52 protein-coding genes (1 of these 52 running past the window's edge) are annotated in these 56,912 nt (G+C 66.5%); 33 read left to right on the top strand and 19 right to left on the bottom strand.

Annotated features, from left to right (window positions below; translation table 11 throughout):
- The 7 genes in view from A9K58_RS14655 to A9K58_RS14625 are tightly spaced (at most 30 nt apart) and all read right to left on the bottom strand, a layout consistent with a single transcriptional unit that may run on beyond the window.
- Window positions 1–1,002, bottom strand: partial view of a BatA domain-containing protein gene (locus tag A9K58_RS14655; RefSeq protein ID WP_065200036.1) — the 5' portion only. The gene continues 120 nt to the left of window position 1, outside the view; the window shows 1,002 of its 1,122 coding nt (coding positions 1–1,002); it begins with the start codon at window positions 1,000–1,002; the stop codon falls past the left edge of the window.
- On the bottom strand, window positions 999–1,895 hold the full coding sequence (locus tag A9K58_RS14650; protein WP_065200035.1) for a DUF58 domain-containing protein: 897 nt from the start codon (window positions 1,893–1,895) through the stop codon (window positions 999–1,001). Before A9K58_RS14650 ends, A9K58_RS14655 begins: the two co-directional genes overlap by 4 nt.
- A gap of 7 nt (window positions 1,896–1,902) precedes the next feature.
- Complete coding sequence (locus A9K58_RS14645) at window positions 1,903–2,886, bottom strand: AAA family ATPase (protein ID WP_065200034.1); 984 nt, start codon at window positions 2,884–2,886, stop codon at window positions 1,903–1,905.
- Window positions 2,887–2,902: 16 nt separating this feature from the next.
- Window positions 2,903–3,610: a DUF4159 domain-containing protein gene (locus A9K58_RS14640; protein ID WP_065200033.1), complete on the bottom strand. Its 708-nt coding sequence runs from the start codon at window positions 3,608–3,610 to the stop codon at window positions 2,903–2,905.
- Entirely contained in the window at window positions 3,610–4,944 is a 1,335-nt protein-coding gene (locus A9K58_RS14635) for a TldD/PmbA family protein (protein ID WP_065200032.1), read from the bottom strand. The genes A9K58_RS14640 and A9K58_RS14635 overlap by 1 nt, the downstream gene beginning before the upstream one ends.
- A gap of 21 nt (window positions 4,945–4,965) precedes the next feature.
- Window positions 4,966–6,600: a TldD/PmbA family protein gene (locus tag A9K58_RS14630; protein ID WP_065200031.1), complete on the bottom strand. Its 1,635-nt coding sequence runs from the start codon at window positions 6,598–6,600 to the stop codon at window positions 4,966–4,968.
- 30 nt (window positions 6,601–6,630) lie between these two features.
- On the bottom strand, window positions 6,631–8,262 hold the full coding sequence (locus A9K58_RS14625; RefSeq protein ID WP_065200030.1) for a TldD/PmbA family protein: 1,632 nt from the start codon (window positions 8,260–8,262) through the stop codon (window positions 6,631–6,633).
- Between the two features lie 677 nt (window positions 8,263–8,939).
- Here A9K58_RS14625 and A9K58_RS14620 point away from each other — a divergent pair.
- The gene (locus A9K58_RS14620) at window positions 8,940–9,554 is read left to right on the top strand and encodes a DUF938 domain-containing protein (RefSeq protein WP_065200029.1); all 615 of its coding nucleotides are present in this window, start codon (window positions 8,940–8,942) and stop codon (window positions 9,552–9,554) included.
- 73 nt (window positions 9,555–9,627) lie between these two features.
- Here A9K58_RS14620 and A9K58_RS14615 read toward each other — a convergent pair whose 3' ends face one another.
- On the bottom strand, window positions 9,628–13,314 hold the full coding sequence (locus tag A9K58_RS14615) for an indolepyruvate ferredoxin oxidoreductase family protein (protein WP_065200028.1): 3,687 nt from the start codon (window positions 13,312–13,314) through the stop codon (window positions 9,628–9,630).
- Between the two features lie 169 nt (window positions 13,315–13,483).
- On the opposite strand from A9K58_RS14615, the gene A9K58_RS14610 reads away from it, so the two are divergent.
- Entirely contained in the window at window positions 13,484–14,119 is a 636-nt protein-coding gene (locus tag A9K58_RS14610) for a hypothetical protein (protein WP_065200027.1), read from the top strand.
- Window positions 14,120–14,401: 282 nt separating this feature from the next.
- Here A9K58_RS14610 and A9K58_RS14605 read toward each other — a convergent pair whose 3' ends face one another.
- A complete protein-coding gene (locus tag A9K58_RS14605) occupies window positions 14,402–15,886 on the bottom strand; it encodes an AAA family ATPase (protein WP_065200026.1) in 1,485 nt (494 codons plus the stop codon).
- A 122-nt stretch (window positions 15,887–16,008) separates the two neighbouring features.
- Here A9K58_RS14605 and A9K58_RS14600 point away from each other — a divergent pair, with 122 nt between their 5' ends.
- The 9 genes from A9K58_RS14600 to A9K58_RS14560 all read left to right on the top strand — a co-directional run bounded on the left by A9K58_RS14600 (window position 16,009) and on the right by A9K58_RS14560 (window position 24,965).
- On the top strand, window positions 16,009–16,638 hold the full coding sequence (locus A9K58_RS14600) for a ParA family protein (protein WP_065200025.1): 630 nt from the start codon (window positions 16,009–16,011) through the stop codon (window positions 16,636–16,638).
- 36 nt (window positions 16,639–16,674) lie between these two features.
- A complete protein-coding gene (locus A9K58_RS14595; protein WP_065200024.1) occupies window positions 16,675–17,151 on the top strand; it encodes a SixA phosphatase family protein in 477 nt (158 codons plus the stop codon).
- Window positions 17,152–17,155: 4 nt separating this feature from the next.
- On the top strand, window positions 17,156–17,773 hold the full coding sequence (locus A9K58_RS14590) for a YceI family protein (protein WP_065200023.1): 618 nt from the start codon (window positions 17,156–17,158) through the stop codon (window positions 17,771–17,773).
- A complete protein-coding gene (locus tag A9K58_RS14585) occupies window positions 17,770–19,818 on the top strand; it encodes a phospholipase D family protein (RefSeq protein ID WP_065200022.1) in 2,049 nt (682 codons plus the stop codon). The genes A9K58_RS14590 and A9K58_RS14585 overlap by 4 nt, the downstream gene beginning before the upstream one ends.
- A 10-nt stretch (window positions 19,819–19,828) precedes the next feature.
- Window positions 19,829–20,263 (top strand): hotdog fold thioesterase, encoded by a 435-nt coding sequence (locus A9K58_RS14580; protein WP_065200021.1) that lies wholly within the window; start codon window positions 19,829–19,831, stop codon window positions 20,261–20,263.
- Between the two features lie 120 nt (window positions 20,264–20,383).
- Window positions 20,384–21,175 carry a lysophospholipid acyltransferase family protein gene (locus A9K58_RS14575; RefSeq protein ID WP_065200020.1) on the top strand — a complete coding sequence of 264 codons (792 nt, stop codon included), beginning with the start codon at window positions 20,384–20,386 and terminating at the stop codon, window positions 21,173–21,175.
- 7 nt (window positions 21,176–21,182) lie between these two features.
- On the top strand, window positions 21,183–22,217 hold the full coding sequence (locus A9K58_RS14570) for a YheT family hydrolase (protein ID WP_081284092.1): 1,035 nt from the start codon (window positions 21,183–21,185) through the stop codon (window positions 22,215–22,217).
- A gap of 56 nt (window positions 22,218–22,273) precedes the next feature.
- Entirely contained in the window at window positions 22,274–24,343 is a 2,070-nt protein-coding gene (locus A9K58_RS14565; protein WP_065200019.1) for a tetratricopeptide repeat protein, read from the top strand.
- Between the two features lie 10 nt (window positions 24,344–24,353).
- On the top strand, window positions 24,354–24,965 hold the full coding sequence (locus A9K58_RS14560; RefSeq protein WP_065200018.1) for a YbhB/YbcL family Raf kinase inhibitor-like protein: 612 nt from the start codon (window positions 24,354–24,356) through the stop codon (window positions 24,963–24,965).
- A gap of 49 nt (window positions 24,966–25,014) precedes the next feature.
- Here A9K58_RS14560 and A9K58_RS14555 read toward each other — a convergent pair whose 3' ends face one another.
- The 3 genes from A9K58_RS14555 to A9K58_RS14545 form a co-directional block, all read right to left on the bottom strand.
- On the bottom strand, window positions 25,015–25,473 hold the full coding sequence (locus A9K58_RS14555) for an META domain-containing protein (RefSeq protein WP_065200017.1): 459 nt from the start codon (window positions 25,471–25,473) through the stop codon (window positions 25,015–25,017).
- Window positions 25,474–25,620: 147 nt separating this feature from the next.
- Window positions 25,621–26,445, bottom strand: a complete 825-nt coding sequence (locus tag A9K58_RS14550; RefSeq protein ID WP_065200016.1) for an META and DUF4377 domain-containing protein — start codon at window positions 26,443–26,445, stop codon at window positions 25,621–25,623.
- Between the two features lie 73 nt (window positions 26,446–26,518).
- The gene (locus A9K58_RS14545; protein WP_065200015.1) at window positions 26,519–27,313 is read right to left on the bottom strand and encodes an undecaprenyl-diphosphate phosphatase; all 795 of its coding nucleotides are present in this window, start codon (window positions 27,311–27,313) and stop codon (window positions 26,519–26,521) included.
- A gap of 219 nt (window positions 27,314–27,532) precedes the next feature.
- On the opposite strand from A9K58_RS14545, the gene glnA reads away from it, so the two are divergent.
- From glnA to A9K58_RS14495, 12 genes are all read left to right on the top strand, one after another.
- Window positions 27,533–28,942 carry a type I glutamate--ammonia ligase gene (gene glnA, locus A9K58_RS14540; RefSeq protein ID WP_065200014.1) on the top strand — a complete coding sequence of 470 codons (1,410 nt, stop codon included), beginning with the start codon at window positions 27,533–27,535 and terminating at the stop codon, window positions 28,940–28,942.
- Between the two features lie 319 nt (window positions 28,943–29,261).
- Window positions 29,262–29,600: a P-II family nitrogen regulator gene (locus A9K58_RS14535; protein ID WP_065200146.1), complete on the top strand. Its 339-nt coding sequence runs from the start codon at window positions 29,262–29,264 to the stop codon at window positions 29,598–29,600.
- A gap of 20 nt (window positions 29,601–29,620) precedes the next feature.
- Complete coding sequence (gene amt, locus A9K58_RS14530) at window positions 29,621–31,048, top strand: ammonium transporter (RefSeq protein ID WP_065200013.1); 1,428 nt, start codon at window positions 29,621–29,623, stop codon at window positions 31,046–31,048.
- Window positions 31,049–31,134: 86 nt separating this feature from the next.
- Window positions 31,135–31,881, top strand: coding sequence for an N-acetylmuramoyl-L-alanine amidase (locus A9K58_RS14525; RefSeq protein ID WP_065200012.1), 747 nt, complete (start codon window positions 31,135–31,137; stop codon window positions 31,879–31,881).
- Between the two features lie 124 nt (window positions 31,882–32,005).
- Window positions 32,006–32,497: a cytochrome b gene (locus tag A9K58_RS14520; protein WP_065200011.1), complete on the top strand. Its 492-nt coding sequence runs from the start codon at window positions 32,006–32,008 to the stop codon at window positions 32,495–32,497.
- Window positions 32,498–32,551: 54 nt separating this feature from the next.
- The gene (mltA, locus tag A9K58_RS14515; RefSeq protein WP_065200145.1) at window positions 32,552–33,718 is read left to right on the top strand and encodes a murein transglycosylase A; all 1,167 of its coding nucleotides are present in this window, start codon (window positions 32,552–32,554) and stop codon (window positions 33,716–33,718) included.
- Window positions 33,719–33,785: 67 nt separating this feature from the next.
- Window positions 33,786–34,079, top strand: a complete 294-nt coding sequence (locus A9K58_RS14510; RefSeq protein ID WP_065200010.1) for a hypothetical protein — start codon at window positions 33,786–33,788, stop codon at window positions 34,077–34,079.
- A gap of 143 nt (window positions 34,080–34,222) precedes the next feature.
- Complete coding sequence (locus tag A9K58_RS14505; protein WP_065200009.1) at window positions 34,223–36,268, top strand: TonB-dependent receptor; 2,046 nt, start codon at window positions 34,223–34,225, stop codon at window positions 36,266–36,268.
- A 464-nt stretch (window positions 36,269–36,732) separates the two neighbouring features.
- On the top strand, window positions 36,733–37,518 hold the full coding sequence (locus A9K58_RS14500) for a DUF3825 domain-containing protein (RefSeq protein WP_196769203.1): 786 nt from the start codon (window positions 36,733–36,735) through the stop codon (window positions 37,516–37,518).
- 415 nt (window positions 37,519–37,933) lie between these two features.
- The gene (locus A9K58_RS20230) at window positions 37,934–38,230 is read left to right on the top strand and encodes a phosphoglycerate mutase family protein (RefSeq protein ID WP_081284083.1); all 297 of its coding nucleotides are present in this window, start codon (window positions 37,934–37,936) and stop codon (window positions 38,228–38,230) included.
- The gene (locus tag A9K58_RS20225; RefSeq protein WP_081284082.1) at window positions 38,191–38,511 is read left to right on the top strand and encodes a histidine phosphatase family protein; all 321 of its coding nucleotides are present in this window, start codon (window positions 38,191–38,193) and stop codon (window positions 38,509–38,511) included. Before A9K58_RS20230 ends, A9K58_RS20225 begins: the two co-directional genes overlap by 40 nt.
- Before the next feature lie 114 nt (window positions 38,512–38,625).
- Window positions 38,626–40,230, top strand: a complete 1,605-nt coding sequence (locus A9K58_RS14495; protein ID WP_196769202.1) for an ATP-dependent nuclease — start codon at window positions 38,626–38,628, stop codon at window positions 40,228–40,230.
- A 27-nt stretch (window positions 40,231–40,257) separates the two neighbouring features.
- Here A9K58_RS14495 and A9K58_RS14490 read toward each other — a convergent pair whose 3' ends face one another.
- The 3 genes from A9K58_RS14490 to A9K58_RS14480 are packed head-to-tail and all read right to left on the bottom strand — an operon-like array spanning window position 40,258 to window position 43,339.
- Window positions 40,258–41,394: a hypothetical protein gene (locus tag A9K58_RS14490; RefSeq protein WP_065200007.1), complete on the bottom strand. Its 1,137-nt coding sequence runs from the start codon at window positions 41,392–41,394 to the stop codon at window positions 40,258–40,260.
- Complete coding sequence (locus tag A9K58_RS14485; protein ID WP_065200006.1) at window positions 41,394–42,332, bottom strand: PD-(D/E)XK nuclease domain-containing protein; 939 nt, start codon at window positions 42,330–42,332, stop codon at window positions 41,394–41,396. Before A9K58_RS14485 ends, A9K58_RS14490 begins: the two co-directional genes overlap by 1 nt.
- Window positions 42,329–43,339 carry a nucleoid-associated protein gene (locus A9K58_RS14480; RefSeq protein ID WP_196769201.1) on the bottom strand — a complete coding sequence of 337 codons (1,011 nt, stop codon included), beginning with the start codon at window positions 43,337–43,339 and terminating at the stop codon, window positions 42,329–42,331. The genes A9K58_RS14485 and A9K58_RS14480 overlap by 4 nt, the downstream gene beginning before the upstream one ends.
- A gap of 502 nt (window positions 43,340–43,841) precedes the next feature.
- Here A9K58_RS14480 and A9K58_RS14475 point away from each other — a divergent pair.
- The 4 genes from A9K58_RS14475 to A9K58_RS14460 all read left to right on the top strand — a co-directional run bounded on the left by A9K58_RS14475 (window position 43,842) and on the right by A9K58_RS14460 (window position 47,671).
- Window positions 43,842–44,903 carry a two-component system sensor histidine kinase NtrB gene (locus tag A9K58_RS14475; protein WP_065200004.1) on the top strand — a complete coding sequence of 354 codons (1,062 nt, stop codon included), beginning with the start codon at window positions 43,842–43,844 and terminating at the stop codon, window positions 44,901–44,903.
- Window positions 44,896–46,344: a nitrogen regulation protein NR(I) gene (gene ntrC, locus A9K58_RS14470; RefSeq protein WP_065200003.1), complete on the top strand. Its 1,449-nt coding sequence runs from the start codon at window positions 44,896–44,898 to the stop codon at window positions 46,342–46,344. The genes A9K58_RS14475 and ntrC overlap by 8 nt, the downstream gene beginning before the upstream one ends.
- A 93-nt stretch (window positions 46,345–46,437) precedes the next feature.
- Window positions 46,438–47,007, top strand: a complete 570-nt coding sequence (locus A9K58_RS14465; RefSeq protein ID WP_065200002.1) for a superoxide dismutase family protein — start codon at window positions 46,438–46,440, stop codon at window positions 47,005–47,007.
- A 37-nt stretch (window positions 47,008–47,044) separates the two neighbouring features.
- Entirely contained in the window at window positions 47,045–47,671 is a 627-nt protein-coding gene (locus tag A9K58_RS14460; protein ID WP_065200001.1) for a superoxide dismutase family protein, read from the top strand.
- Between the two features lie 110 nt (window positions 47,672–47,781).
- Here the strand turns inward: A9K58_RS14460 and A9K58_RS14455 are convergent, their stop codons facing one another.
- Window positions 47,782–48,669 carry a hypothetical protein gene (locus A9K58_RS14455; protein WP_065200000.1) on the bottom strand — a complete coding sequence of 296 codons (888 nt, stop codon included), beginning with the start codon at window positions 48,667–48,669 and terminating at the stop codon, window positions 47,782–47,784.
- A 93-nt stretch (window positions 48,670–48,762) separates the two neighbouring features.
- Between A9K58_RS14455 and A9K58_RS14450 the strand changes: the two genes are divergently transcribed.
- Complete coding sequence (locus tag A9K58_RS14450; protein WP_155760499.1) at window positions 48,763–50,058, top strand: acetyl-CoA C-acetyltransferase; 1,296 nt, start codon at window positions 48,763–48,765, stop codon at window positions 50,056–50,058.
- Between the two features lie 128 nt (window positions 50,059–50,186).
- Here the strand turns inward: A9K58_RS14450 and A9K58_RS14445 are convergent, their stop codons facing one another.
- The 3 genes from A9K58_RS14445 to A9K58_RS14435 all read right to left on the bottom strand — a co-directional run bounded on the left by A9K58_RS14445 (window position 50,187) and on the right by A9K58_RS14435 (window position 53,377).
- Complete coding sequence (locus A9K58_RS14445; protein ID WP_065199998.1) at window positions 50,187–51,482, bottom strand: heme biosynthesis HemY N-terminal domain-containing protein; 1,296 nt, start codon at window positions 51,480–51,482, stop codon at window positions 50,187–50,189.
- A gap of 6 nt (window positions 51,483–51,488) precedes the next feature.
- Window positions 51,489–52,463 (bottom strand): uroporphyrinogen-III C-methyltransferase, encoded by a 975-nt coding sequence (locus A9K58_RS14440; RefSeq protein WP_065199997.1) that lies wholly within the window; start codon window positions 52,461–52,463, stop codon window positions 51,489–51,491.
- A gap of 104 nt (window positions 52,464–52,567) precedes the next feature.
- Window positions 52,568–53,377: a uroporphyrinogen-III synthase gene (locus tag A9K58_RS14435; protein WP_065199996.1), complete on the bottom strand. Its 810-nt coding sequence runs from the start codon at window positions 53,375–53,377 to the stop codon at window positions 52,568–52,570.
- 36 nt (window positions 53,378–53,413) lie between these two features.
- Between A9K58_RS14435 and A9K58_RS14430 the strand changes: the two genes are divergently transcribed.
- From A9K58_RS14430 to A9K58_RS14410, 5 genes are all read left to right on the top strand, one after another.
- Window positions 53,414–53,881 (top strand): YiiD C-terminal domain-containing protein, encoded by a 468-nt coding sequence (locus A9K58_RS14430; protein ID WP_065199995.1) that lies wholly within the window; start codon window positions 53,414–53,416, stop codon window positions 53,879–53,881.
- Window positions 53,882–53,912: 31 nt separating this feature from the next.
- Entirely contained in the window at window positions 53,913–54,338 is a 426-nt protein-coding gene (locus tag A9K58_RS14425; RefSeq protein ID WP_065199994.1) for a hypothetical protein, read from the top strand.
- Between the two features lie 57 nt (window positions 54,339–54,395).
- Window positions 54,396–54,833, top strand: a complete 438-nt coding sequence (locus A9K58_RS14420; protein ID WP_065199993.1) for a rhodanese-like domain-containing protein — start codon at window positions 54,396–54,398, stop codon at window positions 54,831–54,833.
- A 100-nt stretch (window positions 54,834–54,933) separates the two neighbouring features.
- Complete coding sequence (secB, locus tag A9K58_RS14415) at window positions 54,934–55,452, top strand: protein-export chaperone SecB (RefSeq protein ID WP_065199992.1); 519 nt, start codon at window positions 54,934–54,936, stop codon at window positions 55,450–55,452.
- Window positions 55,453–55,472: 20 nt separating this feature from the next.
- Window positions 55,473–56,498: an NAD(P)H-dependent glycerol-3-phosphate dehydrogenase gene (locus A9K58_RS14410; protein WP_065199991.1), complete on the top strand. Its 1,026-nt coding sequence runs from the start codon at window positions 55,473–55,475 to the stop codon at window positions 56,496–56,498.
- Window positions 56,499–56,912 lie beyond the last annotated feature (414 nt).

Raw genomic sequence — 56,912 nt, 5'->3', positions numbered from 1 at the left:
TGCGGCCCGGCGCGGCGCCTGGTCCCGTGCATCGCCGAGGTGCGGCGACGGCAGTGGCTGCAGGGCCAGCAGCAGGGCACGCGGCAGTTGCGGATCGCGCAATGCGGCGTTGCTGGCGATATTCCAGTCGCCGGGCAGGGACAGCAGTCGTCCTCGACCGACGCGCTGTTGCCACAGCAGCGGCGCGCCGTCGGCAGTGCGCAGCAGCACGCTGGCGGCATCGGCGGGCCTGGCCGCGGCCAGCACGCTGCCACCTTCATGCAGCCATGCCTGCCAGGGAGCCGGCAGCGCATCGCTGCGGCTCCAGACGCCCACTTCCCCGCCTTCGGGCAGTGCCCCCGCCGCCAGCGGCGCGAGCGGTGACTGTACCTTCCATGCGCGCTGCAGTGCATTCAACCAATGCCGGGCGGCGGCGGATGCCTCGCCGTGTACGCGCAGCTGCGGCAGTGCCGCCACCGTCTGCCGCGGAAGAACCGGCAACGGATGCGTGCGCCACCGCACATCGCGTGACAGCTGCAGGCGTGCACCGTCGAGGCCGGGCAGCGGATCGGGAACGTGCACGGTCAACGCGGTGCCAACGGGCAGCTGCGCGTCCAGTTCGCGCAACAGGCTGGGCAGGGACGCACTGGGCGCAGGTGGCGCTTGATCGATGGCGGGGAAGCCGGGTGCCAGCCAGTGCCAGTTGCGATCCGCAGCGGTACCGCGCAGTGCAGCGGCGTCCAGCCCCGGGGCAACGACCGTCCATGACGCGGGGGAAGGGGCGGGGCCGGTCAACGCAGGTCGTGCCAGCAGCAGTGCCAGCGCAGCCAGCAGCAGCAGGCGCACCAGCAGCAGGGGCCAGTCATCGAAGCGGATGCGCTGGCGCGGCCGGATCTGCGCGCGCAGCCAGCGCAGCGCGGCGAAATCCAGCGGCACGTAGGGATGGCGGCGGGCGAGGTGGATCAGCAGCGGCAACAGCCATGCGGCGAGCGCGGCCAGGCCCAATGGGAACAGCAGGGTCATGCACCACCCCCACGGCCGAACAGCGCCTGCAGTGGTTGGTCGAGCGGCTGGTCGAGCCAGCCGGTGGCACTGGCGATGCCGCTGGCCTGCAGGCGCGACTGCAGCGCACTGCGTGCGTCGGCGAAGCGCTGCAGGTAGTCGGCGCGGATCGTCGCACCATCGCCCAGCAGTTCCTCGCCGGTCTCGGGATCGCGGAAGCGGTGGCCGGCATTGAACGGGAAATCACGCTCGTCGGTGGTCAGGATCTGCAGTAGCGCCACTTCGCGGCGGGCGCTGGCCAACTGCTCCAGCAGGACGATACCGGCTTCGTCGAAACCGTCGCCGATCGCCAGCAGCAGGTCGCCCGGGCGCACCCGTTCCCACAGGGGACGCAGGCGATCCGCCGCAGGCCAACCGCCCCGCGCCTGCAGGGCATGCAATTGCAGGTGCACGCGATCACGCTGGCGTGCGCCGTCCGCTGCGGGCACCAGTTGCAGTCCATCGCCGTCGATCGCCGCCAGGCCGAAACGGTCGCCCTGCTGCAGGGCCAGTTCGACCACGCACGCGGCGACGCCACGCATGTGGTCCAGGCGCGTGCGCTGTGGCGCTGCCTGGTCGGCCTGGCCGGCCGAGGCGGTCGCATCGAGCAGCAGCCAGACCGTGATCGGGCTTTCGCGTTCGGATTCGCGAACGAAGAAGCGATCCGAGCGTGCGTACAGCTTCCAGTCGATCTGGCGTAGTTCGTCACCCGGCTCGTAGGCCCGGTACTGCGCGAACTCCAGGCCGGCGCCACGGCTGCGGCTGGCGTGCTGGCCGATCCCGCGCGTGCCGCTGGCCAGGCGCGGCCGCAAGCGCAGCGTGCGCAGGCGTGCACGCAGTTCCGGCGGCAACGTCAGTGGGACGCCTGCGTTCACGCGTGAGTCAACCCGGGAACGGCACGGCCTGCAGCAGGGCGGCGACCACGTCGTCGGCACGCTTCTGCTCGGCCTCGGCGGCGAAGGACAGCAGCAGGCGGTGGCGCATCACCGGTGCGGCCAGCGCCTGCACGTCCTCGCGGGTGGCGGCGAAGCGGCCGTGCAGCAGGGCGCGCGCCTTCGCCGCGAGCACCAGCGACTGCCCGGCACGCGGGCCGGCGCCCCACTTCACCCACTGGTTGATCGCGGCCGGTGCGCCTTCGCCCGGCCGGCTGGCGCGCACCAGGCGGGTGATCCAGGCCAGCACATCGGGGCTGACATGCACCTGGCGCACCGCCGCCTGCAGGGCGATCACCGCCTCGGCATCCATCACCTTCGGCACCGCGTCGGTGGCGCCGCCGGTGGTCTGTTCCAGGATCTGCCGCTCCTCGTCCTCACTGGGGTAATCCACCAGCACGTGCAGCAGGAAACGGTCCAGCTGCGCCTCCGGCAGCGGGTAGGTGCCGGCCTGCTCGATCGGGTTCTGCGTGGCCAGCACGAAGAACGGCGCGGGCAACTCGCGCGTGGTGCCGGCATGGCTGACCGTGCGTTCCTGCATCGCTTCCAGCAGTGCGGCCTGGGTCTTGGGCGGGGTGCGGTTGAGTTCGTCGGCCAGCAGCAGGTGGGTGAAGATAGGGCCCTGCTGGAAGCGGAAATGGCGGTGGCCGGTACCGTGGTCTTCCTCCAGCAGCTCGGTGCCGAGGATGTCGCTGGGCATCAGGTCGGGGGTGAACTGCACGCGCCGGAACTGCAGTTCCAGCGCCTGGCCCAGCGAGCGCACCAGCAGCGTCTTGCCGAGGCCGGGCGCGCCTTCCAGCAAGCAGTGGCCACCGGCCAGCAGGCCGATCAGCAGTTGCTCGACCACCGTGTGCTGGCCTACCACGGCGCGTGCGAGCGCAGCGCGCAGCTCATCCAGGCGCGGCAGCAGGGAATCGAGGTCGGGGGAGGTCATGGGCGTGCGGGTCCTATCAGTTGTTCAACGCGTACATCACGATGTTGACGCCGAAGCGGGTGTTGTCTTCGGCCAGGAAACGCTTGTTGCGCCAGTCGTAGTCCCACTCGCAGCCATAGTCCTTGTTGCTGTAGAGCAGGCCCAGGCGGCCCCCGACCTCGATGCCCTTCAGGTAGTCGTGCACCAGGTCGTCGCCCCAGCCGTTGAGCTCGAAGCTGGTGGCGGGCGGGCCTTCGGGGAAGCGGAAGAAGCTGCGGTACAACGGGTGGCTGTTGGGCAGTTTCTGCAATGCCTTCGGACCGAACAGGCGGGCCATCTGTGCCTCGAACGAGGTGGCGAACAGGCCATCGATGTCATGGTTGCAGTCGTCGACGAAGACGAAGCCGCCATTGCGCACGTAGCGCACGAAGTTCTGCCGTTCGGCAGCGTTGAACTCGACCAGTGTGTGCCCGGCCAGATAGCAGAACGGCGCTTCCAGCATGCGCGGGTCGGCCAGCGCCACCACGTGTTCCTGCGGATCCACGCGCAGCGAGGTGTAATCGATCAGCGAGGTGATCAGGTTGGACGGCATGCGCGCGTCCACGTCCCAGTCACCGGAATCGTACTGCAGGCGGGTAAACCAGAAGTCGTAGCGTGAACTGCGCGGGCCTGCCTGTGCCCGGACTGGCAGCGCCGCCGCCGAAGCGGCAGCGGCCAACCAGCGCAGGCAGGCCCGGCGATCCATCAGACGGCGTCGGACAGCGAGGTGAAGGTGAAGTCACGCAGCTTCATCGGCGGGATCATCATCACGAAGCTGGATTCGTCGCCGGCCACGCGCACCGGCTTGCCCAGCTCTTCGATGTTGTTGAGCATGATCACCGGCGATTCGTTGAAGCGGAAGTTCTTCACCGGGTGCTTGATCTGCCCGTTCTCGATGTAGAAGGTGCCGTCGCGGGTCAGGCCGGTCAGCAGCACGGTCTGCGGATCGACCATGCGGATGTACCAGGTGCGGGTGACCAGGATGCCCTTCTGGGTACCGCGCACCAGCTCGGCGGTGCTCTTCTCGCCGCCGCTCATCAGCAGGTTGCCCGGCGTGGCCCGGGCGGTCTTGCCCTGCTTCTGCGCCCAGAAGCGCGAGTAGTCCAGGTTGGCGACCTTGCCGTTCTCGATGATGGCCATGCGCTCGCGCGGAAGGCCTTCGCTGTCCCACGGCAGCACCGGCGCTTCCGGATGCCACGGGTCGGCGTACATGGACACGCGCGGGTCATAGACCTGCTCGCCCAGCTTGTTGCCGCCGCCCTTCTTGGACAGGAAACTGCGGCCTTCATCGGCAGAGCGCGCGCTGAAGAAGTTCATCATGAAGCTGATCAGGCCCGCGGCCGCAGCCGGCTCCAGGATCACCGTGTACTTCCCCGGCTCCAGCGCCTTGGCTTCGGCCGATTCGGTGGCCTTGCGCATGGCGATGCGGATGTCCTGGTCGGCCTTGAAGTCGGCGGCATCCTTCAGGTTGCGGCCGACCCAGCCCGAGCCACGCCCGTCCTCGGTGCGCACGGTGCAGGTGTAGTCGAAACTGGTAGTGCGCTGGTAGGCGAAGTTGCCGTTGCTGTTGGCAATGGCCTGGAAGCCCTGGCCATCCTCCAGGAAGCCGGCGGCGATCAGGCCGTTGCCGCGGCACGGCGCGATCGAATCAGCGGCGACCTTGGCGCGGAAGGCCGGATCGATCGCGGCGGTGGATTCGCTGAAGGTCGGGCTGGGCCGGTAGTCCTGCTTGCCGATGGCCGGCATGAACTCCGGGTTTTCCGGCGCCAGCCGCGCCAGGTCTTCGGCACGGCGTACCACCCGCTCCAGCGCGGCGTCGTCGAACTCGTTGATCGAGGCGGTGCCGACGCGCTTGCCGAAGGCGACGGTGACCGCCAGCTCGGTGTTGTCGACGATGCCGCTGGTGGAGACGTTGTTCAGCGCGAAACGGATGTTGCCGTTGACCGCGCCGGCCAGCACGGCGGTGCACTCGTCGGCCTTGGACAGGGCGATGACCTTGTCGAGGATGGCCTTGGCCTGGGCTTCGGTGAAGATACTCATGGTGTAAGGGCTCCTGACCGGTCAGCCGAGGCTGCGTGCGGTGTTGATGACATTGATGCCGTTGAAGCGCGCGGTCGACGAACCGTGCGAGACCGCCGAGACCTGGCCCGGCTGGCCCTTGCCGTCGAAGAACGAACCGCCCAGGCGGTAGTCGCGCTCGTCGGCCACGGCGGTGCAGGCATTCCAGAACTCCGGCGTGCGGATCTGGTAGGCCACGTCTTCCAGCATGCGGGTGATCTGGCCGTTCTTGATCTCGTAGAACAGCTGGCCACCGAACTGCGCGTTGTAGCGCTGCTGGTCGATCGAGAATGAGCCGTCACCGATGATGTAGATGCCGTTCTCCACGTCCTTGATCAGGTCCGGCACGCTCAGCGGCTTCTTGCCCGGCGCCATCGATACGTTGGCCATGCGCTGGAACTGCACGCTGGACCACGAGTCGGCATAGCAGCAGCCGTCGGACTCGGTCTTGCCAAGGATGTGGGCCTGGTCGCGGATGGTCTGGTAGTCGACCAGCTTGCCGTTGCTGATCAGGTCCCAGCGCTTGCACTTCACGCCTTCATCGTCGTACGCCACGGCGCCAAGGCTGCCCGGCTGGGTCTTGTCGGCGAAGATGTTGACCAGTTCGCTGCCGTACTGGAAATGCTGCTCGCGCTTGTCCAGGGTGGCGAAGCTGGTGCCGGCGTAGTTGGCTTCGTAGCCGAGCACGCGATCCAGTTCCAGCGGGTGGCCGATCGATTCATGGATCGTCAGCCAGGTGTGCGACGGGTCGAGCACCAGGTCGTACTTGCCCGGCTTCACCGACGGTGCCTTCAGCTTTTCCTGCGCCTGCCTGGCGGCGGCGATGGCGTCCTCCTTCATATCGTAGGAGGTGCTGTAGTTGACCACGCCATTGGGGCTGACCACCTTGCCGGCGGCGGCACCCTCCAGGTACTCGTAGCCCAGCCCCATCGGCGAGGACAGGCCCTCGCGGGTGCGGAACTTGCCACTGGCCTTGTCGATCGCGGTGACCGTCATCGGCGCCCAGATGCGATGCACGTCCTGGTCGATGTAGGAACCATCGGTGGAGGCGAAGTACTTCTGCTCGTTGACCAGGAACAGCATCGAGTTGACGAAGCTGGCACCGGCGCCCATCGCGGCGGCATTGACGTCCAGCAGCAGATCGACCTTTTCCTTGATCGGCACCTCCATCGCATTCTTGCGGATCGGCGTGCGCCAGCTCACCTCACCGACGCCCGGCGCCTTGGCCAGCTGCACCGGCGCGGTCTGCACGCCGGCGTTGGCCTTGGCGATCGCTGCGGCCTGCTGCGCGGCCCTGGCCACCTCGGCGGTGCCCAGCGCATTGGTGGCGGCGAAGCCCCAGGCACCGTTGACGATCACGCGGATGCCGACGCCGGTGGACTCGGTGTTCACCACATTCTGCACCTTGTCCTCGCGGGTGATCACGAACTGCCGCAGGTAGCGGCCGATGCGCACATCGCAGTAGGTGGCGCCGGCGCTGCGTGCGGCCTGCAGTGCGGCGTCGGCCAGGCGCTTCTTCAACGCCGGGTCGAGGCTGGACTGAAGCTGCTCGGCGGCGATCACCTTGCCGAAGAAGGAGGGCACGATCAGCCCGCCCGCGGTAAGCCCGGTCAGGGCCAGGAAGTCACGTCTTTGCAAGGCTGCTCTCCACGTCGAAGGATGGGTGGCTCATGCGCCGAGACTGCGCGCGGTGTTGATGATGTTGATGCCGTTGAAGCGGGTGGTGGACGACCCGTGCGAGACCGCCGAGACCTGGCCGGGCTGGCCCTTGCCGTCGAAGAACGAACCGCCCAGGCGGAAATCGCGCTCATCGCAAATGGCGGTACAAGCGTTCCAGAACTCCGGCGTGCGGATCTGGTAGGCCGCATCCTCGACCATGCCGGCGATCTTTCCGTCCTTGATCTGGTAATACAGCTGGCCGCCGAACTGCGCGTTGTAGCGCTGCTGGTCGATCGAATACGAGCCACGGCCGTGGATCCAGATGCCGTTCTCCACGTCCTTGATCATGTCTTCGACGCTGAGCGGCTGCTTGCCGGGCGCCAGCGAGACATTGGCCATGCGCTGGAACTGCACGCTGGACCAGGAATCGGCGTAGCTGCAGCCGTGCGAGGCGTTGCGGCCGAGGATATGGGCCTCGTCACGGGTGGCCTGGTAGTCGACCAGGATGCCGTCGCGCACCAGGTCCCAGCGCTGGGTCTTGACGCCTTCATCGTCGTAGCCAACCGCACCGAGGCTGCCCGGCTGGGTCTTGTCGGCGAAGAAGGTGACGATGTCACTGCCCCAGCGGAAACCGGCATCGCGCTTGTCCAGCGTGGCGAAGCTGGTACCGGCATAGTTGGCTTCGTAGCCGAGCACGCGGTCCAGCTCCAGCGGGTGGCCGACATTCTCGTGGATGGTCAGGAACAGGTTGGACGGATCCAGCACCAGGTCGTACTTGCCGGGCTTCACCGACGGTGCTTTCAGCTTCTCGCGTGCGTGGCGGGCAGCGGCGATGGCATCCTCGACCGGGTCGTAGGAATCGCGGTAGGCGGTGATGCCGCCGGGCAGCCGTACCTTGCCGCGCGCATCGCCATCGAGGAACTCATAGCCCATGCCCATCGGCGAGGACAGGCCGGCGCGGGTGCGGAATTTGCCGCTGGCCTTGTCGATGGCGGTGGCAGTGAACGGCAGCCAGATGCGGTGGATGTCCTGGTCGATGAAAGAACCGTCGCTGGAGGCGAAGTATTTCTGCTCGTTGACCAGGAACAGGGTCGAATTGATGTAGTCGGCGCCCGCATCCAGCGCGGCGGCGTTGAGTGCCAGCAGCAGTTCGACCTTGTCCTGGACCGGCACCGCCATCGCGTTCCTGCGGATCGGGGTCTGCCAGCGCACCTCGCCGACCGACGGCGTCGGCGCCAGCTGTACCGGCCGGGTCTGGATGCTGGCGTTGGCGCGGGCGATCGCCGCGGCCTGCCCGACCGCCGCGCGTACAGCGGCCTCGGTCTGCTGGTGGGTCGCGGCAAAGCCCCAGGCCCCGTTGACGATCACCCGCACGCCCACACCGGACGATTCGCGGTTGGTCACATTGCCGACCTGGTGCTCGCGGGTGATGACCGACTGGTTGAGGTAGCGCCCGATGCGCACATCGCAGTAGCTGGCGTTGGCGCTGCGCGCAGCCGCCAGCGCGACCTCGGCCAGGCGCCTGCGCTGGGTGGTGTCGACCGGGGCAAGCAGCTGCTCGGCGGCGATGGCGCGGGAATGCGGCAGCAGCAGGCCCGCCATGCCCAGGCCGGAAAAAGCCAGGAACTCACGTCGTTGCACAGCGTTTCTCTCTCTCGCTTGCGTGCGGTCGGCAATGGGCCGGACCGATCACGTCAACTCCTCGACTTTCGCCAGCGCGGGGCGTGGGGACAAGTGACTGCAGTCATGGTTGGGGAGGGTTTCGGCAGGGCTTGCAGCCCTGCACCTGCTCAATGCAACGGCAACGGCCAAAGCCAGAGCCAGAGCGGCATTCCGTGGGATGGCGGGGCGGTGTGGGTGGGCAGGACACGCCGTTAACCCATCCATGGGGGCTCGATGGCGCCATCCATGGCGCCAACGGTCCTGCCCACCCACACCGCTCCGCCTCTGACAGCTGGCCGGTGGCTGTTGGTGGGTGCCGACCGTTGGTCGGCACATCTGTCAGATATCGAATGAATTCATCCGTGCCGACCAACGGTCGGCACCCACCAAGGCCGTACGCCGTTCCGACAGATCGCGGCCAACTGTCGAAGGCGGGGTGGGTCCGGTTGCGGGGGCGTGAGCGCCATGGATGGCGCGACCGAGCCTCCATGGACGGATTCACGGCGTCCCCCGCAACCGGATCCGCCCCGCCATCCCACAGGAAGCCCGCTGTTGGTGTTGCTGTTGCTCTGGCTCTGAGCAGGTGCAGGGCGCAGCCCTGCTCAGAACACCCCCCTCGTGCACAATGGGGCCGACCCCGCCTGGACCCCGTCCTGATGTCGAGCAAGCCGTATTCAGAAGCCTGCGAGCGCAACCGCGAACCCATCGCCACCGCACTCGACCCGTGGATGGGCGACCGCCATCGGGTGCTGGAGATCGGCAGTGGCACCGGCCAGCATGCGGCCTTCTTCGCCGAGCGCTGGCCGTGGCTGCGCTGGCAGCCCAGTGATCATCCGGACCATCTGCCCGGCATCGAGGCTTGGCGTGCAGAGGCCGCGCTGCTGAACCTGTTGCCGCCGCTCGCGCTGCAGGTGGAACTACCGCCAGCGCCCGGCCTGTCGCTGCCCGAGGGCACCACGTTTGATGCCGCATTCAGCGCCAATACGCTGCACATCATGAGCTGGCAGCACGTGCAGGCACTGTTCGCCGCGCTGCCATCGGTGCTGCGGCATGGCGCGCTGCTGGCGGTGTACGGCCCGTTCAACTACGGCGGCCGCTACACCAGTGACAGCAATGCGCAGTTCGATACCTGGCTGAAGGCACGTGATCCGCGCAGCGGCATCCGCGATAGCGAAGCGGTGCAGGCGCTGGCCGCCGACCACGGATTCACCCGACTGGGGGATGTGGCGATGCCGGCCAACAACCGCCTGCTGTTGTGGCGGCTGGGCTGAACCGTCGGTAGTGCCGGCCGCTGGCCGGCAACCGATTGCCAGGAGGGATGCCGGCCAGTGGCCGGCACGACCATCAGGCCACCTGCACGATGTGCAGCGCCTTCGGGTTGCGCCACTGCGCCAGCAGCGCCGCCTCGCGCGCCTTGGCATTCTCCACGTGCGCCTCCTTGACGTGGCCGAAGCCGCGGATGTGCTCGGGAATGCTGGCGATCTCCACCGCCAGCGCCAGGCGGTCGTCATCCAGGCCATCCAGCAGCAGCTGCACGGTTGCCTCATAGTCGGCGATCAGCCTGCGCTCCATGCGGCGTTCCCCCGTGCGGCCGAACACATCGAAGCGGCCACCGCGCAGGAACTTCAGCTTCGCCAGCAGGCCGAACGCCTTGAACATCCACGGCCCGTACTCCTTCTTCAGCAGCCGGCCCTGCTCGTCCTTCTTCGCGAACAACGGCGGCGCCAGGTGGAAGCGCAGCTGGTAGTCGCCCTCGAACTGCTGCTGCAGGCGGCGCTGGAAGTCGCCGCTGGTATACAGGCGGGCCACTTCGTACTCGTCCTTGTAGGCCATCAGCTTGAACAGGTAGCGCGCCACGGTTTCGGTCAGCGCCGTGGAACCGCCGATGCGTTCGGCTTCAGCGGCACGCACGCGCTCGACCAGGCTGCGGTAGCGGTTGGCGTAGGCCGCGTCCTGGTAGTCGACCAGGAAGGCGGCGCGGCGCTCGATCATTTCATCCAGCGAACGCGACAGGCGCGCGTCGTCCAGCGGCAGGAATGCCACGTCGCCACCGTGCGAGGGCAGGCCACGCAATTCGCGTTCGTCGCCGGTGTTGCGCGGTGCTGCGGTGGCGCCCCATTCGTTGCCTTCCCACTCGCCCGGCGGCAGCGGATGCAATGGGCCCGGCGTGGACTCGGTATCAGTGTGGCGGTTGCGTACCAGGCCGGCAGCCTGCTGTACGGCCTGCGGATCGACGGCGGCCAGGCGGCCCCAGGCGAACGCCTGCTGGTTCATCGCCACGGCGGCGCCGTTCAGCTCGATGGCGCGCATCAGCGACTCGAACGACAGCGGCACCAGGCCCTGCTGCCAGGCATAGCCGAGGATGAACAGGTTGGCGGCGATGGCATCGCCCAGAAGCGCCGTGGCCAGCTGGGTGGCATCGAGCAGCAGCGGCTCCTGGCCTCCCAGTGCCACGCGCACGCCGGCGATGATGTCGGCGGCGGGGAACTGCATGTCCGGGCGGGTGGTGAACGTACCCGGCATCGCTTCATAGGTGTTCAGTACCACCTGCGAGCGGCCGGCGCGGACCTTTGACAGCGCCCAGTAATCATTGACCACCACCATGTCGCAGCCCAGCACCAGGTCGGCTTCGCCGGCGGCAATGCGCACGGCGTGGATGTCGTCCGGGCGGCGCGCGATGCGGATGTGCGTGGTCACCGCGCCGCCTTTCTGCGCCAGTCCGGTCTGGTCGAGCACGGTCGCGCCCTTGCCCTCCAGGTGGCCGGCCATGCCCAGCAGCGCACCGATGGTCACCACGCCGGTACCGCCGACGCCGGTGATCAGGATGTTCCAGGGCTGCTCAAGCGTGCCGCGGATCGTCGGCGCCGGCAGGTTGTCCAGCAGCGTGGAGGCATCGCGCTTGCTGCCCTTGCGCGGCTGGCCGCCGTGCACGGTGACGAAGCTCGGGCAGAAGCCATTCACGCAGGAATAGTCCTTGTTGCAGTTGGACTGGTCGATCTCGCGCTTGCGGCCGAATTCGGTTTCCTTTGGCAGCACCGACACGCAGAAGCTCTTCTTGCCGCAGTCGCCGCAACCTTCGCAGACCAGCGAGTTGATCATCACCCGCTTGGCCGGATCTTCCAGCTTGCCGCGCTTGCGGCGCCGGCGCTTCTCGGTGGCGCAGGTCTGTTCGTAGATCAGGATCGAAACACCCTTCACTTCGCGCAGGCGCTTCTGCACTTCATCCAGCGCGCTGCGGTCATGGAACTCCACATCGCTGGGGAAATGCTCGCGCTGGGCGGTCCACTTGCCGATGTTGTCCGACAGCACCACGATGGTGTGGATGCCTTCGGCGCGCATCTGCCTTGCGATGTCCGGCACGCTCAACGGGCCGTCCACCGGCTGGCCGCCGGTCATCGCCACCGCATCGTTGTAGAGGATCTTGTAGGTGATGTTGACGCCGGCGGCGACCGCCTGGCGGATCGCCAGCGAGCCGCTGTGGAAATAGGTGCCGTCGCCCAGGTTCTGGAACACGTGCGGGGTATCGGTGAACGGCGCCTGCCCGGCCCAGGTCACGCCTTCACCGCCCATGTGGGTGAACGTGTCGGTGCTGCGATCCATCCAGGTCACCATGTAATGGCAACCGATGCCGGCCAGCGCGCGCGAGCCTTCCGGCACCGTGGTGGAGGTGTTGTGCGGGCAGCCCGAGCAGTAATGCGGCACGCGCGGGAAGCTGGCGCGCGGCAGCGCAAGCTCGGCTTCCTTCTCCTGCATCCACTGCAGGCGCTGCTCGATCGATTCGTTGTTGAAGAACCTCTGGATGCGGCGGCCGATCACGCCGGCAATGGTCGCCGGGGTCAACTCGCCGGTGGACGGCAGGATCCACTCGCCGCTTTCGTCATACTTGCCGACGATGGACGGGCGCTGGCCCCAGCTGGCCGGCCAGTTGAAGAACTGCTCCTTCATCTGGCGCTCGATGAAGGCGCGCTTCTCCTCCACCACGATGATGTCTTCCAGGCCCTGCGCGAAGCGGGCGATGCCCTGCGGCTCCAGTGGCCAGGTCATGCCGACCTTGTACACGCGGATGCCGATGTCGGCGCAGGCTGCTTCGTCCAGGCCCAGGTATTCCAGCGCCTGCAGCACGTCCAGGTAGCTCTTGCCGGTGGTGACGATGCCCAGCCGCGCGCGCGGCGCATCCATCACCACCTTGTCGATGCCGTTGGCGCGGGCGAAGGCCTGCGCGGCCTTCACCGCGTAACGGTGCAGGCGCATTTCCTGGTCCAGCGGCGGGTCCGGCCAACGGATGTTGAGCCCGCCCGACGGCATTTCGAAGTCATCCGGCAGCACGATGCGGCGTGCCATCGGGTCGACCTCGACCGAGGCCGATGATTCCACCGTCTCGGCGATGGTCTTGAAGCCGACCCAGCGGCCGGTGTAGCGGCTCATCGCCCAGCCCAGCAGCCCCATGTCGAGGATGTCCTGCACGCCGGCCGGGTTCAGCACCGGCATCATCGCGCTGACGAACTCGTCCTCGCTGCCGTGCGGCAGGGTCGAGCTGCGGCAGGCATGGTCATCGGCGGCCAGCGCCAGCACGCCGCCGTAGCGCGAGGTGCCGGCGGCGTTGGCGTGCTTGAACACGTCGCCGCAGCGGTCCACGCCCGGGCCCTTGCCGTACCACATGCCGAACACGCCCTGCACGTTGGCGCCGGGGAACAGGTTGGTCTGCTGCGTGCCCCACACCATGGTGGCGCCCAGGTCCTCGTTCAGGCCCGGGGTGAACTTCACCCGGGCTGCTTCCAGGTGCTTGCGCGCCCGCCACAGCTCCAGGTCGAAGCCGCCCAGTGGACTGCCGCGGTAGCCGCTGACGAAGCCGGCACTGTCGATGCCTTCGGCGGCATCGCGCAGGCGCTGCATCAAGGGCAGCCGTACCAGCGCCTGCACGCCGCTCAGGTAGATCCGCCCCTCGTTGCGGGTGTACTTGTGGTCGAGCGTGTAGTCACGGTCGATCAGGTCGGCAGACGAGGGCGAAGTGAGTTGCGCGGTACTGGTCATGGCTGGCCCGGTAGGATCGGCTGGCACCGGCCGCATGCGGGCACGCGGCGGGAAAGGCGCGGATTGTAACAGCGAGGTCGTGCAGCCCAGGCACTCGCATCGCTGGCGTTGCTGGGGTTAGGATCGGGATGGAGAGAGAGGCTGCGGTTGCGGCCTGGGGGAAAACGCAATGTCAGTTCCAGGAAAGATCCTGGCCAGCCTGCTGCTGGCCTCGGGAGCGGCCACGACGTGGGCCGCGCCGGCCTTGCCGGCACCACAGGAGTTCTACTTCGACAACGACCCGACCGCTGCGCCGATGGTAGCCGTGCAGGGGGAGGGCGGCGATCTGATCGCCCAGCTGGCCAAGCTTCGCGAACGTGGCCGCCGTGCGGTGGAGGCTACGGTGCAGCTGGCCTCGGTGGCCAGTGCCCAGGGCCGTGCAGAACTGGCCGAGCAGCTGTACGCGGAGGCCTTGAAGGAATCGGCAGCGCAGAGCTCGGCCGGCCGCGGCGTGCGCTGGAACTACGGTTGGGACCTGCTGCGCCAGGGCAGATCGGAGGCGGCGCTGGAACAGTGGCTGTCCTCGGCCAGCAACACGCGCAGCAGGCCCAGCTGGGTGCCGCCAACGTTTGCGTTGGCATTGTGGCGATCGGGGCAGAAGCAGGAAGCGGTGCAGTGGTACGCCGCTGCCGTGCGCACCGAGCCGACACAGTGGAGTGACAGCAGCCGGTTCGCCGAATTGTTGCCGCAGTGGCGCGAGGACGAGCGCGCGTCGCTGGCGGAAGTGCAGCAGGCCTGGGCGGCAGCGCCGCCGGCCTGGCCCTGACGGACGGGTCCGGCCGGGTTGCACCCGGCACCCGCAGAGGCAACGGCCAAAGCCAAAGCCAACGCGAGTTTCCTGAGGTATGGCGGGGCACTGTGGATTTGCGGCGCCGCCGTAAACCCGTCCATGGGGGCCAGATCAGTCCGCAGCATGGATGCCGCGGCCAGGCCTCCAGGGACGGATTCACGGCGTCCCCCGCGAATCCACCCCGCCTGGCCAAGCGCGGCTTTTGATGTTCTCAGCCAACCAGCCGCCACGCGGGGGCTGCGCCGTTCGCGGGAAACCTCAATCGTCCGCGGAAACCGTCCGCCCCGATGCCCATCCCCGCAATGCCTCGACCTGCTCGGCCATCAGCACCGACAGTGGCCGCGTCGCGCGGATCTCGTTCATCAGCAGCTCGGTATCCAATGGCCGGCCCTCGGCATGGGCCGCATACAGCCCGGCCACGATGGCCTGCTCGATCTCCGCGCCGGAGAAACCGTTGGCGGCGGCCGCCAGCGCCGGCAGCGCGAAATCATCGGCATTGAGCTGGCGTCGCCCCAAGTGCAGCCGCAACAGTTCCACGCGCACCTCCGGCGTGGGCAGGTCGACGAAGAAGATCTCGTCGAAACGGCCCTTGCGCAGCAGTTCGGCCGGCAGCTCGTGCACCTGGTTGGCGGTGGCGACGATGAAGACCGGCGCCTTGCGCTCGGCCATCCAGGTCAGCAGGTAGCCGAGCACGCGGCGCGACACGCCACCGTCCTCGCCACCGCTGGCCAGGCCCTTCTCGATCTCGTCCATCCACAGCACGCAGGGCGCCAGCTGCTCGGCCGAGGCCAGTGCCTGGCGCAGGTTGGCCTCGGTCTCGCCGTGGTACTTGTTGTACAGCGCGCCGACGTCCAGGCGCAGCAGGGGGACACCGAAGCCGGCGGCGGTGGCCTTGGCCAGCATCGACTTGCCGCAGCCCTGCACGCCCAGCAGCAGCATGCCACGTGGCGGATCGAGCCCGGCCGGCGCCGAGCCGGCAATGAAGGCGACCCGGCGCTGGTTGATCCAGCGCTTGAGCCGGTTGGCCCCGGCCACGTCGCCGAAGCGCGCGCTGTCATGCTCGAAGAACAGGTGGCCGCTGCGGTTGAGCAGCTCGAATTTCAGTCGTGCCAGCTGCGGCAGGTCGTCGTCGCGCAGCGCGCCGTCGGCGTAGATCAGCTGGCGGGCAATGCGGCGGGCATCGATCAGGCTCAGGCCCTGCAGGTTCTTCAGGATCTTCTTCACCGCCTCGCTGTCGACCTCGACGCGGCGGCCGCCGTGCTCGCGGGCGTAGGCATCGGCCTCCTCGCGCAGCATCTTCAGCAGGGCATTGGCATCGGGCAGGCGCGGGTTGAAGCGCACCGCCAGCGCCTCCAGCTCAGCCGGCAGCTCCACCTTGGCACCGATCAGCACCAGCACGTGCGGCTCGCTGTGACGGCGCTGGATCAGGTCGCGCAGCGCGCGCTGGTGGCTGGCGTAGCCCAGGTAGGGGTGGAAATCGAGCAGCAGGTAGACGCCACGCTGGTTGGCCTGGCGGATCATCTGCAGCGCGGCGCTGGCATCGGGCGGGCCGACCGGTGGGTCCTCGTGGTCCAGGTCGATGCGGCGCAGGCCCTCGGTGATGGACCAGCGGTGCAGGGCCCGCCACACGTGCATCAGCGTCTGCCGGAACAGTTCGACGATGCGCCCCTCGTCCTGGGTCTCGACCACGATCAAGGGGGTATTGGCGCGGATCAGCGCGCTCAGGTCCTGCAGTTCGCTCATGCCGGTTCGATCCTTCGGGAGCGCCACGATAGCAAAGGCGGCAGCCCAGGTTCAGCACGGCGCTACCTTCCGTCACCACCGCCGGTGTACGCTCGGGGCACGTACCCGGAAGCGAGGCTGGCATGAAGACGATCCTGGTGGCCGGTTCCAAGGGCGGGGTGGGCAAGACCACCGTCGCCACCCACCTGGCCGCGTACGCGGCATTGCAGGGCAAGGCCACGGTGATCGCCGACGCCGACCCGCAGGGCTCCAGCACCCGCTGGGCACAACGCCGGGCCGGGCTGGAGAGCGCGGTCCTGCCGATCGACGTGTACCGGAAGAAGCAGTGGGCGCAGACGCTGCCCGAAGGCACCCGGACCGTCATCATCGATGCACCGGCCGGCGCACTGGCCGACGACATCCCGCATTTCCTCGACGCCGCCGATGCGGTGGTGGTGCCGGTGCTGCCCTCGGCGCTGGACATCGAAGCCATTGTCGGCTTCCTCAACAGCCTGGCGCGGAACCCACGGGTACACAGCCGCAAGCTGCCGGTCGGGCTGGTCCTCAACCGCACCAAGCCGTGGACCCAGACCTCGCAGCAGGCCCTGCACATGCTGGCCGAATGGCCGTACCCGGTGGTCACGCAGCTGCGTGACAGCCAGAGCTACGTGGTCATGACCGGGCTGGGCCGCAGCCTGTTCGACTACCGGTCGGCCCAGGTGCGCGAGCACCAGGCCGACTGGGCACCCCTGCTGTCCTGGCTGAAGCTGTAAGTGCAGCAAGCCTCCACTCCTTGATGGAAACCCGCGATGCGTGAACTGATCCTGCTGCGCCATGCCCATGCCGAACCGGCCACCCCTGGCCAGGCCGATCTCGACCGGCCGTTGTCGCCGGTGGGGCTGGCCGAAGCCGAAGCCGCCGGCAAGTGGCTGAAGGAAAACAACCTGCTGCCGGACTGCGTGCTGTGCTCGCCGGCGCGGCGCACCCGCGAGACCCTGGAAGCCGTGCTGGCCGCCATCGGCTACGTGGAGAAGCGCCTGGAAGACCGGATCTACGAAGCGACCCCGGGCACCCTGGCCGCACTGGTGGATGATCGCCGCGATCTCGACCGGTTGCTGGTCGTCGGCCACAACCCGGGCCTGGAGCGCCTGGTCGCGTTGATGACCGAGGGCACCAGCAGCGACTACCGCGGCATGCCGCCGGCCGGTATCGCCGTGCTCGGCTTCCCGCGGGAAGCCTCGATTGAACCGGGCGTGGCCAGCCTGAACGCGTTCTGGTGGCCGTGATCCAATGAGCCTGGCGCGGCGCAGCCGCTATCTGCTGCCCGTGCTGCTGGCATTCGGCCCGGCCTGGGCCACCGTGCCACCGCCGACCCCGTTGCCGCCTGTGGCGGCAGAAGCGCCACGGGTGCTGCACCTGGACACCCAGCGTTCGCGGATCGGCTTCGAGGTGCGTACCCGCTTCGGCCAGCGCATCGAGGGCGTGTTCCCGCATTTCGAAGGGCGCATCGAGATCCTGTCCGACGGCCGCCACCAGGTGCACCTGAAGATGTTCACGCGCTCGGTCGAGATTCCCGGCAAGGCACGTTACACCGGCTGGATGCGCGGCGAGGAGTTCTTCGATGCCGGGCGCCATCCGGTAGTCGAGTTCGACTCGCTGCCGTATGGGCCGGAACTCGTGAAGCAGGGTGGTGACATCCATGGCCGGCTGACCCTGCGCGGCATCAGCCACCCCGAGTCCCTGAAGGTCGAGAAAGCGGAATGCGCCCGACCCGGCTATGATTGCGACGTCGTCAGCCGCGGTACCGTGCAACGAGGCCGGTATGGCATGGACAGCTGGCAGCTTGCCTTGAGTGACCGAGTGACTTTCGTATTGCGTGCGCGCCTGAGCGAGGCGCCGAACCCGTGAAGCTCCTGCTGCGTGTACTGGCGCTGGCAACCGTGTTGCTGGGCAGCGGCTGCGCGTCGCTGTCGCATGCCGAGCGCGACCGTGCCGAGGCGATCGCCGTGCAGGCGCGCTCGACCGAGGTCGATTGCCGGCGCGACGACCGCTGCGCACTGGACTCGCCGCTGCGCGCGCTGGCGGGACAGGCGTTCGCCGAATCCACCCCGGAGCGCCCCCGCCACTACGCCACCCTGCTGGACGAAGGCGAAGGCGCCCTGGTCGCGCGGTTGAACCTGATGCGCAGCGCCACCCGCAGCATCGACCTGCAGACCTACATCTTCGACAAGGACGATAGCGCGCGCCTGGTCATCGACGAGCTGCTGGCCGCCGCCCGGCGCGGGGTCAAGGTACGGGTGCTGATCGATCAGCTCTCGGCGATCTCCGACCTGCAGATCCTCGGAGCCCTGTCCGGCGCCCACGAGAACTTCCAGCTGCGCGTCTACAACCCGACCTTCGGCAAGGCCCGCCTGAACTACTTCGACTACGCCGGCAGCGTGCTGTGCTGCTTCCGCCGCTTCAACCAGCGCATGCACAACAAGCTGCTGGTGATCGACGATGCGATCGGCGTGGTGGGCGGGCGCAATTACCAGGACGACTATTACGACTGGGACCGCGAGTACAACTTCCGCGATCGCGACGTACTGATCGCCGGCCCGGAGGCGCGGGCGATGGCCACCAACTTCGACGCCTTCTGGCGCGCCCGCCGCAGCGTGCCAGCCGAGCGCCTGAACGACGTCGGCCGCACCCTGCTGCGCGAGGGCGTGCCCGCGCTGCCTGCGGCGGCCTTCCGCCGACCCGAGCGGGTGCAGCGGGTCAGCGCGGAAGCCAGCGACATCGATTTCATCACCCGCACCTTCGTCGATACCGCCCTGCCAGTGGCTTCAGTGCGCTACGTGGCCGACCTGCCACGCAAGCACCGCCGCGAAAAGGCCGACGCGCCGCTGGCCGGCCAGCACGTGACCGAGCCCCAGCTGGATGCCCTGATTGCCGGCGCGCAGAAGGAAGTGATCCTGCAGACGCCGTACCTGGTGCTCTCCAAGCCGGCGCAGAAGCTGTTCCGCGAGCTGCGCAAGCGCCCGCAGCCGCCGCGCGTGGTGGTGTCCAGCAACAGCCTGGCGGCCACCGACAACCCGATCGTGTATGCGCTGTCCTACAAGTACAAGCGGCGCAACATGCGCGAACTGGGCTTCAACATCTTCGAATACAAGCCGTTCCCGCTGGCCGCGCCGGTGGACTACCGCAACCTGCTGCCGGATCCGATCACCGCCGCCGACGGCGAGGACGGCGAGCATCGCAATCCGCTGATCGGCGGCAGTGCCGCCGGCAGCAATGCCCATGGCAGCAGCGGAAGCTCGGGCAGCTCCGGCAAGCGGGGCCCGGTGAACCATCCGCGCACCGGCAGCGCCTACCAGAACGCCCGCGAGCGCCGCCGCGCCGCCGGCAGCGAGGTCGAGACCCGCCTGCTGCGCACCGAGACGCGACCGTCGTTCCTGGGCAGCAAGGCGGTCAACAAGCCGTTGCCGGTGACCCGCCGGGGCGCGCGCATGGGCCTGCATGCCAAGTCGCTGGTGGTCGACCGCCGCATCGGCGTGGTCGGCACCCACAACTTCGATCCGCGCAGCGAGAACTACAATACCGAGGGCGCGGTGATCATCGACGACCCGGCCTTCGCCGAGCAGCTGGCGCAGAGCATCCTGCGTGACATCGATCCGCAGAACTCCTGGACGGTGGCGCCGCGGACCAAGCCCCCGGTGCTGTCGGGGCTGAACTACAGCGTGGGCAAGGCGTCCGAAGCACTGCCGATCCTCGATTTCTGGCCGTGGCGCTACGCCACCGACTACGAGTTCAAGCCTGGCCCGGACTGCCCGCAGCCGCTGCCACGGCAGGACCCCGGTTTCCACCGCTGCTACGTCGCCGTCGGTGACTTCCCCGAAGTCAATGTCGGCCCGAAGTGGCTGCTGGTGCGCATGCTGACTGCATTCGGCGCTGGCCTCGTCCCCATCCTCTGAAGGTACCGGCATGACCCAGGTGTTCCGCGAAGCGGTCTCCCTCGAGCAGCTCAACGCGCTCAGCCACAACACCGCCATCGCATCGCTGGGCATCGTCTTCAGCGCCGCCGGCGACGACTGGCTGCAGGCCACCATGCCGGTGGACGAGCGTACCCGCCAACCCTACGGCATCCTGCATGGCGGCGCCTCGGTAGTGCTGGCCGAGACGCTCGGCAGCAGCGCCGGCAACCTGTGCGTGGACACTGCCAGCCAGATCTGCGTCGGCCTGGAGATCAACGCCAATCATGTGCGCGCCGTGCGCTCGGGTACCGTCACTGGCACCGCCCGCGCGCTGCACGTGGGCCGCAGCACCCAGCTGTGGGAAATCCGCATCGAGGACGAGCAGGGCCGGCTGGTGTGCGTTTCGCGGCTGACCCTGGCAGTGGTGGCCGCAGGCCACGGCTGAACCGCCGGCACGGTCGATGACGGCGGCAGAACCCAGCGTTTCCTGCCGATGGCCCTCATCCCGTCCACTTATGGCCTGAATCGGCTGGCAGCGATGACGGCCCTCCGGTATCGTGCGCGGATGACTTCCCCCACTCCGGCCCCCCGTGGCGGCGTGGCGCGTGTGTGCCGTTACCTGTACCGCGTACCGCTGCTGCTGGCCCACATCATCGTGTTCCTGCCGCTGACCCTGATCGGCATGCTGGCGCCGTGGGCCAACCTGCGCGTGGGCCAGGACCGGCTGGGCGCCAAGGTGGTGAACTGGTGGCAGGGAGGCTTGATGTGGGTGTTCGGCTTCCGCCTGTCGCGGATCGGCCAGCCGCTGCCCGGTGCCGTGCTGTTCGTGGCCAACCATGTCAGCTGGGTCGACATCTGCATCCTGCACAGCCAGCGCATGATGGGCTTCGTCGCCAAGCGCGAGATCGCCAGCTGGCCGCTGGTCGGTTGGCTGGCCGCGCGTGGCCAGACCATCTTCCACCAGCGCGGCAATACCGAGTCGCTCGGCGGCGTGATGCAGGTGATGGCCGACCGCCTGCGCGAAGGCAAGGCGGTCGGCGTGTTCCCGGAAGGGCGCACCCGCGGTGGCCACGAAGTGGGCCCGTTCCATGCCCGCATTTTCCAGGCGGCGGTTGAAACCGGCGTACCGGTGCAACCGGTGGCGCTGGTGTACGGGGACAGGGGCGACGCACAGACCATCGTCGCGTTCGGCCCGGGCGAGAGCTTCTTCGCCAATTTCCTGCGCCTGCTCGGTGAGCCGGCGCGACGTGCGGAAGTGCACTTCCTGGCACCGATCAGTGCCCAGGACCTGGAAGGCCGTCGGCGCATCGCGGAAACCTCGCGTGCGCGCATCGTGGCGGCCATGGGCACCGGGTGAGGGTGTGGTGGCCCTGGTCCCGCCACCTGTCCTCGATGCCGGCACGCCGACGCTGCACGCGGCGGACTACCAGCCGCCGCGCTGGCTGCGCAACCCGCACCTGCAGTCGATGCTCAGCTCCAGCCGGATGCGCCTGCAGCGTGGCCTGCTGCTGCTGGCGGCCACCGGCGCGGTCAGCGAGGAGCTGATTCTCGACGGGGGTGACGGCGTGCGCCTGCAGGGCTGGCACAGCCATGTGGAAGGCCGCGAACCCCGCGGCATGGCCCTGCTGCTGCATGGCTGGGAGGGCAGCGCCGAATCCAGCTACATGCGCATGGCCGCTGCGCGCATGCTGGAGCAGGGCTTCGACGTGGTGCGGCTCAACTTCCGCGACCACGGCAACACCCATCACCTCAATCCCGGCATCTTCCACTCCAACCTGATCGACGAAGTGGTGCACGCCGCGGGCGATATCGCCCGGCGCTGGCCACAGCTGCCGCTGGTCGCGGCCGGCTATTCGCTGGGCGGGAACTTCGTGCTGCGCCTGGCGCTGCGCGCGCCTGCGGCCGGCGTGCCGCTGCTGCGCGTGGCCTCGGTTTGCCCGGTGCTGGACCCGGCGTTGACCATGGAGAGCATCGAGAACGGCCCGGCGATGTACGACTGGTATTTCCGCCGCAAGTGGGCCGGTTCGCTGCGCCGCAAGCGCGACCTGTTCCCCGAACTGAGCGACTGCGACGACCGCGTGCTGAAGCTGGACATCCGTGCGCTGACGGCCTGGCTGGTCGAACGGCACACCAGCTTCGGTTCGCTGCAGGCCTATTTCGATGGCTACTCGATTGCCGGTGACCGCCTGTCCAGCCTGCAGGTGCCGGCCGACATCCTGATGGCGCAGGATGATCCGGTAATCCCGTACTCGACCTTCCGCGACTGGCAGCTGCCGCAGCATGCCCGCCTGGAGACCGCGTGCTGGGGTGGCCATTGCGGCTTCCTGGAAAACTGGAGGGGCGACGGGTTCTCCGAACGCTGGGTCGCGCAACGCCTGCAGCGGGTCCTGCAGGCCTGAACCGGCACCGGCGCGCGGGCCGCTACAATGCGGGTTTGCCCTTGAACCGGACAGCCATGCAAGACCAGATCATCCAAGCGCTGCGCCAGAACCAGGCCGACCAGGCCGTGCAGCTGGCCCAGGCGTGGACCCGTGACGAACCCGGCCAGGCCGAGGCCCACCGTTGGCTGGCGCTTGCGCTGCAGCAGCAGGGCCAGGCCGCAGACGCAATGGAGGCCCTGCAGCAGGCGCTGCGGCTGGCCCCGGACAATGCCCAGCTGCACCTGCAGCACGCCGGCCTGCTGCTGGCCCTGCGCCAGTTCGAGGGCGCCGATGAAGCGCTCTCGCGCACCACCGGCCTGGATCCGAACGCGTTCTCCGCCTACCTGATGCAGGCGCACCTGGCGATCGGCCGCAATGACTTCGACGAGGCCCAGCGGGTCTCGACCCTGGCCGCGCGCATCGAGCCGGACCACCCGGAGCTGCTGGCCATCGACGGCATGATTGCACTGCGCCGTGGCGATGCCGATCGTGCGCTGGCATTGCTGTCGGCTGCAGCCAGGGCGCTGCCGGATGACCCCCGCGTCCTGTACGCCCTGGGCTTCGCCTACCTGGGCAAGGACATGCTGGCCTTCGCTGAGCAGTCGTTCCGCCGCGTGCTGGAACTGAACCCGTCGCTGTCGTCGCTGCACGGCCTGGTGGTGCAGCTGGCACTGCGCCAGGACAACGTGGCGGCGGCCGCCGCGGCGATGCAGGTGGCCCTGCAGCAGCCGGGCATGGACGCGCCACCGATGCGCCGCCTCGGCGGTGAGCTGGCGTTGCGCAGCGGCGAGCCGCTGCAGGCGCTGGAGCATCTGCTGCCTCTGCTGGAGACGCAGCCGGACGACCGCCAGCTGCTGCAGCTGCTGCTGATGTCGTGGCAGCGCCTGGGCCGCGAGGACGAAGCGCGCGCGCGGCTGGATGCGGTACTGGAAAACCATGGCCAGCTGCACGACGTGTGGCTGGCACGCCTGGCCATCGAGCCGCTTGCCAGCGAGAGCGCCGTCGCGGTGGTCGAGCGCTGGATGGCGGCGATGCCGGCGCACGTGCCGGCGCTGGAGGCGCGCCTGCGCCTGCACGACATGGCCGGCGAGCACGCGCAGGCCGAAGCCGTGGCCGGGCGCATCGTCGGCCTGGAGCCTGGCCGGATCGGCGCCGAATCCCGCCTCGTCGAAGGCCTGCTGCAGCGCGATCCCGCCGCCGCGATCGCCCGCGTGCAGGCCCTGGTCGAACAGGCGCCGGCGGCCCAACGTGCCGACCTGCGCACCTGGATGGGCGAGATCCAGGACCGCGCCGGGCAGCCGCAGGACGCCCTGCGCACCTGGATGGCCCTGCAGGTCGACCAGGCGCCGCAGCGGCTGCCGCTGCCGCCGCAGGCCAAGGCGCCGCCAAGCTGGCCGGACAAGGGCAGCATCGACGGCGATATCCATTCCGCGCCGATCTTCCTGTGGGGGGCGCCCGGGTCCGGCGTGGAGCGCGTGGCGACAGGCCTGGCCGCTGCCAGCCCGGTGCTGCGCAGCGACCGCTACACCAGCAATCCACCCGATGATGCGTTCCAGAACTACAACACGCTGCAGGACCTGGCCTCGGGCCTGCTGACGCCGGAGCGGCTGGTGCAGCGCTGGCGCGAGCAGCTGCCGGCCCGCGGCCTGCAGAGCGACACGGTGATCGACTGGCTGCTGTGGTGGGACAACGCCCTGCTCTGGGCGCTGCGCCCGCAGTTGCCGCAGGGCCGCCTGCTGGTCGTGCTGCGCGACCCGCGCGACATGCTGCTGGACTGGGTGGCCTATGGCGCCGCAGCGCCGCTGGCGATGACGTCGTTGGCCGAGGCCGGTGAATGGCTGGCCCGCGCGCTGGCCCAGATCGCCACGCTGCACGAAGAAGACCTGTACCCGCACGTGCTGCTGCGCATCGACCAGATCGGCAACGACCCGCAGGCGATGGCCGACCTGCTGGGTCGCCTGTTCGAGCGCCCGATGCCGCCGGCCGCGCAGCTGGGCGCGCCGCGCCTGCCGGCGGGTCACTGGCGCAATTATCGCGACGTGATGAGCGCCGCCTTTGCCCAGCTCACCCCGATCGCGGTGCGCCTGGGTTATCCGGAAGAATAAGGAGAGTGCAATGCAGCTGAGCAGTCACAGCCTGACCAATGGCGCACCGATCGACCGCGAATTCGCCGCCGGCGACGCCAACGGCTTCGCGCCGGATCGTAACCCGCACCTGGCCTGGAGCGGCGCGCCGGAAGGCACCCGTTCGTTCCTGCTGGTGTGCGTCGACCCCGATGTACCGACCGTGCCGGAGACGGTGGGTCGCAGTGACATGACCGTGCCACGCGACCAGCCGCGCTGCGACTTCGTGCACTGGGTGATGGCCGACATCCCGGCCAGCGTGCAGGAGATCGCCGCCGGCAGTTGCAGCGATGGCTTCGTGGTGAAGGGCAGGACCGCACCGGCCGGGCCGGCCGGCAGCCGCCAGGGCCTGAATGATTTCACCGGCTGGTTTGCCGGCAATCCGGACATGGCCGGAGACTACTTCGGCTATGACGGCCCGTACCCGCCGTTCAACGACGAGCGCCTGCATCGTTACTTCTTCCGTGTGTTCGCGCTGGACGTCGCGACGCTCGAACTGCCGGCACGCTTCACCGCCGCCGACGCGTACCGCGCCATGCACGGCCATGTGCTGGCCGAAGCCGCGCTGCATGGCACCTACACCCTGAATCCCGCGCTCGGCTGAGCAGCAGCTGGTGGAGCCGGGCCATGCCCGGCTCCGCAAACGCACTCTTTCATTCGTCCGTACGGGGCACCGGCGCGAACACCAGCGCATCGCCCTCAGCGTTGCGCAGCAGCAGGCGGCCACGTCCATCCAGCGCAAGCGTCATCTTTGCTCGCGCATGCACCACCGTGCCGGCAACACGTTCCTGCTCGGCCACCTCGGCGCGGACACAGGCGGCCGTGGTGACCACGCCGTCCTCCAGGATGAGCTGGTTGCCCTGCAGCCGATACTTGCTGCTGGCGTGGTTGCACAGGTTCAACTCGCTCATGTAACCGGGCTGGAAGCGAAGCGTATAGGGCGGCCGGCCGCGGACGAACAATGCATCAATGCGCCGGCCCTGCGCGTTGGTGGCATGGGTGAGCTGCCAAAGGTTGGCTTCGAGCTGACCGGTGGTGGGCGTGCTGGCGGCCGATGCATCCGCACACACGGCCAGCAGCGCAATGGCGACGAAGAAGGGGACGTGCTTCATGCCGATCTCCCTGATGCATTTGCGTAGAGTCGAGCCATGCTCGACTGCTTCCATGTTCAGCCGAGCACGGCTCGACGCTACAGAAACCAGGAAGGGCGGCCTTTCGGCCGCCCTTCAAGATGCAGCCGACTAACAGTCGGATCTACATCACTTCTCGATGGCCGATTCGACCACCATGTCCAGCACGTACGCCTGCGACGGTGCATCGGCCGGCGGGTTCTTCACCTGGTAGCGCTTCACGCGCACCACGTTGCGTACCCCGTCTTCGTGGGTGTAGCCCTCGATGGTGCCGTAGAAGTTCTCGAACTTGCCCGGCTCACCCTGCTTCAGGCCCTTGTCATCGAACTTCACCTCACGCACCTGCAGGCACTGGTAGTCCGGAATCAGCGGGTGCGAGCACTTCTCGGTCCTGGCCGCCACTTCCAGGAACACGGTTTCGCCGGCGCCGCCGTAGCGGGTTTCAGCGGTCGGTTCCGGGTTGAACACCAGCACGTCGCCCTTGGCGTTGGTCAGGCTCAGTTTGCCATCGGCATCCTGCTCGGCCTTCAGCTCGCCCTGCAGGCGGCTGGAAACGGCCTCATCCAGTGCCATCAGTGCCTTGTCGGTGCAGGCCATCATCGTCGAGGCCATCGCGCTTACGCTCAGCTTGCCAGCGTCGAAGGTGTAGCCACCGCCCATGCGGTTGCAGGTGTTGCTGACCGACAGGCGGCCGTCAGCGAAGTCCAGGGTGACCGGCTTGTCTTCGCGGGCGAACAGCGCATCGATGCGCTTGCCGTCGGCGCCCGTGGCCTGCTGCAACAGCCAGTGCTGGCTCTGCAGGCGCTGCGCGTCCAGATGCGCCAGCGTCTGCTGGTCCGCTGCCTTGGCCGCGGCCGGGGCCACATCGTCGCCGCCGGTACCGGCCGGTGCCGGCGTCTGGCTGCACGCGGCCATCAGGGCCAGCGGGAGGAGCAGGGTGAGCTTGCGGTTCATGGTGGGTCTCCTTGGGGAACCGTGGGGAAAACGGGGTGGGGCCGGCAACGGGGTTACCGTGCCCCGGCGCTGTTCAGCTGCCGGAGGGCAACCACAGCAGCAGTGCCGCGCCCAGCGCGATGCGGTAAAACGCGAAGGCGGTGAACCGGTGCGACTTGATGTAGCCCATCAGCCACTTCACTACGACGAAGCCGGTGACGGCGGCGGCAAGGAAAGCCACGCCCACCTCGGTCCAGTTCTCGCTGCCCAGCTGCCCGTCCCGGGCCAGTTCCAGGAAGGTGTAGGCGCTGGCGGCGAACATGGTGGGTATGCCGACCAGGAACACGAACTCGGCGGCGGCGGCGCGGCGGCTCAGGCCCAGCAGCATGGCCAGGAAGATCGCCGAGGCCGAGCGCGAGGTGCCTGGGAACACGCCGGCCACCACCTGCGCCAACCCAACGCCGATCGCCACGGTCCAGGTCACCTGGTCACGGTCGGGCAGGCGCGCGGTGTAGGCCTCCACCAGCAGCATCCAGACACCACCGATGATCAGTGCCCAGGCCACCGGGCTGACCGTCTCCGGCAATGACCAGCCCGCCTTGCGCACCACCAGGCCAACCACGGCGGTGACCAGGAACGCGGCGCCCAGCTTGGCTACATAGTCACGGTTGCCCCGCTGGCCCAGGCCGGTGGCCAGCTGCAGCAGGCGCTGGCGGAACACCAGCACCACGGCCACGATCGCGCCGGCCTGGATGACGATGTTGAAGAAGTCCGAGCGGGCACCCAGCCAGTGCTGGGCGATGAGCAGATGGCCGGTGCTGGAGATCGGCAGGAATTCGGTCAAGCCTTCGAGGATGCCCAGCAGCAGGGCGGAGAGCAGGTCGGACATGGACGATGCAGGTGCATGCAGCGGAAGAAGCTCGAGAGGATAGACGATCCCTGCTGCACCAAAGGAGTGCGTCCGCTTGCATCCGCACCCCTTTGGTGCGCGCACAACCGCACCCTGGAAGTGCACGCCTTCTGAAATCAACGACTTGCACCACGCGGAAAGTTGGCACGGTCGTTGCTGTACCTCAGCAGGCATTCATTCCCATCCGAGGTCGTACCGATGTCCGTGGAAAACGTTGAGAAGCTGATCAAGGACAACCAGATCGAGTTCGTCGATCTGCGTTTTGTCGATATGCGGGGTGTCGAGCAGCACGTGACTTTCCCGGTCAGCATCGTCGAGCCGTCGCTGTTCGAAGAAGGCAAGATGTTCGATGGCAGCTCGATTGCCGGCTGGAAGGGCATCAACGAGTCGGACATGGTCCTGCTGCCGGATCCGTCCAGCGCCTATGTCGACCCGTTCTACGCCGACCCGACCCTGGTGATCAGCTGTGACATCCTCGACCCGGCCACCATGCAGGCCTATGGCCGCTGCCCGCGCGGCATCGCCAAGCGCGCCGAGGCCTACCTGAAGTCCTCCGGCATTGCCGAAACCGCGTTCTTCGGCCCGGAGCCGGAGTTCTTCATCTTCGATTCGGTCCGTTTCGCCAATGAAATGGGCAACACCTTCTTCAAGGTCGATTCGGAAGAAGCCGCCTGGAACAGCGGCGCCAAGTACGACGGCGCCAACAGCGGCTACCGCCCGGGCGTGAAGGGCGGCTATTTCCCGGTGCCGCCGACCGACAGCCTGCACGACCTGCGTGCCGAGATGTGCAAGACCCTGGCGCAGGTCGGCATCGAAGTGGAAGTGCAGCATCACGAAGTGGCCACCGCCGGCCAGTGCGAGATCGGCACCAAGTTCAGCACCCTCGTGCAGAAGGCCGACGAGCTGCTGCGCATGAAGTACGTCATCAAGAACGTTGCCCACCGCAATGGCAAGACCGCCACCTTCATGCCCAAGCCGATCGTCGGCGACAACGGCAGCGGCATGCACGTGCACCAGTCGCTGTCCAAGGGCGGCACCAATCTGTTCTCCGGTGACGGCTACGGTGGCCTGAGCCAGCTGGCGCTGTGGTACATCGGCGGCATCTTCAAGCACGCCAAGGCCATCAATGCCTTCGCCAATTCGGGCACCAACAGCTACAAGCGCCTGGTACCGGGCTTCGAGGCACCGGTGATGCTGGCCTATTCGGCCCGTAACCGTTCGGCCTCGTGCCGCATTCCGTGGGTGTCCAATCCGAAGGCACGCCGCATCGAAATGCGCTTCCCGGACCCGATCCAGTCCGGCTACCTGACCTTCACCGCGCTGATGATGGCGGGCCTGGACGGCATCAAGAACCAGATCGACCCGGGCGCTCCGAGCGACAAGGACCTGTACGACCTGCCGCCGGAAGAAGAGAAGCTGATCCCGCAGGTCTGCTCCTCGCTCGACCAGGCACTGGAAGCGCTGGACAAGGACCGCGAGTTCCTCAAGGCCGGCGGTGTGATGAGCGATGACTTCATCGATGGCTACATCGCCCTGAAGATGCAGGAAGTGACCAAGTTCCGCGCGGCCACCCACCCGCTGGAATACCAGCTGTACTACGCCAACTGACCGGTGGCGGTGGCGGCGGGTATCCCCTCCCACCCGCCGCCACCGCACCGTCTTCGCGGCTGGGGAGCCGCGGTTGTAGGGGGTCAGATCCGTTTCGCGCCGCGAAAGGGCTCTGACCCCACCCCAGGGGCAAGAGAGAGACCGGATACGCGACCTGGGCTGCCCTCCCTCCCGCGTCGACCGTGCAAGGAGAGAGGCACGGCCGTCCCGGCCCAGTACGTGTCCGGTGCAACAGCCACGGCCATCTTCCTGATGGCCCGTGGTTGCCTGATGCCAACGCGCGCCGCGCGCTGGCCCCATCCACCATCGGGACATGCGCATGAAACTGATCTCCGCCATCATCCGGCCGTTCAAGCTCGACGAGGTCCGCGAGGCCCTTTCCGATGCAGGCGTGTCGGGTATCACCGTGACCGAAGTGAAAGGCTTCGGCCGCCAGAAGGGCCACACGGAACTGTATCGCGGTGCCGAGTACGTCGTCGATTTCCTGCCCAAGATCAAGATCGAAACCGTCGTCACCGACGAGCGTGCCGATGCGGTGATCGAAGCGATCCAGTCGTCGGCAGGCACCGGCAAGATCGGTGACGGCAAGATCTTCGTCACCCCCGTCGAACAGGTCATCCGCATCCGCACCGGCGAAATCGGTGCCGACGCGCTGTAAACCCCTTCCGGAGACTCCCCATGAAGATGCGCCTTCTCACCGGGTGGCAAGCCCGGTTCCACCTGGTGTGGTTGTTGATGCTGCTCAGCGCGCTGGTTGCGGGTGCCTGGCCGGGCAGTGCCCAGGCCCAGGCCAAGGTATCGCCATTGCCGACTGAAAACGTCGCGGTCGAGCCGCTGCAGGCGGCAGCCGCCGCTGCACCGGTCGCCGCCGAAGCCGCGGCGCCGGCCTTCGACCACGGCGACGTGGCCTGGATGCTCACGTCCACCTTGCTGGTGCTGCTGATGGTGGTGCCGGGCCTGGCGCTGTTCTATGGCGGCCTGGTGCGCTCGAAGAACGTGCTGTCGGTGCTCAGCCAGATCCTGGTGGTGTTCTCGCTGGTGCTGCTGCTGTGGGTGGCCTACGGCTACAGCGCGGTGTTCAGTGCCGGCAATCCGTTCTTCGGTTCCTTCAGCGAATTCGCTTTCCTCAAGGGCTTCGCTCCCGACTCGGTGGGCAACACGCCAATCAAGGGCCTGCCGGATTACCTGTTCGTGGCCTTCCAGTCGACTTTCGCCGGCATCACCACCGCACTGATCGTCGGCGCCTTTGCCGAACGCATCAAGTTCCGTGCGGTGCTGCTGTTCTCGGCACTGTGGTTCACCCTCAGCTACATCCCGATGGCGCACATCGTCTGGGGAGGCGGTTACCTGGGTGAACTGGGCGCGATCGATTTCGCCGGCGGCACCGTGGTCCACATCAACGCGGGCGTCGCCGGCCTGGTCGCGGCGTGGTTCGTCGGCAAGCGCCTGGGCTACGGCCAGACTGCCTTGAAGCCGCACAACGTGCCGTTTACCTACATCGGCGCCATGCTGCTGTGGGTCGGCTGGTTCGGCTTCAACGCCGGCTCCGCCGCTGCGGCCGACACCGTTGCCTCGCTGGCCTTCCTCAGTACCGTGCTGGCCACTGCGGCTGCCGTGCTGGGTTGGACCCTGGTGGAGGCGATCAGCAAGGGCAAGCCCTCGGCACTGGGTGCGGCATCGGGCGCGGTGGCCGGCCTGGTCGGCATCACCCCGGCCTGCGGCACCGTGGGCCCGCTGGGTGCCATCGTGATCGGCCTGGTCGCCGGTGTGGTGTGCGTGTGGGGCGTGACCGGCCTCAAGCGCCTGCTGAAGGTGGACGACACCGCCGATGTATTCGGCGTGCATGGCGTCGGTGGCATCGTCGGCGCGATCCTCACCGGTGTGTTCAGCGCGCAGTCGCTGGGCGGCACCAAGGCCGATCTGGATATCGGCCACCAGGTGTGGGTGCAGGTGGTCAGCGTCGGCCTCACCGTGCTGTGGTCGGCGGTGGTGACCGCAGTCATCCTGCTGCTGGTGAAGGTGGTGGTCGGCCTGCGGGTGACCGAAGAGGCCGAACGCACCGGCCTGGACGTCACCTCGCACGGTGAATCGGCCTACGAGGCCTGATGGATCGGCGTACTGACGTGGTGGGTGCCGACCGTTGGTCGGCACCCTGGCATGCATCATCAAGCGCAATCGCGCACAATCAGGCCATGCACCCGCTCCGCACTGTCCTGACGCTCTCGGCCTGCCTGCTGCTGGCTGCCTGTGCCTCCACGCCGCAGGAAGACCGCAATCCGTTGGCCACCTGGGTTCCGTCGCCGAACCAGAATGCGCGCACGCCGGTCATCATCGTCATCCACCATACCGAGCAGAAGTCGGTGCAGCAGAGCCTGCATACGCTGCGTACCGCCAACAGCGGCGGCCCGGTCAGCGCGCATTACCTGATCGGCGCCGATGGCCATCGTTACCAGCTGGTCAGCGATGCGCGCCGCGCCTGGCACGCCGGGTCCGGCCGCTGGGGCACCATCACCGATCTGAACTCGGCGTCCATCGGCATCGAGCTCGATAATGACGGCAGCACACCGTTCCAACCCGCGCAGATCGAATCGCTGATCGTGCTGTTGCGCGACCTCACTACCCGCCTGAACATTCCGCCGCGCCAGGTGATCGGCCATGCGGACCTGGCGCCCACCCGCAAGCAGGATCCGAGTCGCTTCTTCCCCTGGCAGCAACTGGCCGACGCCGGGTTCGGCGTGTGGCCGCGCGCGGCCGACGGCCCGGCACCGGAAGGCTTCGACCCCTGGAATGCGCTGGCCCGCTTCGGCTATCCGCTGGACAACCGTGAAGCCACCGCCGCCGCCTTCCACCGCCGCTTCCGTGGCCGCGACGACCTGCCGAAAGCGCTGGATGCCGAAGACGCCCGCATCCTGCACTCGCTGCTTCTGCAGATGCCGTGATCACGAAGAGCGCGTGATCCGCGCCGGAAATCCGGCAGCGCGTGCCGCATTTGCAACCTGTCCGATTCAGTACAGGCCACCGAACGTCTAACGTCGCTGCGCCTTCCTGTTGGATCGACATGCCATGCCCTATTCCAGAACACAGGTGCTGCTGCACTGGTTCTCCGCTGCCATCATCCTGTGGGCCACGGCCAGCGGCTTCTACGTGGCATTTGCCGAAAGCCCGCCCAACGTCAAGCAGGGCATCGGCTTCATCAACGTATCGCTCACCACGGTGTTGATTCCCTTCTTCGCGCTGCGCCTGTGCCTGGCGATTGCCGGCAGCCGTCGCCGCGATGCGGGCGAGCCGCTGGCTCGCATCGCGCACCGGGCCATCTATGCAACCACCACCGTGGTGCTGGCCACAGGCGTGCTGATGATGGAGCGGGACATCAACGTGTTCCATCTCGTTGTCATCCCCGCTCCGCTTTCCGGACCCGCGGCCACCGCTGCATTCAATGCCGCCCACAAGTACGCCTGCATGGTGCTGGCGGGTCTGGTTGCGCTGCACGTGGCCGCCGTCGCCAAGCATCACCTGGCGGGCAATCCGGTGCTCGACCGCATGCGCTGGCGGTGAATGCCTGCCCGCGCCGCGCTTGCCCGCCAGCGGCCGGGCCTCCACCATGGCGGCATGATCGATTCCGCCACCTACTTCAAGCGCAAGCACTGGGCCCTGTTGGCAGCGGCTGTGCTCGCCGGCTGCTCCACCACCGCTTCCCGCACCGGATCCGAAGCGCCAACGCCGGCCACCCCGCCAGCGGCCACCTATGCCAAGGTCGACTGGAAAGCCCTGCCAGCGGTCTCCGATACCGATCTGCAGGCAGGCTTCGTGGCCTGGCGCAGCAGCTGCGCCCGCCTGAAGAACGATGAAGCCTGGAGCAGACCCTGCGCCACGGCCGCGGCGGTTCCAGACAAGGACCCGGCCGCGATCCGCCAGTTCCTGCAGCGCGACCTCGATGTCTACGCGCTGCGCGCCGGTGGTCACCAGGCCGATGGGTTGATCACGGGCTATTACGAACCGATCTATCCCGGCAGCCTCACCCGCACCGACACGGCCACGGTGCCGGTATATGGCACCCCGGGCGATCTGATCGTGGTGCAGCTGGACAGCGTCTATCCGGAACTGAAGGGCAAGCGCCTGCGCGGCCGCCTCGACGGCAAGGTGCTCAGGCCCTATGACGATGCCGGCGCCATCGCAGCCAAGGGCGCCAAGGCCCCGGTGCTGGCCTGGCTGACCGATCCGATGGACCTGCAACTGCTGCAGATCCAGGGTTCGGGCCGGGTCCGCCTGGCCGATGGAAGGCAGGTGCGGCTGGCCTACGCCGAGCAGAACGGCCACCCCTACCGCGCCATCGGCCGCTGGCTGGTGGAGCAGGGCGAGCTGAAGAAGGAAGATGTCACCATGGACGCGATCCGCGCATGGGCGCGGGCCCATCCCGCACGCGTGCCGGAACTGCTGCGCAGCAACCCCAGCTACGTGTTCTTCGTGCGCAGCCCGGACAGCCCCGAAGGCCCGCGCGGTTCATTGAACGTGCCACTCACCGCCGGCTACAGCGTCGCGGTGGATCGTACCGTGGTGCCGCTGGGCAGCCTGTTGTGGCTGTCGACCACGCGCCCGGACGGCACGCCGCTGGTGCGGCCGGTGGCAGCGCAGGACACCGGCGGCGCCATCGCCGGCGAAGTGCGCGCGGACCTCTACTGGGGCAGCGGCGACGCCGCCGGCAAGCTGGCCGGTGACATGAAGCAGAAGGGCAACATCTGGATGCTGTGGCCGAAGGGCGTAGCGCTGCCGAAGTAGGTCGGCCGGGGCCAGAGCCCTTTCTGCAGAAAAGGGATCTGGCCCTCGAATGCCTGATAATGGCGCCATGAAGAACGTCAAAAGCAACGCCACCAGGAAGTACTACAAGCACTGGGCCGAATCGGACCTGGGCAAGGGCAACGTGCTGATGGAGGCCCATGGCGACCGGATCGTGCGCCAGGTGGAAATCTACGGCGTCAAGGTGGTCTGGGCCGATCAACATGGCCAGAGTGATGACCGCTTCCGGCTGGCCGAGCAGCCAGTGTCGTTCCTGGATTTCGACGAAGACGACGAGATCAGCGCCCGCGAATTCCAAGCCGCCTGGAAGAAGGCCAGGGAAGCCACCGGCTACCCGGTGTAATCCCACCTCTCGACACCCGGCTTTGTAGCGTCGAGCCACGCTCGACTGCCGTCTGCAAGGAGCAGTCGAGCGTGGCTCGACGCTACAAAGCTGGCGCATGAAATGTTATATAATTACATTTCACTCGCGCCTTTCCGCCTGCCATGAAGACCCCCACGCTGGTGGCTGCCCTCGCGGCCGCTCCGTTTGCCCCTGAAGCCTTCGCACAGTCGGCCGACGCCGCGCTTACCCTCGGCAAGGTGCAGGTGCACCAGCACGGCGAAGGCCAGCTCAGCGCGCACCAGGTGCTGACCTCGGTGGATGTGCTGGCTGCGGACCAGATCGAAGACCGCAACGTCTCGCACAGCTGGGAACTGCTCGGGCAGATGCCCGGCATCCAGCTCACCGAAACCCGGCAGGGCGCCGAATCGGGCAAGGTCAGTTTCCGTGCGTTCAACGGCGAGGGCTACCTCAACGCCATCAAGACACTGATCGACGGCATCCCCAGCAACGTCAACAGCGGCAACCAGCGCTTCATCGACATGCTGTTTCCGCTGGAAATCAGCTACATCGAAGTGGTGCGTGGCACCAATGATCCGCGCTACGGCCTGCACAACATCGGCGGCAACGTGAACTTCGGCACGCGCCAGGGAGGCAACTACACCGATGCGCGGCTGGCCTACGGCAGCTACAACACGCGCGATGCGCAGCTGGCGGTGGGCCGCGAAGCCCATGGCTTCGCGCAGAACTACTTCGTCGGCACCCAGGCCAGCGACGGCTACCGCGACCACGACACGTCGAGGAAATACGCGCTGGGTGGCAAATGGTTCTTTGGATCGCTGGAGGACGGCGTGCGCGTGGGCCTGAGCGCACGCGCCTACCACCACGAAGCCGACGAACCGGGCTTCATGACCGCCGAGGAACTGCGCACGCATCGCCGTGGCAGCGATCTGCGCAACGGCAATGATGGCGATGACCGCGACATGCGCCAGATTGCCGCGCACCTGGACCTGAAGCTCTCCGACACGCTTACCCTCGGCACGCGGCTGTACTACAACCGCTACGAGGACGACCGCAGGGTGACCTTCAGCGATCTGCCCACCGGTAACCTGCCGCGCCAGCGCCGCGTGTGGGACGAGCGGCAGCATGGCCTGCTCGGCACGCTCACCTGGCAGGCCAGCCCCACGCTTACCGTCGAGGGCGGCCTGGACTACGAGCAGCAGGACAACGGCTACCTCCGCGAGCGCTACGCCTACGCCGAACCCACCGATTTCAGCCAGGCACCGGCACGGGTGCAGAACAACGATCGCCACAGCTTCGACAACTGGGGTGCCTACGTGCAGGCCATCTACCAGCCCGTCGAGGCCTGGAAGATCGTGCCGGCGTACCGCGTGGACCGTTTCAGCGGACGCACCCGACTGATGAACGGCACCACCGGTCGCCTGCAGGACTACGGCAGCATCGGCCAACCCAAGCTGAGCGTCATCCACAGCCTGGGCGAGTACACCCACCTCTACGCCAACTGGGGCCGCACCTTCCAGGTGCTGACCGGCTCCACCGCACCGGCCTACCTCACCCCGGGGCAGGCACCGGTGCAGCCATCCACCAACACCGGCATGGAGCTGGGCCTGAAATTCCAGCCGTTTGCCGGCAGCCAGGCACGCCTCGCGGTGTGGCAGCAGGACGCGGAAAATGAGGTGTCCAACATGCCGGCCACCGGTACCACGGTCACCCTGGGCAAGACCCGCCGACGTGGCGTGGATGCGCAGGTGAGCCTGCAGCTGGGCGACGACTGGACGGTATGGGCTTCGCACGCCTACCAGGAAGCGAAGATCATCCGCGACGACCGCGATGCCAGCGTCTCGCTGCAGGGTCGCGAAGTAGCGGCCACCCCACGCTACATCAGCAACCTGGGCGTGGACTACCGGGCCAGCGAAGCCCTGCGGCTGGGCCTGCAGGCGCGCGCACAGGGCGACTACTACCTGGAGGAGCGCAACGTGGCCGGCAAGTTCGGTGGCTTCGCCGTACTCGACCTCAGCGCGGCCTACCAGCTCAATCCACGCTGGAGCGTGGACCTGCAGCTGAAGAACGTCACCGGCCGCCAGTACGCCTACGCCTGGTACGACAGCTTCTTCTGGGACAGCGCCCGCCCGATGTTCTCGCCCGCTCCGGGCCGCAGCGTGTTCGTCGGCCTCAACATGAAGCTGTAACCCGCATGGGGTCGGAGCCTTTCTGACGGAATGGGATCCGACCGTGCAACCCGTAGCGCAAGGGGGCAGATCCCTTTTCTGGTCGCATCGCCAAAGTAGGTGCCCGCCGGAGCCCCATAGTCCGTGCAGACTATGGGGGCTTGGACCGTGCTTTGCCTTCACTTGAGTGGCAAAGATTGTGTGACGTGAGGCAAGCGAACGTAGCGCGCCGCAGCAGACAATGATCCAGAACCATTGCGCCAATGGGATGCGGCCTAACAGCCGTTGGTACTGGGTTAAGAGGCCTATACGCCGGAGTCAGGGTACTAAACGTCAACTCCAGCAGACGACCGTCGCGCCTGTAGAGTACGCTTTGCCCCTGACGAGCGGCTGCGTACCCAACCCACGTGCCAACCACGTCTTGCCGGTGCGGGTCGGACCTGCTATGGGGTAGTTAGGGAGCCATGACAATTAAAGGGGGAACTGTGGCAAAGAACCAGCCTTACGATTTTACCGACCACTTCCGCGACTTCGTGTTCATGCCTAAGTTTGACGAAGCTATTGAGACCTTGGCAGTCCTAGCAGAGCCTGAGGATTGGAACTACAAGTATACCGTCGCGCCACATGCAAAACCCATCCTCCGAAACTACCTGACATATACATACCGCAGAGTCGCGGAAGAGAAAAAGATTGGCATCACGCCGGATGAGGAGTATGCGTGCTTTAACCTTGGCTTAATTACGCCGACCCAGGAACCAATCTACGCGTTACTCTCAAAAAATAAGCTGGAAAATCAACCTCAGTACTGGCACTTTCGGCGCTTCTGTCGTCGTGGCGAGCAGGACCTTAACCGATTCGCCGCATTGCCGGAAATGGCTCACTATTACGAGAATCCCGCCGGCTTGGTCTACGACTCACGGAAAGAGCTACGAGTCAATGTTGAGCACATCATCAGTGACAACATCGAGCGATTTCCTGACCAGCTAAAAGCAATGAATCCCTTTGGCCTTCAGAACCTTGTCAAGGGTGCGATTGACTCCGCTGTTGAAAGGGTTCGGCGCAACTACAAGACAGCTATTCCCCAGTACTATCAGGGCAACATCCAGCTTCTTTTACCACTCACACTGCTTGATCCAGCAAAAGCCGACCTTGCTCTCGTCGCCGAGAAGTTTGGGGACTTTTATCGCGCTGCGACCTGCCTTACGTTGGATATGGCCTATAACAATGCCAGACAGGTCGCTAGGCCCGATCGCGATTGGCTGGCACCCTAACAATTCATTCAAGCCGACGCCGCTTCGCGGCTCGGCTTGATTCAGACCTTGAACGCCCGCTATTGGTCGAAAGGGCCCATCGGTGTCATGTCAAGTGTCCAACCGGCTGGCGGCGCTGTCAGGGGGCATTGATCTGATCAGAGTCCTCGCATCCTATGGGGACGATGGTTCTGACCAAGCGACGATGCTGGTCACCAGGCTCAGTCGCGTGATCATCTTCTGCTGGTCAGGTGATCAATCTCATCGGTACCCACAGGTGCCCGATAAGCTGGAGGCGGTGTCCAATTCACGTGGTATCGCTGCCCAGTTCATTTGGTGGCAATGCCCAACTGACTGTCGGTTTGTAGTCAGGGTGCATCCGAGACGGGCAGCAGGCACCTGACCAGAAGACAAGCAGAACAGGGGGAGAGAGAAGATGCTAGTGGTAGTTAGGCATGCGCAAAGCATGGCTAATGCGGGATTTGTAACCGCCGATCCAGAATCCATTGCCCTTACTACCGCAGGGGAGGAGCAGGCTCGCGCATTGGCAATGACCTGGTCGGCTGCGCCTGACCGCATCTTTACCTCACCATTCCTCCGGGCTAGGCAGACATCACAACCACTCGCCGAACGCTTCAAGATGGTTGTTGCGCCCCTAGCGGTCCACGAGTTCACTTATCTGTCGCCTGAGCGGTGCGTGGGCACTCGGCAGCAGACCGCAAGCAGTGGGTAGAGGACTACTGGTCCCGTTGCGATCCAAACTATGTGGATGGACCTGGTGCCGAGTCATTTGCCCAGCTAGTTGCCCGCGCTGCGCGAGCGCTGCGCATTCTTAAATCCTATTCCGCGCATGAGCAGGTGGTCGTGTTTAGCCACGGCCAATTGATGCAGGCGATGCGCTGGATTTGCGGGAGCAAGGCTCCCTCCGTGGTGAACGCTGCAGCGATGGGCGCATTTCGAAAGCTGGATCTGGACCAGCCTATAGCCCATTGCCAGAGGGTATCTTTCGAATAGAAGGCGATCGCGGATATTGTCAACCTCCCGACCCCACCCCGGCCGCAGTTCTTTGGCCTTGTCGGATCAGAAGACTATGAAGTCGTCATGTCCCACGGGAGTGCCGAAGGTAGGTTGAAGATCGAGGACTTTCCCGGCGAGCAATGCGACGCAAGCTGCGCGCCCGAGATTGAGTTGCAAACCTACGTATTCGAAAATCCTCCAGCAAGACAGTGGCTTCATACGGAAGAATCGACAGGGCGAACCTACATTCGGGAGCGCTGGCGTTGGGACGAGGTTGGCAAGGATCCGAAGAGACAGGGCCACCGGGTCGATGGTCACGATTGGGACGAGAAGGTCCCGTGGGGTGCACCCAGCGTCGCCAATTCACGCAGACCAATCCCTCACCACGTCGATGCGTTTGATCGCCCAGAAGAGCAGGGAGCGAAGATCACGGCGATCCTGTCGGAAATTTTGCTGCAGAAGGCGACGCAGAAGGAGGGGGATGAAGCCTCTGCAATTGATACGCTTGCCGCGAAAGTTCGAGAGCTTCAGCGGAAGATCGTGAAAGATGCTGCGGACGAAATTGAAGGGTTGGAGTTGTCGCTCTCGGGTTACATGAGCGAAATTTTTATCGGTTTCCGTGTCACCCTTGATGCGCGAACCGAAGAGGTCAGCGAGAGATCTGTAGGCATCTTCAACACCAAGCCACTGTTGAGAATGGGGCCTGAGCATGGCCATTTGGCGCCGTTGAAAAAGCAGGGAAGCGGCGCGAGGAGAACTCTCCTATGGTCTGCCCTGAAGATTGCCACAGAGCGCGCGAGCGCGAACCCAAGGAAGCAAAGCAAAGCGAAGTCAGCGCAGACCGACGAGACGCTTGCCGATGACGGCATACAGTCCTACAGCCGCCCCCATGTGCTCTTGCTCGACGAGCCCGAAATTTGCCTCCATCCCACCGCCGTCAGAGACGCCTGCCGCGTCCTATACGATCTGGCCCAAGATGGAACTGGGTGGCAAGTGATGGTAACGACGCACTCACCCGCGTTTATCGACATCTCCAGAGATAACACCACCGTGGTGCGTGTGGAGCGAACAGAAACTGGTGCGATATGCGGTACTACCGTTTTTCGTCCTGAGCGTGTCGGATTGAGCGATGACGATAAAGAGACACTGAAGTATCTGAATCAATGGGACCCCTACGTTGCAGAGCTTTTCTTTGGCGGTCGGACGATCCTGGTTGAGGGTGACACGGAGTACTCTGCCTTTAGGGAGATCGTCGAGGCCGACCGCAAGGCGTACAGAGACGTTCATGTCGTTCGTGCTCGCGGCAAGTACATCATCCCTATTCTTGCGAAAATCATGAATCACTTCGGAGGCCACTACGCCGTTCTACATGACACGGATAGACCGAAGACATACAAGGGCAGCGCGAATAGTGCGTGGAAGGCAAACGAAACCATTTTGAATGTTTGTGCGGCAGCCCCAAAGAGCGCCCGAGTCAGGCTTGCAGCGAGCCTCATTGACTTTGAGCACGCCATCTTTGGCGTGAAGGCTGCGGCGGAGAAGCCGTTCAATACCGTTAGAAGGATTCGAGAAAATGCTTTTGTCCGCGGGGCTGTCGAAGAGGTTCTGCGCTACTTGCTGTTTGAACGAGATGAGCCACCAATTGACACGATCGTTGAATGGAAATCAGTCGAAGAACTGGAGGCGTCAGTGCTAGCCTTTGATGATGTGGGGTAGGGGCATTGCAAGCTTACGACATGCCGTTTAGAGCGAACGAAGGGTTGTGAAGTGTCTATCCACTGCCGCGAGGATTGCCGAACTAAGCTCCTTCTTGGCCTGCGGTTGCCGCTCCGACTTGCGCTTGCCTGTAACAGAGATGTTTTCAATGCTAAACGAGAACGGCGCAATGGCGACGTCCTGGCTTCCTCGTGCTATCTGGAAGTAGTAGATGACGGAGCATTTCCCAGTGATGCCGTCGACCTCATACGTATGGTCTACGGAAATGCGCGTCATCAGAAACGAGCCGTGGTATTGCTCGTCGGCGAGCAGGCTAATTTCATTGAGCTTGTCGCCGTCCATCCGCATGTTACGTATTGAGCCCTCGAGAAGTTTGAGCTCTGGAGGTAGTTCAGTGTTTGCCCGCGCACCATTGGGTTTGAGGGTCAGATCCACAATCTGGCCCGGGTCTTTACCAACGGTGCCAGGACCGGCCAACCGCAGTAAGAACGTGACATGGTTGTGCCCATCAAAAGAACCCAGCCTGATCTTCACGGGCGCTTCGTCTTTTGAAATGCCAGCGGCTCTGAGTTCGCGCGTTACATGGGTGATTATGAGGTCATTGATGCGGTCGGTTTCTTTCGCTGTATGTGTGGACAGAACATCGAGAACCAGTGAGCCTGCATCTTGGCGGATGGAGATATCCGCCGTGAAAAAAAGTTCTCTATGCAGAAGATCTCGGCTGTAGTCCTCCCGTCTGATCTCATAAGAAACGACGAGATGATTGCGGTCGGACCTCTGTATCGACGGCTCACGGGCGAACGACACCCCGGGGATGCGCTCGATACCTGCCACCGTGACAAAGTCTTCCTTGAGGCCTTCAATAACGGCCTGCCAGCGCGCATCCGCTGCGGTCAATGTGACCTTCTGGGGCTGCGCCTTGGGTTTGGACTCACGGGACACGCTGTCGTCGAGCAGCTTTCCAATCTCGAAGGGTTGGAGGAGCGTCGTTGAGAGAAATTGGATGAGCTGGGTGCGTTCAGGATTGGCGACAAAGAGCCCCTTCCTGCGGGCCAGGGCGGTAAGGTCACCTGTCGAGATGCGATCCCCTGAGAGAAGCACGCGCAACTGTTCGCCGAAGGGAAGCCAAGTCGAGATATCGACTTTATTAGGTCCGTCAAGCATTAGGCGTTCTCCAGCGCGTTGAGATTGGAGCGAACATAGCAGAAGGCCGAAATATCGGCCTGTCGGTTGTCAAAAGGCAGCTTTGCCTTTGCCGCGATCCGTTCATGTTGCGCAGCGTTGTAGTCCGGGAAGCCAATGCGAACCGCTTGGCCCCACCCCCCAGTCAGCGAAAGTGCAAGTGCGATGGAGCGGGTGTACGCCTCCTCATCAAAGTTCTGCCTGACATAGAGGTGGAGTCGCTCACCTTCAGATGTCGAGACCTTTAGGGGCAGCATGTCGGCGACAACTAGCTCCAGGGGCAGAAATCTTCCATGTCGCTCATCGCTCTTGTTGACTAAGCCCGTATCAGGGAAATAAAAGCGGTGTGTGGCGTTCTGCTCACGACCAACATGGTCGAGCGCGCTAAGAATGAAGTTGATGCGTGCGCCGTCGACAAGATAGACATTGTAAATGCAGGCTTCATCAAGCGCGCGAACCGTAGCACACGCTCCTAGTATGTCTCGATCAAAGGAGTCGTTGTGCGAGCTGGTCCAGATGAGTAGGCTGCTGTGCTCGTGACGCCTACGGCCGGCAAACGCAGTAACGAGCTCGTGGATGGAGGTGTCGTACTGAGCGCAGGCGATGATCTCGTTCGCCTCGAGAACAAAGCCTTTGAGCGCAGTCTTCAGGTCGCTATCCTTCTCTGAATAGCCGCCGATATTGTTCTTTACAGTGACGTGGACAACGTCAGTCCGGCTTTCATAAAACGGATTGTTGTAGATGAACACTCGGTCGTCGCCATGAGTGTTCCGCTGATTTCCGCCGGACCCAGTGTGGTTGCCGTCAGTGCACGGAATAGTCAGAGCTTTCAAGTCCTGGTGCCATCCGATGGCCTTCAGAAATGACTCGGCGAGCTTCTCGCCATACTCTCCGGACTTTTTGGATTGCTCGCCGCTCATCGTGATCCTTCTAGTTTGATGACAATATGGATTGCATCTGTGCCATCCGGTTGGCTGATCTCAATGGACGAAGGAGTCACGCCTTTCGAGAAGACAAGGTCGACACCGGGTGAGATGGGCGTGCTGCGAAGCGTCGCGTTCAACGAACGTCTTATCTGCCGGACGTCCGCTATGGTCTCACGGTCAACCTTGTATCCAAGTTCAGTCTCAATTCTTTCGGCCATATCCTCGATTGAGTCCTGGCCGACGAAACTGGCGCTTAAGTCGAGAAGATCAACAACACTAGGCGTTGCTCCGGGAGTAAGTTGGGCGGCAAGGCATGCCTTAAAAGCCACCTGCGCAGACGGATCCTTGAGCTCCGTACTTGCCAGCTTGGCAATACTGCTAACAAAGGTAGCGACGCCCTGGTCGCTTTGGATGGGGGCCACCTTCAGGAAGTCCTCAAGCCAGTACCGTGTCCGCGATTTGCCCCGCTCCAAAGCGACAACCGTTCCATCGTGGTCAAATACGAGTGCGGCCTTCTGTAGCTGGCGCGGATCTATCCCAGAAAGTCCTGTGATGGAGAGATCGGTGGTCGCGTCGTCGACCACGAGGAACCGCTCGGTCACCTCTGTTTTGAACAGGCCTAGCACTCGACCACCATCATTCAGACCCCCTCGCAATTCGAAAAGAACGACGAAGAGGTCGCCACCGGCTACGCCTGGATGCGTAGATTTGCTGTAGAGATGACGGGCGATGGCCTTGGAGCTCTCGACGAAATTTTCATCGTCGGCGAGAGCGTCAGCTGCAAAGCGCCTCACGTCGTTGAGGTCGAGCGTGGATTCATGGGTGAACGCGTAGCGCTCGCCCCCCTCTTGGGTGCCCCTGAGGTAGTTGTCAACCAGAATCGCGTTAACGTCCGGACCGGCGTCAATGGCATCGCTTGACAGCCGCGTCCCTTCTTCCCGAATGCGGTTGCCTACTCGGTGAACGATGAACTTCACCACACGCGCACTTTCGACGCTCATCCTGCTCCTTGCTGTACGCCCCCTGTAGACGTCCATTACAAAAAGGGTACCCGGCCTTCATTACGACGTGCAAGGCCGCTGTGCGATCATCAAGGCTCATCATCGGAGGATCGATTGAAGGTGCATCTCGGCTAGCGGTTGCGGCTTGGGCGGTGGCCGACATATCCGTCGCATGGCGCAGATTTTCTGGCCTAGTTGGATCAAGGGAGACGTCGGCTTGTCGTAGAGGCTAGCCGGTCTCACTGACGTGCCAAATCTGCCCCACTCCCCGATGCTTGCTAAGCAGCGTATGTAACCAATGACTATGCCCAGATTAGACTGGAATGACTTCTACCGATTTGTGTGCCAGGAGCGAGAGCCAGGCTGAATGAGCCATTCGTCATAGTTCGTACCTATCCAGTTCACCAAAGTTGGTTCTAAAAGCACAAACTTTGGCAAACCGTCCATTTCGCCAGGAAAGGGCTCTGACCCGGAGCCGCGCGTTTTGCACTACATTGGTGCAATGTCCGACCCCGTACCTCCGCCGACCCTCGATGCCCTCGGCACGCCGCTGGCCTGGTCAGGCGCCGACGGCCGCATCGCCGGCTGCAATCCGGCGTTCGCGCGCTGGCTGGGTGTCAGTGGCCGCCGCCTGCTCGGCCAGCCGCTGGCCGCGCTGGAGGTGCAGGGCGAGGCGCTGGCCCATTTCCTCGCTCGTGATGAGCGCGACAGCCTGCGCCTGAACCGGCTGGCGCTGGCGGTGCCCGGCGAGGCGCCGCGTTTCGCCGAGGGCTGGATGAGCCGCCGCGACGATGGCGGCTGGCTGCTGGAGGCGCATCCGGTCGATGAGTTCCCCGGGCTCGACCCGACCCAGGCCCTGCCCAGCGCGCTCAGTGCGGCGCTGAAGGGACTGGCGCACGAGCTGCGCAATCCGCTGGCCGGACTGAAGGGGGCGGCCCAGCTGCTGGCCCGGCGCGCCACCCAGCGTGATGCCAGCGAACGCGAACTGATCGAGCTGATCGGTTCGGAAATCGAGCGCCTCAACGGCCTGCTCGACCAGCTGCTGTCGCCGGCCCCGGCTGCGCCGCATGCCGAACTGAACATCCATGCCGCGCTGGAGCGCGTGCTGCGCCTGGCCGAGAACGAGGCCGGCTGGGCGGTGCGCCTGCAACGCGATTACGACCCCAGCATTCCCGAATTCCATGGCGATGCCGATCGCCTCACCCAGGCGGTATGGAACCTGGTGCGCAACGCGATCCAGGCCGGCGCCGGCGCCATCACGCTGCGTACCCGCGTGGAACATGGCGTGCGCATTGCCGAACAACTGCACACGCTGGCCCTGCGCCTGGAGATCGCCGACGACGGCCGCGGCGTGCCGGAAGAGCTGGCCGAACACCTGTTCCTGCCGCTGGTCAGTGGCCGCGCCGAAGGCACCGGCCTGGGCCTGGCGCTGGCCCAGCAGGTGGCGCGCGAGCATCGCGGCACGCTGACTTACCGCTCGCGCCCCGGGCATACCGTGTTCACCCTGCTGCTGCCGATCGGCAACGGCGCCGCCCCGGTCGAGGAGCCCTCCCGCGATGGCTGACACTTCCGTTCCCGCACAGCGCATCTGGGTGGTCGACGATGATCGCGCCGTGCGTTTCGTGCTGTGCACCGCACTGCGCGAGGCGGGCTATGAGGTCGTCGATTTCGACAGTGCCGCCCCCGCGTTGCAGGCGTTGGATGACGGCCCGCCGCCGGCCCTGCTGTTCACCGACGTGCGCATGCCCGGCGATGACGGACTGGTGCTGATGGACAAGCTCAAGGCTGCCCTGCCGCAGTTGCCGGTGGTGGTGATGTCGGCCTATACCGATGTGGCCAGTACCGCCGGTGCGTTCCGCGGCGGTGCGCATGAGTTCCTGTCCAAGCCGTTCGACCTGGACGATGCAGTGGCGCTGGCGCAGCGCGTGCTGCCGGCCGTGGCGCCCGCGCTGGCCGCTCCCCTGCCGGCCGTGGAAGCCGCCAGTGACCTGCCACCGCAACTGGTCGGCGACACGCCGCCGATGCGCGCGCTGTTCCGCGCCATCGGTCGCCTGGCGCAGGCGCCGCTGGCGGTGCTGATCACCGGCGAGACCGGCACCGGCAAGGAACTGGTGGCCAATGCACTGCACCGCGAATCACCGCGCGCGCACGGTCCTTTCGTCGCACTCAACACCGCTGCGATCCCCGCCGAGCTGCTGGAAAGCGAATTGTTCGGCCATGAAGCGGGTGCCTTCACCGGCGCGCAGCGCCGCCACATCGGCCGTTTCGAGCAGGCTGACGGCGGCACGCTGTTCCTGGACGAGATCGGCGACATGCCGCTGCCGCTGCAGACCCGCCTGCTGCGGGTCCTGGCCCAGGGTGAGTTCTTCCGCGTCGGTGGCCGCGAGCTGATCCGTGTGGATGTGCGCGTGGTCGCCGCCACCCACCAGGACCTGGAAGGGCTGGTCGCGCAGGGCCGCTTCCGTGCCGATCTGCTGCATCGCCTGGACGTGGTACGGCTGCAGTTGCCGCCACTGCGCGAGCGCCGCGAAGACATCGCGCAGCTGGCCAACACCTTCCTGGCCGCCGCCGCGCGCAGGCTGGACACACCGCCGAAGCGCTTGACCGCCGCTGCGTTGCAGGCGTTGCGCGAACATGACTGGCCGGGCAACGTGCGGGAACTGGAGAACGTGTGCTGGCGCATGGCCGCGCTGGCGGCGGCTGACACCATCGGCGTGGCCGACGTCGATACCGCGCTCAACCGTGCGCGCAGCCGCCGCGGCAGCGTAGCGGGCAGCGACCCGGGACAATGGGAAGCGATGCTGTCGGAATGGGCGCGCCGGCAGCTGGCCGAGGGGGTGGAAGGGTTGCATGCGCATGTGCGCGAGCGGGTCGACCATGCACTGCTGGAGGCCGCGCTGCAGATCACCCATGGCCGCCGCGCCGAAGCCGCCGCCCGGTTGGGCCTGGGCCGCAATACCCTGACCCGCAAACTGGGCGCCGGGCGCCGCCGCGGGGGCCATTGAACGGCCCCTGCACGCGGTCCTCGCGCCCGCTTGCCGAACTGTTGATCGTTCATGGACGATGCAACGCCTAGTGTCACCTGCAAGGAGTCTTCGATGCGCCTGTCCCATGCCATCCTGCCGTTGTCCGCCGCCGTGCTGCTGTCTGCCTGTGGCAGCGCGCCGAAGAAGGCCGAGCCCACCCCGCCGCCGCCGGCCGTGGTCAGCGCAGCGAAGCAGGGCGAGGCCAACCTTTCGCCGGCCTCGGCCAGCCTCGTCAGTGGCCGCATCGCGCTGATGGCGGAGCCGGGTGGCATCCACATCACCGGCCTGGTCGGTGGCCTGCAGCCGATGCAGCAGGCCGGCTTCCATATCCACGAGCGCGGCGACTGCAGCGCAGTGGACGCCAGCAGCGCCGGCAACCATTTCAACCCCGGTGGCGCCGCGCATGGCCGCGCCGGCACCGGCCAGCACCACCTGGGCGACATGGACAACCTGCGTGCCGACGCCCAGGGCCGCGCCAACGTCGATATCCACCTCAAGGGCGTTACCCTGGGCGGAGGCGCCGCCACCGATATCGCCGGACGTGCACTGGTCGTGCACGCCAACGCCGATGACTATCGCAGCCAGCCCGCCGGCAACGCCGGCGTCCGCATCGCCTGTGGCGTGATCCGGGTCGTCCGCTGATCACTTCACTGCAGGCATCATCGAGGGAGAGATTCCAATGCGTCTGATCCACACTTCGCTGTTTGCGGCCATCGCCGCACTGGGCCTGGCGGCCTGCAACCAGCAACCGGCCGCACCGCAGGCTGAAACCCCGCCGGCCGCCCCGGCCGAGGGCACCACTGCCGAACCGGCGGCAACGGCGGAACCGGCCGCCGCACCGGCTGCCGATGCTTCGGCAACGGCCGAACTGGCACCGACCCAGGGCAACCAGACCAGGGGCAGCGTCACCTTCAAGGTGGTTGATGGCAAGGTCCACGTGACCGGCCAGATCAGCGGCCTGAAGCCGGGCAGCGAGCACGGCTTCCACATCCACGAGAAGGGCGACTGCAGCGCGCCGGACGGCATGAGCGCCGGCGGCCACTTCAACCCGGGCAAGCAGGATCACGGCAACGTCGCCACCGATCCGCACCACGGCGGCGACATGCCCAACATCAAGGCCGACGACAAGGGCGTGGCCACCATTGACGGCCCGGTGTCGAGCAACGTCAACATCGGCAAGGGCGACGACTTCGACATCATCGGCCGCGGCCTGATCGTCCACGCCGATGCGGACGACTACAAGACCCAGCCGACCGGCAACGCCGGTGCACGCCTGGCCTGCGCGGTGATCCAGAAGGCCCCGTAAGAAGCAGAAAACGCCGGCGCAAGCCGGCGTTTTTCCCTGCACTGCGTCCTGTAGAGCCGAGCCCACCCTCGGCTGCTCTTCCTGCAGCACGCGGCGGCCGCCGTTTCCTGTCAGCGCGCCAGCAGTTCGCGTGCGTCCTGCCCGGCCTCGCAGTGCACGAACAGCACCGGTACCCCGTGTGCTTCCAGCACCGCCGCCATCTGTCGCTGGCGCATCAGGAACTGCTCATAGATGCCCTTCAGGCGGTCGCAGTCGTTCTTGCTGTGGTTGTAGTGCGCACACCAGCCGGCCGGGTCGAACAGCGCCATGCGTGCTTCGCCCTGCGTATAGCGCAGCAGCGGCTCGGGCGCGGCGTTGAGCCACTCGTCCTCGCCCGGCGCCATGATCGCAGTCTCGATCAGCGGCCACAGCGCGGCCAGGCCCTGGTTGTCGTACTGCATCGACATCATCGCGGCCAGGTCGTTCACGGTGAAATAGCGCGCATGCTCTATACGGGCACCGAACGCGTTCTGCGCCATCAGTGCGGTGTCGGCATGCGCCATGCCGTTGGCCAGCAGTGTTTCTTCCAGCGCATTGGCCACCGCATGGGTGGTGGCCACGTCGCTGCCGGTCAGCAGGAACGGCACCACGCGCAGGCTGCCGCCCACCAGGCTGGCGTCGGCCTGGAACGGCAACGGCACGTCACCGTTGGCGTCGGTACCGAATGCCAGCAGGCGCGGGCCCTGGTTGCGGCCCGGCGCACGCATCTGCAGCTCTTCCAGGCGGCGGTGGATCGGCCAGCCCGGGCGCAGCACCTCGGCCGGATCGAAATGGGCCGCAGCGAACACCAGGTCGAGCCCGGCCGCCTGCGGTACCAGCTTCGCCAGGTCGCGACCAACGCGCTCGGCCAGTTCACCGGCCTGTTCGGCGCTGAGCACCGCCTGGCGGGGGATTTCGCCGCCAGCCAGTTCCAAGGCCAGCACGCCAAGGGCATTCATCGCGGGGTCGGGTTTGCTCATGGTTCCACGGTTGGCCCGTCACAGGGCGGCAGCTACACTTGGCACCATTATGCCTGCTCCGCCGTGCAGGCCATGTTGCAGACACCCTCATCCATGCCAGGTATCTCCATGCCCAACGCTCGTCCCGTCGCCATCCTCGGTGGCGTCCGCATTCCGTTCTGCCGCCAGAACACCGCGTATTCGGATGTCGGCAACCTCGGCATGTCGGTCCGTACGCTGGGCGCGCTGGTCGAACGGTTCGGCCTGCACGGCCAGCAGTTGGGCGAAGTGGCGATGGGTGCGGTGATCAAGCACTCCAGCGACTGGAACCTGGGCCGTGAAGCGACGCTGTCCTCCGGCCTGTCGCCGCTGACCCCCGGCATCACCCTGCAGCGCGCCTGCGGCACCTCGCTGGACAGCATCATCACCGTCGCCAACAAGATCGCGCTGGGCCAGATCGAATCGGGCATCGGTGGCGGTTCGGACACCACCTCCGACGTGCCGATCGTCTACGGCAAGAAGCTGCGTGCGCGCCTGCTGGCCGCCAACCGTGCCAAGAGCACCGGCGACAAGATCCGCGCGCTGACCTCCGGCTTCAAGTTCTCCGAGCTCAAGCCCGAGTTCCCGGGCGTGGCCGAGCCGCGCACCGGCAAGAGCATGGGCGACCACTGCGAGGACATGGCCAAGGAATGGAACATCTCGCGCGACTCGCAGGACGAGTGGGCGGTGTCGTCGCACAGGAAGCTGGCTGCCGCCTACGAGCGCGGCTTCTTCAACGACCTGATCGCACCGTTCCGTGGCGTCGAGCGTGACAACATCCTGCGCCCGGATACCTCGCTGGAAAAGCTGGCCACGCTGAAGCCGGCGTTCGACAGGACCTCCGGCCGCGGCACGCTGACCGCCGCCAACTCCACCCCGCTGACCGACGGTGCTGCCGCGGTGCTGCTGGCCAGCGAGGAGTGGGCACGTGCGCACGGCCACGAGCCGCAGGCCTACCTGCGCGACGCGCACGTGGCGGCCGTGGACTTCGTGCATGGCGAGGGCCTGCTGATGGCACCGACCATCGCCGTGCCGGAGATGCTCAAGCGCAACGGCCTGACCCTGCAGGACTTCGACATCTACGAGATCCACGAAGCCTTTGCCGCACAGGTGCTGTGCACCCTGCGCGCGTGGGAGAGCGAGGATTACTGCCGCAACCGCCTGGGCCTGGATGCGCCGCTGGGCCGCATCGACCCGGACAAGATCAACCTGCTGGGCTCGTCGCTGGCCACCGGCCATCCGTTTGCCGCCACCGGCGCACGCGTGATCGCCACCGCCGCCAAGCAGCTGGCCGAACGCGGCGGTGGCCGCGCGCTGGTGTCGATCTGCACCGCCGGCGGCATGGGCGTAGTGGCGATCGTCGAACGCTGATCGCTGCAACGGCACGCCAGCCGAGGTTGGCGACTACCGGGTCCCGCACATGAAAACGCCGCCCAGTGGGCGGCGTTTTTTCTTGCTCCGGTGCGTGCCGACCGTTGGCCGGCACGCATCAGCCACGATCACGGCAACCGCGGGTTGCCGAATTCGTCGCGCTCTTCGTTGGCGTCATGGATGGGCCGCTGCGCCGCGATGGGCTGTTCTTCTACGGTCGCCCGCAGCGGATCGCCAGCGCCGCGCACCAGCTCCACGCTGTCCTCGCCACGCTGCAGGCGCAGCGCATTGGCCAGGCACTGCGCGGCCAGGGCATGCTCGCCTTGCCGCGCGAACAACCCACCCAACGCTTCCCACGCGGGCGCGCCGGCACCAGCCGCGATCGCCTCATGCAGGAGCGCAGCAGCGGCATCCCACTGCTGCTGTGCCAGCGCTACGCGGCCCTGGGCCAGGCGCAGCGCGGGCGAGCCATCGTGCACGCTGCGCCAGCGTTGCAGGTTGGCCTGGCGGGTCGCCAGGCGCTCGGCCGGCAGCTGTCCATAGAGCGCTACCAGTTCCTCATCCCAGCGCTGGTCCAGTGCCTGTTCGAGAGCAAGCAGTGCAGGTTCGTGCCAGTCCAGGGCCACTGCACGGCTGGCGTAAGCAGCGACCACGTCCGGGGCCGGCCGCAGCGCCTTTGGCGTGGCCTCCCACTGCGCGGCCAATGCGTTGACGTCGGCTGCTTCGAGCAGCGCCTGCGCGGCCAGTCGTGCTTCCAGTTCGCTGTTGGCTTCGGTCGGCAGCACCTTGCTCTGGCGCAGCGCGCCCAGCTGGCCGTAAGCCTCATGGGCGCGTCCGGCGCGTGCCAGTGCTTCGGTGCGCAGCCACAGGCCCCGCGGCGGCAGCGGCTGGATCGCGGCCACATCCAGTACGTTGATCGCATCCACCGGCAGGTCGCGGGCCAGCAGTTGTTCGGCGCGCAGCAGCGCCTGCAGGGTGGCATCGCTCTCGCCCAGGCGCTGCAGCAGCGCTTCACCGGCGGGGCCGTCGGCCCGTGCCTGCGCGCTGCGCACCGCGTTGGCCAGCGCCACCGCGCTCACTTCCGGGTCCTTGGCGGCGCCATCCAGCAGTTTCTCCGCGCGTTGCCACTGGCCGTGCTCGTAGGCCTGCAGGCCGTCGATCAGGCGCACCCGGCCCTGCTTGCGGCGGTAGCGGCCCCATGCGCGGAACGGCGCTGCGATCAGGCTCCACAGCAGCCACAGCACCAGGACCGCGATCACCGCCAGCAGCGCCACCTTCGGCAGATTGCTGTGGTAGTCGTAGCCGCCGTAGCGCAGGATCACTTCGCCGAAGCGGTTGAGGTCATCGGCGCCGAGCCATTGCGCCGCGACCACGCCGATGGCCACGGCCAGCAACAGCACGACCAGCGATTGCAAGGGTTTCATGCGGGTCTATCTCCGGTCGGTCTGGGTACGCAGTTGCTGCAGGGTGCTGCCAAGAACCGGGTTGCTGGCCTGCAGCGGCAGTCCGCGCAATGCGTTCAGTTCAGCACGTTGCGCGCGCAGGGCCGGTGAATCCGGCCAGCGGCGCTGGGCCCAATGGTCCACGCGTGCCAGCGCGGTATCGCGGCCGGCGCGGTCGCCGCGTTCAATCGCGGCGCGCGCCAGTGTCAGTTCCAGCTGCAGCGCGTCGTCGGCATTGCGACGTTCGGCCGCGGTCAGCAGGCCGTTCTGGCGGCTGGGAGTGATATCCACGAACGGCGCCAGCGTGGCTTGCCACCAGGGCTTGGCGGCACTGCTGCCGGTGGTGCCGGTGACCTGCGCAGGCAGTCCCTGCAGCGCCCTGGCCAGCGCGTCCAGGCGCTGCAGCGACTGCATGCGGGGGCCGGGGCCGAGTGCATCCAGTGCATCGCGTTCCTGCACCAGCGCCTGGCGCAGGTTCAGGCCCTCGCTGTCAGGCAGGTCGGCCAGCGCGGTGGCGGCCTGCGCATACAGGCGGCGTGCACCCTCCACGTCGTCGGCGTAGTTCAGGCGCTGCGCGGCCTGGGTCAGCAGCAGTTCGGCCTCGTCGCGCTGCACCGCCTGCCGTCCCTGGTTGGCGCTGTCGGCCAGCCTGGCCAGGTTTTCCTCCAGCAGCGCACTGCGCTGTGACAGGCCCAGCATTTCGTCGCGCAGCACGCGGTTGGTGGCGGCGGCATCCTGCAGGCGCTGGCTGGTCGCGCGCTGGTCGCGGCGCAGTGCGTCCAATGTGGCCTCCAGCCCCTGCAGCTGGACGGCGGTGGTCTGCGCCTGTGCCCGCTGCGCATCCTGTTGTTGCTGCCAGGCGTACCAGCCGGCGTAGCCACCCACGCCAAGCACGGCCACCGCAGCCAGCGGCAGCAGCCAGCGCAGGCGGCGGGGTGGGGGCGTGGGCGGAGTCTCGTTCATCAGGCTTCCTTGTCGGCGTTGGTACCGGTCGGGTTCCGGCAGGCCGCGTTGTGCACAGCATCACTGTTGCCGACCACAGCGGCAAGCGTGAACTGCGTCCCTGTTCAGGTCGCTGCCGGGACGGTGAGCGTGGCGTGTGCAGCAGTGATCATCTGCACCGGGGTGGGGCCGGCACTGCGGACGATGCGCTGCAGGCCCAAGGCCTGTGCCTGTTCGCCAAGGCGCTCACTGGCGACCACCACCGTGGCGCCTGACTGCAGGCGGTACCGCACCGCCGGCGGCAACTGTTGCCAGAACTGCTGCAGGGCCTCGCCGCTGCTGACCGCCAGCACCCACGGCGGCGGCGCATGGGCCAGGCGTGCCAGCGTGCGTGACGGCAGGCGCAGCCGGAGACGCCGGTAGACATCGGCGCGTTCGATCGTCGCGCCGGCGGCCTGCAGCTGGGCGGCCATCAGGCCGCGGCCACCGGGTGCCGTCACCAGGCCGATGCGCAGGCCGCGCACGTCCGCCAGCAGCGGCAGTGCCAGCAGGCCCTCGCTGTCCATCCGCTGCGGTGCATGGACGTCGGCGATGCCCCGCGCCTGCAGTGCCCGCGCGGTGCCTTCACCCACCGCCAGCCACGGGCCGCGTTGCGCCCCGGCCAACGACAGCAGCGAGGCGGCGGCCGCCACCGCTGCCGGGCTGGTGAACACCACCCGGTCGCAGTCCAGGGCGCGTTCCAGCTGGCGCAGCACAGGCATGCCGTGCAGGCGTTGCAGCCGCCACGGAGACAGCGCCAGCACCTGCCCACCGAACTGCGCAGCGGCACGGCGCAGTCCCGCATGCTGGCCCTGCGGGCGCAGCGAAATGAGGGTCCAGTCCGCGCCGGAAGCGGCGGCGCCAGTGGGTATCGTATGGTCGGTCATTGCCTGCATTATGCGGGCCCTTCGTTGTCGTGGTTGCTGCTCCGAATGTCCGTTGATGCCCTCACCTCCTCGTTGGCCGCCCTGCAGGACGTGCTGGACTGCATGCCGGCGGTCCGCGCCATGCAGATCCGCCTCGACGGTTATGCCGATGGCGTGCTGCGCATCACCGCGCCGCTGGCCGCCAACGTCAACGACAAGGGCAACGCCTTCGGCGGCAGCCTGGCCTCGGTGCTGACCCTGTCCGGCTGGGCCCTGGTCAGCCTGCGCCTGCGCCTGGACGGCCACGATGCCGAGGTCTATGTGGCCGACAGCAACCTGCGCTACCTGGCGCCGGTCTATGAAGACCTGCACGCACGCGCCGAAGCGGCCGAAACCACCGGCTGGGAGACGTTCCTGAACACCTTCCGCCAGCGCCGCAAGGCCCGCATCAGCATCATCGCCACCCAGCCCGGCGCCGACGGGCGGCCTGCCGCCGAGTTCAGCGGTCGCTTCGTTGCCTTCGCCAAAGGGTAGGATGGCAGGCTGACGTTCTGGGGAGACACCGATGCGCCGCCTGATTCCGTTCCTGATGTGTTGCCTGCTGCTGGCCAGTGCCGTGGCCTCGGCCGAGGACCTGAGCCGCAAGCAGCGGAAGCTGCTGGAAGAGACCCAGATCGCCTATGGTGCGACCATCCGCTGGGGCAGCATGGACGACGCCATCGGCTACCTCGATCCCCAGCTGCGCAAGGACAAGCCGCCCACCGAGTTCGAGCTCAACCGCTACGCGCAGCTGCGGGTGTCTTCCTACCGCGAGCGCAGCAGTGCCGCCCTGGACGGCGGCGTGGTCGAGCGCCGGGTCGAAATCGGGGTGATCAACCAGAACACCCAGGCCGAGCGCACCGTGGTGGTGGTCGAGCGCTGGCGCTGGGACCCGGAGGCCAAGCGCTGGTGGCAGACCGCTGGCCTGCCGGACCTGTGGAAGGGGCAGTGACGGGCCACCTGTGGCTTGTGCGACAATCGGCGCCCGCTTAATCGACCCGTGACCTGAGTGAATTACGAAGAGTTGCTGGCCTTTGCAGGCCGAAACCCGATGCTGTCCGCGGCCCTGGTCGGCCTGACCGTGGCCATCATCGTCACCGAGATCCGCCGCCTGTTCCGGGGCTTCAAGGCCATCAAGCCCGCCGAGCTGACCCAGCTGATGAACGCGGGCGGCGCGGTGGTGGTCGATCTGTCGGCCAGCGGTGACTTCGAGAAGGGCCACATTGCCGGCAGCCGCAATGCCCAGGCCAGCGCCTTCGGCCCGGAGCACAAGCTGGTGGCCAACGCCAGGCAGTCGCCGGTGGTGCTGGTGTGCCGCAGCGGCAATGCCTCGGAAACCGCCGCCAAGGCGCTGAAGAAAGCCGGTTTCGAGAAGGTCCATGTGCTCGACGGCGGCATTCCCGCTTGGCAGCAGGCCGAGCTGCCGCTGGTCAAGGGCCGCAACTGATTGCCGCAGGTGGCGCATCCGGCCTTGTATGGGCCGGATGCCGCCCCCATCGCAGTAGTTCGATCATCGTTTTCATTGCATTCACCTGGAGTTACTGGAAATGTCCGAAGAGACCACCAACGGCGCCGCTGCGCCGGCCGATGCCGCCACCGGCCCCGCTTTCACCGTCGAGAAGATCTACGTCAAGGACGTTTCCTTCGAGTCGCCGAATGCACCGACCATCTTCAACGACCAGGTACAGCCGGAGCTCCAGCTGAACCTGAACCAGCAGGTGCAGCGCCTGGGCGAGAACGCCTTCGAAGTGGTGCTGGCCGTGACCCTGACCTGCCAGGCTGGCGAGCGCACCGCCTATGTGGCCGAAGTGAAGCAGGCCGGCGTGTTCGGCCTGGTCGGCCTGGATCCGCAGTCGATCGACGTGCTGCTCGGCACCCAGTGCCCGAACATCCTGTTCCCGTACGTGCGCCAGCTGATCAGCGACCTGATCCAGGCCGGCGGCTTCCCGCCGTTCTTCCTGCAGCCGATCAACTTCGAAGGCCTGTACGCGGAAACCCTGCGCCAGCGCCAGGAGCAGGGCGACGCGCCGTCGCTGGCTGACTCCGAGCCGGCCGGCAACGCCTGATTCCTGCCGCGACGTCACGGATGAGCACTCCCGCTGACAAGATCGCCGTACTGGGCGCCGGTTCCTGGGGAACCGCGCTGGCCAGCCTGCTTGCACGGCACGGTCATCCGACCGTGCTGTGGGGGCGCGACGCTGCCGTGGTCGAGGCCATCGACCGGCGCCACGAGAACCCGCGCTACCTGCCGGGCATTCCGCTGCCGGACAGCCTGCGTGCCACCACCGACCTGGCGTCGGCGGTGCAGGACGCGGCCTGGATCCTGGTGGTGACCCCGTCGCACGCCTTCGGCGAAACCGTTCGCGCGCTGGCGCCGCTGCGCCCGGCCGGTGCCGGCGTGGCGTGGGCCACCAAGGGTTTCGAACCCGGTTCGGGCCGTTTCCTGCATGAAGTGGCGCGCGAAGTGCTGGGGGAGGACGTGCCCCTGGCCGTCGTCACCGGGCCGTCGTTCGCCAAGGAAGTGACCCAGGGCCTGCCGACCGCGATCACCGTGCATGGCGACGTGCCCGGGTTCGCGCAGACGGTGGCCGAAGCGATGCATGGCCCGGCGTTCCGCGCCTACACCGGCGACGACATGGTCGGTGCCGAGCTGGGCGGTGCGATGAAGAACGTGCTGGCCGTGGCCACCGGCGTAGCCGACGGCATGCAGTTGGGCCTCAACGCCCGTGCCGGCCTGATCACCCGTGGGCTCAACGAGATGCTGCGCCTGGCCGCGGCGATCGGCGCCAAGCCGGAAACGCTGATGGGCCTGGCCGGGCTGGGCGATCTGGTGCTGACCTGCACCGGCGACCTGTCGCGCAACCGCCGCCTGGGCCTCGCCCTGGGCCGTGGCCAGTCGTTGCAGGACGCCGTGCGCGAGATCGGCCAGGTGGTCGAGTCGGTGCAGACCGCTGACGAAGTGATGCGGCAGGCACGCCGCCATGGCATCGACCTGCCGATCTCCGAGGGGGTGCGAGCCGTGCTGCACGGCGAACAGACGCCGGAAGAGGGCCTGCGCGCGCTGCTGGCGCGGGAACAGAAGCCGGAATATCCGGATACGCTGTTCAAGTGAATCGAAAAGCCCCGGCCACGCGCCGGGTTTTTTTCATCAGGGAGTACACACGCGGGTGCCGGGCGGGAGACAGGCTTTGGTGGGTGCCAAGCTTGCTTGGCACCACGCGCGCTGCCTATCCACGCATGGCATGGATCTTATCTCTTGCCGATCTGGCACCTTGGGTGCCGAGAGCCCGGCGTGGGCGACCGTGTGGATCCAGGTCTTGCGACCGAGAAGTAGCTTGGGTCCCCACGCCGGATTCTCCCTGAACCGCCCGAACAGTTGGTTGAGTTGGCGCTCGAACTGATAAGACTGGGCAAGCGGGGGGGAGCTCTCGACCCTGTCAGCCTAGCGGAGTTCTGCCATGTTTGGGATTGGGATCGATGTGAGCAAAGCCACGCTGGATGTGGCCGTCCATGGAGAGCAGTTTCG

It is taken from the genome of Stenotrophomonas maltophilia (assembly GCF_001676385.1).
GTDB lineage: Bacteria > Pseudomonadota > Gammaproteobacteria > Xanthomonadales > Xanthomonadaceae > Stenotrophomonas > Stenotrophomonas maltophilia_J.
This window is presented reverse-complemented; position numbering and strand designations above follow the sequence as displayed.

Coding starts and splice junctions, on each gene's coding strand:
- A9K58_RS14645 (WP_065200034.1), bottom strand. CDS start 2,886: ATGACCTCCCCCGACCTCGATTCCCTGCTGCCGCGCCTGGATGAGCTG.
- A9K58_RS14640 (WP_065200033.1), bottom strand. CDS start 3,610: ATGGATCGCCGGGCCTGCCTGCGCTGGTTGGCCGCTGCCGCTTCGGCG.
- A9K58_RS14635 (WP_065200032.1), bottom strand. CDS start 4,944: ATGAGTATCTTCACCGAAGCCCAGGCCAAGGCCATCCTCGACAAGGTC.
- A9K58_RS14620 (WP_065200029.1), top strand. CDS start 8,940: ATGTCGAGCAAGCCGTATTCAGAAGCCTGCGAGCGCAACCGCGAACCC.
- A9K58_RS14615 (WP_065200028.1), bottom strand. CDS start 13,314: ATGACCAGTACCGCGCAACTCACTTCGCCCTCGTCTGCCGACCTGATC.
- A9K58_RS14610 (WP_065200027.1), top strand. CDS start 13,484: ATGTCAGTTCCAGGAAAGATCCTGGCCAGCCTGCTGCTGGCCTCGGGA.
- A9K58_RS14605 (WP_065200026.1), bottom strand. CDS start 15,886: ATGAGCGAACTGCAGGACCTGAGCGCGCTGATCCGCGCCAATACCCCC.
- A9K58_RS14600 (WP_065200025.1), top strand. CDS start 16,009: ATGAAGACGATCCTGGTGGCCGGTTCCAAGGGCGGGGTGGGCAAGACC.
- A9K58_RS14595 (WP_065200024.1), top strand. CDS start 16,675: ATGCGTGAACTGATCCTGCTGCGCCATGCCCATGCCGAACCGGCCACC.
- A9K58_RS14590 (WP_065200023.1), top strand. CDS start 17,156: ATGAGCCTGGCGCGGCGCAGCCGCTATCTGCTGCCCGTGCTGCTGGCA.
- A9K58_RS14580 (WP_065200021.1), top strand. CDS start 19,829: ATGACCCAGGTGTTCCGCGAAGCGGTCTCCCTCGAGCAGCTCAACGCG.
- A9K58_RS14575 (WP_065200020.1), top strand. CDS start 20,384: ATGACTTCCCCCACTCCGGCCCCCCGTGGCGGCGTGGCGCGTGTGTGC.
- A9K58_RS14565 (WP_065200019.1), top strand. CDS start 22,274: ATGCAAGACCAGATCATCCAAGCGCTGCGCCAGAACCAGGCCGACCAG.
- A9K58_RS14560 (WP_065200018.1), top strand. CDS start 24,354: ATGCAGCTGAGCAGTCACAGCCTGACCAATGGCGCACCGATCGACCGC.
- A9K58_RS14555 (WP_065200017.1), bottom strand. CDS start 25,473: ATGAAGCACGTCCCCTTCTTCGTCGCCATTGCGCTGCTGGCCGTGTGT.
- A9K58_RS14550 (WP_065200016.1), bottom strand. CDS start 26,445: ATGAACCGCAAGCTCACCCTGCTCCTCCCGCTGGCCCTGATGGCCGCG.
- A9K58_RS14545 (WP_065200015.1), bottom strand. CDS start 27,313: ATGTCCGACCTGCTCTCCGCCCTGCTGCTGGGCATCCTCGAAGGCTTG.
- glnA (WP_065200014.1), top strand. CDS start 27,533: ATGTCCGTGGAAAACGTTGAGAAGCTGATCAAGGACAACCAGATCGAG.
- A9K58_RS14535 (WP_065200146.1), top strand. CDS start 29,262: ATGAAACTGATCTCCGCCATCATCCGGCCGTTCAAGCTCGACGAGGTC.
- amt (WP_065200013.1), top strand. CDS start 29,621: ATGAAGATGCGCCTTCTCACCGGGTGGCAAGCCCGGTTCCACCTGGTG.
- A9K58_RS14525 (WP_065200012.1), top strand. CDS start 31,135: ATGCACCCGCTCCGCACTGTCCTGACGCTCTCGGCCTGCCTGCTGCTG.
- A9K58_RS14520 (WP_065200011.1), top strand. CDS start 32,006: ATGCCCTATTCCAGAACACAGGTGCTGCTGCACTGGTTCTCCGCTGCC.
- mltA (WP_065200145.1), top strand. CDS start 32,552: ATGATCGATTCCGCCACCTACTTCAAGCGCAAGCACTGGGCCCTGTTG.
- A9K58_RS14510 (WP_065200010.1), top strand. CDS start 33,786: ATGAAGAACGTCAAAAGCAACGCCACCAGGAAGTACTACAAGCACTGG.
- A9K58_RS14505 (WP_065200009.1), top strand. CDS start 34,223: ATGAAGACCCCCACGCTGGTGGCTGCCCTCGCGGCCGCTCCGTTTGCC.
- A9K58_RS20230 (WP_081284083.1), top strand. CDS start 37,934: ATGCTAGTGGTAGTTAGGCATGCGCAAAGCATGGCTAATGCGGGATTT.
- A9K58_RS14490 (WP_065200007.1), bottom strand. CDS start 41,394: ATGCTTGACGGACCTAATAAAGTCGATATCTCGACTTGGCTTCCCTTC.
- A9K58_RS14485 (WP_065200006.1), bottom strand. CDS start 42,332: ATGAGCGGCGAGCAATCCAAAAAGTCCGGAGAGTATGGCGAGAAGCTC.
- A9K58_RS14480 (WP_196769201.1), bottom strand. CDS start 43,339: ATGAGCGTCGAAAGTGCGCGTGTGGTGAAGTTCATCGTTCACCGAGTA.
- A9K58_RS14475 (WP_065200004.1), top strand. CDS start 43,842: ATGTCCGACCCCGTACCTCCGCCGACCCTCGATGCCCTCGGCACGCCG.
- ntrC (WP_065200003.1), top strand. CDS start 44,896: ATGGCTGACACTTCCGTTCCCGCACAGCGCATCTGGGTGGTCGACGAT.
- A9K58_RS14465 (WP_065200002.1), top strand. CDS start 46,438: ATGCGCCTGTCCCATGCCATCCTGCCGTTGTCCGCCGCCGTGCTGCTG.
- A9K58_RS14460 (WP_065200001.1), top strand. CDS start 47,045: ATGCGTCTGATCCACACTTCGCTGTTTGCGGCCATCGCCGCACTGGGC.
- A9K58_RS14455 (WP_065200000.1), bottom strand. CDS start 48,669: ATGAGCAAACCCGACCCCGCGATGAATGCCCTTGGCGTGCTGGCCTTG.
- A9K58_RS14450 (WP_155760499.1), top strand. CDS start 48,763: ATGCCAGGTATCTCCATGCCCAACGCTCGTCCCGTCGCCATCCTCGGT.
- A9K58_RS14445 (WP_065199998.1), bottom strand. CDS start 51,482: ATGAAACCCTTGCAATCGCTGGTCGTGCTGTTGCTGGCCGTGGCCATC.
- A9K58_RS14440 (WP_065199997.1), bottom strand. CDS start 52,463: ATGAACGAGACTCCGCCCACGCCCCCACCCCGCCGCCTGCGCTGGCTG.
- A9K58_RS14435 (WP_065199996.1), bottom strand. CDS start 53,377: ATGCAGGCAATGACCGACCATACGATACCCACTGGCGCCGCCGCTTCC.
- A9K58_RS14430 (WP_065199995.1), top strand. CDS start 53,414: ATGTCCGTTGATGCCCTCACCTCCTCGTTGGCCGCCCTGCAGGACGTG.
- A9K58_RS14425 (WP_065199994.1), top strand. CDS start 53,913: ATGCGCCGCCTGATTCCGTTCCTGATGTGTTGCCTGCTGCTGGCCAGT.
- secB (WP_065199992.1), top strand. CDS start 54,934: ATGTCCGAAGAGACCACCAACGGCGCCGCTGCGCCGGCCGATGCCGCC.
- A9K58_RS14410 (WP_065199991.1), top strand. CDS start 55,473: ATGAGCACTCCCGCTGACAAGATCGCCGTACTGGGCGCCGGTTCCTGG.